This is a genomic window from Sphingopyxis sp. Geo48, from assembly GCF_949769155.1.
GTDB lineage: Bacteria > Pseudomonadota > Alphaproteobacteria > Sphingomonadales > Sphingomonadaceae > Sphingopyxis.
Map to the genome: position 1 here is coordinate 1 of NZ_CATKPA010000004.1, position 57671 is coordinate 57671.

General features: G+C 65.9%; 48 protein-coding genes (1 of these 48 running past the window's edge). 22 read left to right on the forward strand and 26 right to left on the reverse strand.

Annotation, left to right across the window (positions count from 1 at the left end):
- On the forward strand, nt 1-257 hold a 257-nt coding region (locus QOL79_RS14090; RefSeq protein ID WP_283420019.1), incomplete at its 5' end, for a hypothetical protein.
- A gap of 261 nt (nt 258-518) precedes the next feature.
- On the opposite strand, the gene QOL79_RS14095 is transcribed toward QOL79_RS14090, so the two are convergent.
- From QOL79_RS14095 to QOL79_RS14105, 3 genes are all read right to left on the reverse strand, one after another.
- Nucleotides 519-1280 carry an SDR family NAD(P)-dependent oxidoreductase gene (locus QOL79_RS14095; protein WP_283420020.1) on the reverse strand — a complete coding sequence of 254 codons (762 nt, stop codon included), beginning with the start codon at nt 1278-1280 and terminating at the stop codon, nt 519-521.
- A gap of 28 nt (nt 1281-1308) precedes the next feature.
- The gene (locus tag QOL79_RS14100) at nt 1309-2796 is read right to left on the reverse strand and encodes an AMP nucleosidase (RefSeq protein ID WP_058455053.1); all 1488 of its coding nucleotides are present in this window, start codon (nt 2794-2796) and stop codon (nt 1309-1311) included.
- Between the two features lie 73 nt (nt 2797-2869).
- A complete protein-coding gene (locus QOL79_RS14105) occupies nt 2870-3352 on the reverse strand; it encodes a peroxiredoxin (RefSeq protein WP_058455054.1) in 483 nt (160 codons plus the stop codon).
- A 116-nt stretch (nt 3353-3468) separates the two neighbouring features.
- On the opposite strand from QOL79_RS14105, the gene QOL79_RS14110 reads away from it, so the two are divergent.
- Nucleotides 3469-4053 (forward strand): YqgE/AlgH family protein, encoded by a 585-nt coding sequence (locus QOL79_RS14110; protein ID WP_443028262.1) that lies wholly within the window; start codon nt 3469-3471, stop codon nt 4051-4053.
- Nucleotides 4054-4056: 3 nt separating this feature from the next.
- On the opposite strand, the gene QOL79_RS14115 is transcribed toward QOL79_RS14110, so the two are convergent.
- The gene (locus QOL79_RS14115; protein ID WP_058455055.1) at nt 4057-4452 is read right to left on the reverse strand and encodes a hypothetical protein; all 396 of its coding nucleotides are present in this window, start codon (nt 4450-4452) and stop codon (nt 4057-4059) included.
- A gap of 418 nt (nt 4453-4870) precedes the next feature.
- Here QOL79_RS14115 and ahcY point away from each other — a divergent pair, with 418 nt between their 5' ends.
- Nucleotides 4871-6286: an adenosylhomocysteinase gene (gene ahcY, locus QOL79_RS14120; RefSeq protein WP_058455056.1), complete on the forward strand. Its 1416-nt coding sequence runs from the start codon at nt 4871-4873 to the stop codon at nt 6284-6286.
- Between the two features lie 36 nt (nt 6287-6322).
- Here ahcY and QOL79_RS14125 read toward each other — a convergent pair whose 3' ends face one another.
- Both QOL79_RS14125 and QOL79_RS14130 read right to left on the reverse strand, forming a co-directional pair.
- Nucleotides 6323-8116: a tetratricopeptide repeat-containing sulfotransferase family protein gene (locus QOL79_RS14125; RefSeq protein WP_283420021.1), complete on the reverse strand. Its 1794-nt coding sequence runs from the start codon at nt 8114-8116 to the stop codon at nt 6323-6325.
- Nucleotides 8117-8237: 121 nt separating this feature from the next.
- Nucleotides 8238-11339, reverse strand: coding sequence for a TonB-dependent receptor domain-containing protein (locus QOL79_RS14130; RefSeq protein WP_283420022.1), 3102 nt, complete (start codon nt 11337-11339; stop codon nt 8238-8240).
- A 324-nt stretch (nt 11340-11663) separates the two neighbouring features.
- Here QOL79_RS14130 and QOL79_RS14135 point away from each other — a divergent pair, with 324 nt between their 5' ends.
- From QOL79_RS14135 to trxA, 7 genes are all read left to right on the forward strand, one after another.
- Nucleotides 11664-14021 (forward strand): PAS domain-containing sensor histidine kinase, encoded by a 2358-nt coding sequence (locus QOL79_RS14135; RefSeq protein WP_283420023.1) that lies wholly within the window; start codon nt 11664-11666, stop codon nt 14019-14021.
- Nucleotides 14018-14467 carry a tRNA (adenosine(37)-N6)-threonylcarbamoyltransferase complex ATPase subunit type 1 TsaE gene (tsaE, locus tag QOL79_RS14140; protein ID WP_283420024.1) on the forward strand — a complete coding sequence of 150 codons (450 nt, stop codon included), beginning with the start codon at nt 14018-14020 and terminating at the stop codon, nt 14465-14467. The genes QOL79_RS14135 and tsaE overlap by 4 nt, the downstream gene beginning before the upstream one ends.
- On the forward strand, nt 14464-15441 hold the full coding sequence (locus QOL79_RS14145; RefSeq protein WP_283420025.1) for an aminoglycoside phosphotransferase family protein: 978 nt from the start codon (nt 14464-14466) through the stop codon (nt 15439-15441). Before tsaE ends, QOL79_RS14145 begins: the two co-directional genes overlap by 4 nt.
- Entirely contained in the window at nt 15438-16157 is a 720-nt protein-coding gene (locus tag QOL79_RS14150) for a nucleotidyltransferase family protein (protein WP_231729084.1), read from the forward strand. The genes QOL79_RS14145 and QOL79_RS14150 overlap by 4 nt, the downstream gene beginning before the upstream one ends.
- A 100-nt stretch (nt 16158-16257) precedes the next feature.
- Nucleotides 16258-19227, forward strand: coding sequence for a double-strand break repair protein AddB (gene addB / locus QOL79_RS14155; protein ID WP_283420026.1), 2970 nt, complete (start codon nt 16258-16260; stop codon nt 19225-19227).
- On the forward strand, nt 19224-22700 hold the full coding sequence (addA, locus tag QOL79_RS14160) for a double-strand break repair helicase AddA (RefSeq protein ID WP_283420027.1): 3477 nt from the start codon (nt 19224-19226) through the stop codon (nt 22698-22700). Before addB ends, addA begins: the two co-directional genes overlap by 4 nt.
- A gap of 33 nt (nt 22701-22733) precedes the next feature.
- Entirely contained in the window at nt 22734-23054 is a 321-nt protein-coding gene (trxA, locus tag QOL79_RS14165; RefSeq protein ID WP_283420028.1) for a thioredoxin TrxA, read from the forward strand.
- Between the two features lie 39 nt (nt 23055-23093).
- Here trxA and QOL79_RS14170 read toward each other — a convergent pair whose 3' ends face one another.
- The 13 genes from QOL79_RS14170 to QOL79_RS14230 all read right to left on the reverse strand — a co-directional run bounded on the left by QOL79_RS14170 (nt 23094) and on the right by QOL79_RS14230 (nt 39741).
- The gene (locus QOL79_RS14170) at nt 23094-23705 is read right to left on the reverse strand and encodes a glutathione S-transferase family protein (protein WP_283420029.1); all 612 of its coding nucleotides are present in this window, start codon (nt 23703-23705) and stop codon (nt 23094-23096) included.
- A gap of 6 nt (nt 23706-23711) precedes the next feature.
- Entirely contained in the window at nt 23712-24938 is a 1227-nt protein-coding gene (gene argJ, locus QOL79_RS14175) for a bifunctional glutamate N-acetyltransferase/amino-acid acetyltransferase ArgJ (RefSeq protein WP_058455066.1), read from the reverse strand.
- A 206-nt stretch (nt 24939-25144) separates the two neighbouring features.
- On the reverse strand, nt 25145-26581 hold the full coding sequence (locus tag QOL79_RS14180) for an aldehyde dehydrogenase family protein (RefSeq protein ID WP_058455141.1): 1437 nt from the start codon (nt 26579-26581) through the stop codon (nt 25145-25147).
- Between the two features lie 95 nt (nt 26582-26676).
- A complete protein-coding gene (locus QOL79_RS14185) occupies nt 26677-27987 on the reverse strand; it encodes a M20/M25/M40 family metallo-hydrolase (RefSeq protein WP_283420030.1) in 1311 nt (436 codons plus the stop codon).
- 55 nt (nt 27988-28042) lie between these two features.
- A complete protein-coding gene (locus QOL79_RS14190; RefSeq protein ID WP_283420031.1) occupies nt 28043-29512 on the reverse strand; it encodes a PQQ-dependent sugar dehydrogenase in 1470 nt (489 codons plus the stop codon).
- An 80-nt stretch (nt 29513-29592) separates the two neighbouring features.
- Nucleotides 29593-30114, reverse strand: a complete 522-nt coding sequence (locus QOL79_RS14195; protein ID WP_283420032.1) for a hypothetical protein — start codon at nt 30112-30114, stop codon at nt 29593-29595.
- A gap of 155 nt (nt 30115-30269) precedes the next feature.
- Nucleotides 30270-31682, reverse strand: a complete 1413-nt coding sequence (gene glnA, locus QOL79_RS14200; protein ID WP_204991810.1) for a type I glutamate--ammonia ligase — start codon at nt 31680-31682, stop codon at nt 30270-30272.
- A gap of 75 nt (nt 31683-31757) precedes the next feature.
- The gene (locus QOL79_RS14205) at nt 31758-32096 is read right to left on the reverse strand and encodes a P-II family nitrogen regulator (RefSeq protein ID WP_058455071.1); all 339 of its coding nucleotides are present in this window, start codon (nt 32094-32096) and stop codon (nt 31758-31760) included.
- Nucleotides 32097-32335: 239 nt separating this feature from the next.
- Nucleotides 32336-34519, reverse strand: coding sequence for a PQQ-dependent dehydrogenase, methanol/ethanol family (locus tag QOL79_RS14210; protein WP_283420033.1), 2184 nt, complete (start codon nt 34517-34519; stop codon nt 32336-32338).
- A gap of 215 nt (nt 34520-34734) precedes the next feature.
- Complete coding sequence (map, locus tag QOL79_RS14215) at nt 34735-35574, reverse strand: type I methionyl aminopeptidase (RefSeq protein ID WP_283420034.1); 840 nt, start codon at nt 35572-35574, stop codon at nt 34735-34737.
- A gap of 176 nt (nt 35575-35750) precedes the next feature.
- Nucleotides 35751-38087, reverse strand: a complete 2337-nt coding sequence (gene clpA / locus QOL79_RS14220) for an ATP-dependent Clp protease ATP-binding subunit ClpA (RefSeq protein ID WP_058455142.1) — start codon at nt 38085-38087, stop codon at nt 35751-35753.
- 165 nt (nt 38088-38252) lie between these two features.
- Nucleotides 38253-39461 (reverse strand): cation:proton antiporter, encoded by a 1209-nt coding sequence (locus QOL79_RS14225; RefSeq protein WP_283420035.1) that lies wholly within the window; start codon nt 39459-39461, stop codon nt 38253-38255.
- A gap of 82 nt (nt 39462-39543) precedes the next feature.
- Nucleotides 39544-39741: a DUF1192 domain-containing protein gene (locus tag QOL79_RS14230; protein WP_058455075.1), complete on the reverse strand. Its 198-nt coding sequence runs from the start codon at nt 39739-39741 to the stop codon at nt 39544-39546.
- Between the two features lie 132 nt (nt 39742-39873).
- On the opposite strand from QOL79_RS14230, the gene QOL79_RS14235 reads away from it, so the two are divergent.
- Both QOL79_RS14235 and QOL79_RS14240 read left to right on the forward strand, forming a co-directional pair.
- Entirely contained in the window at nt 39874-40875 is a 1002-nt protein-coding gene (locus QOL79_RS14235) for an NAD(P)H-quinone oxidoreductase (RefSeq protein ID WP_283420036.1), read from the forward strand.
- Between the two features lie 200 nt (nt 40876-41075).
- Nucleotides 41076-41543 (forward strand): glutathione S-transferase family protein, encoded by a 468-nt coding sequence (locus QOL79_RS14240; RefSeq protein ID WP_349306422.1) that lies wholly within the window; start codon nt 41076-41078, stop codon nt 41541-41543.
- Nucleotides 41544-41697: 154 nt separating this feature from the next.
- Here QOL79_RS14240 and QOL79_RS14245 read toward each other — a convergent pair whose 3' ends face one another.
- Nucleotides 41698-42036: a hypothetical protein gene (locus tag QOL79_RS14245; RefSeq protein WP_283420037.1), complete on the reverse strand. Its 339-nt coding sequence runs from the start codon at nt 42034-42036 to the stop codon at nt 41698-41700.
- Between the two features lie 149 nt (nt 42037-42185).
- Between QOL79_RS14245 and QOL79_RS14250 the strand changes: the two genes are divergently transcribed.
- The 3 genes from QOL79_RS14250 to QOL79_RS14260 all read left to right on the forward strand — a co-directional run bounded on the left by QOL79_RS14250 (nt 42186) and on the right by QOL79_RS14260 (nt 44739).
- Complete coding sequence (locus QOL79_RS14250) at nt 42186-42563, forward strand: hypothetical protein (protein ID WP_283420038.1); 378 nt, start codon at nt 42186-42188, stop codon at nt 42561-42563.
- A 394-nt stretch (nt 42564-42957) separates the two neighbouring features.
- Nucleotides 42958-43593, forward strand: coding sequence for a DUF1013 domain-containing protein (locus tag QOL79_RS14255; RefSeq protein ID WP_058455143.1), 636 nt, complete (start codon nt 42958-42960; stop codon nt 43591-43593).
- 3 nt (nt 43594-43596) lie between these two features.
- On the forward strand, nt 43597-44739 hold the full coding sequence (locus tag QOL79_RS14260) for an MBL fold metallo-hydrolase (protein ID WP_058455078.1): 1143 nt from the start codon (nt 43597-43599) through the stop codon (nt 44737-44739).
- A 177-nt stretch (nt 44740-44916) separates the two neighbouring features.
- Here QOL79_RS14260 and lptG read toward each other — a convergent pair whose 3' ends face one another.
- On the reverse strand, nt 44917-46011 hold the full coding sequence (gene lptG / locus QOL79_RS14265; protein ID WP_283420039.1) for an LPS export ABC transporter permease LptG: 1095 nt from the start codon (nt 46009-46011) through the stop codon (nt 44917-44919).
- Nucleotide 46012: 1 nt separating this feature from the next.
- On the reverse strand, nt 46013-47221 hold the full coding sequence (lptF, locus tag QOL79_RS14270) for an LPS export ABC transporter permease LptF (RefSeq protein ID WP_282948692.1): 1209 nt from the start codon (nt 47219-47221) through the stop codon (nt 46013-46015).
- A 123-nt stretch (nt 47222-47344) separates the two neighbouring features.
- Between lptF and QOL79_RS14275 the strand changes: the two genes are divergently transcribed.
- Genes QOL79_RS14275 through QOL79_RS14285 form a run of 3 tightly spaced genes read left to right on the forward strand, consistent with a single transcriptional unit; the run spans nt 47345 to nt 49664 of the window.
- Nucleotides 47345-47818, forward strand: coding sequence for a DUF2141 domain-containing protein (locus QOL79_RS14275; RefSeq protein ID WP_058455080.1), 474 nt, complete (start codon nt 47345-47347; stop codon nt 47816-47818).
- Between the two features lie 3 nt (nt 47819-47821).
- Nucleotides 47822-48793: a diacylglycerol/lipid kinase family protein gene (locus QOL79_RS14280; protein WP_058455081.1), complete on the forward strand. Its 972-nt coding sequence runs from the start codon at nt 47822-47824 to the stop codon at nt 48791-48793.
- A gap of 10 nt (nt 48794-48803) precedes the next feature.
- Nucleotides 48804-49664: a hypothetical protein gene (locus QOL79_RS14285; RefSeq protein WP_283420040.1), complete on the forward strand. Its 861-nt coding sequence runs from the start codon at nt 48804-48806 to the stop codon at nt 49662-49664.
- A gap of 66 nt (nt 49665-49730) precedes the next feature.
- On the opposite strand, the gene QOL79_RS14290 is transcribed toward QOL79_RS14285, so the two are convergent.
- The 3 genes from QOL79_RS14290 to QOL79_RS14300 all read right to left on the reverse strand — a co-directional run bounded on the left by QOL79_RS14290 (nt 49731) and on the right by QOL79_RS14300 (nt 53340).
- Nucleotides 49731-51698 carry an ATP-binding protein gene (locus tag QOL79_RS14290; protein ID WP_283420041.1) on the reverse strand — a complete coding sequence of 656 codons (1968 nt, stop codon included), beginning with the start codon at nt 51696-51698 and terminating at the stop codon, nt 49731-49733.
- A gap of 107 nt (nt 51699-51805) precedes the next feature.
- Nucleotides 51806-53008, reverse strand: coding sequence for a serine palmitoyltransferase (gene spt, locus QOL79_RS14295; RefSeq protein ID WP_283420042.1), 1203 nt, complete (start codon nt 53006-53008; stop codon nt 51806-51808).
- A 95-nt stretch (nt 53009-53103) separates the two neighbouring features.
- Nucleotides 53104-53340 (reverse strand): acyl carrier protein, encoded by a 237-nt coding sequence (locus QOL79_RS14300; RefSeq protein WP_058455084.1) that lies wholly within the window; start codon nt 53338-53340, stop codon nt 53104-53106.
- 163 nt (nt 53341-53503) lie between these two features.
- Between QOL79_RS14300 and QOL79_RS14305 the strand changes: the two genes are divergently transcribed.
- Both QOL79_RS14305 and QOL79_RS14310 read left to right on the forward strand, forming a co-directional pair.
- Nucleotides 53504-54073: a Pycsar system effector family protein gene (locus tag QOL79_RS14305; protein ID WP_058455146.1), complete on the forward strand. Its 570-nt coding sequence runs from the start codon at nt 53504-53506 to the stop codon at nt 54071-54073.
- Between the two features lie 220 nt (nt 54074-54293).
- Nucleotides 54294-55703 (forward strand): MATE family efflux transporter, encoded by a 1410-nt coding sequence (locus QOL79_RS14310; protein ID WP_058455085.1) that lies wholly within the window; start codon nt 54294-54296, stop codon nt 55701-55703.
- On the opposite strand, the gene QOL79_RS14315 is transcribed toward QOL79_RS14310, so the two are convergent.
- Complete coding sequence (locus QOL79_RS14315; protein ID WP_156416519.1) at nt 55645-56217, reverse strand: hypothetical protein; 573 nt, start codon at nt 56215-56217, stop codon at nt 55645-55647. The two genes, QOL79_RS14310 and QOL79_RS14315, sit on opposite strands and share 59 nt — an antisense overlap.
- Before the next feature lie 70 nt (nt 56218-56287).
- Here QOL79_RS14315 and groES point away from each other — a divergent pair, with 70 nt between their 5' ends.
- On the forward strand, nt 56288-56575 hold the full coding sequence (groES, locus tag QOL79_RS14320; protein WP_058455087.1) for a co-chaperone GroES: 288 nt from the start codon (nt 56288-56290) through the stop codon (nt 56573-56575).
- 63 nt (nt 56576-56638) lie between these two features.
- Nucleotides 56639-57671: the 5' portion of a chaperonin GroEL gene (gene groL / locus QOL79_RS14325; RefSeq protein WP_283420043.1), read on the forward strand. Its footprint extends 611 nt past the window's final position; 1033 of the gene's 1644 nt are visible here — the first part of the coding sequence; it begins with the start codon at nt 56639-56641; its stop codon lies off the right edge, out of view.

The window sequence follows — 57671 nt, forward strand, 5'->3', positions numbered from 1 at the left end:
CTTGGGGCGACAGCTTCCCACCCCATTTGCGTCGTCCGCCGCCTATCTGGACGCGATGGCAGGAAACGACCGATTGCGGGCATGTTTGGTCCCGGTATGATGTCGATATGGAAATCTTGATCGTAGATCTTGCGCGAACGGCTATTGAGCGTGTGGACGACCGCCATGGCCGCGCGGCAGCTTGGGTCGTCGCGATTGTCAGCATTTCGATCCTGATAGGCATACCCGTTTCAATTGTGCTGTATCTCATAAGCTGACGTCCGCTTCCCACCCCAAAGCAGGCGCCGCAGTCAAATAGGGCCTTTCCTACATTATCCGCCCGTGTCAGCCTTTATCGGGCTCTTTCATCTGGCAGATAAAAAGCGGTCGAGCTTTCGGCCGGGGCAAGGCATGTGAGATGCGTTCGGCAGTCCTCCCGGTCCAGAACGGGCGACGCACAAGGCTGAACTTTCCTGAACTTTGGAAATCCGGACTACGATGACCAGAGAAGGCGTGAGGCTTGTCCACCCCAATGCGGACTATGCGTTCCGCGCCATCAGTCCGCCGTCGACCGGGATCACCGCGCCGGTGATATAGCTCGCCGCGGGGAGCACGAGGCTGAGCGTCATATGCGCGACCTCTTCGGGTTCGCCGTAGCGGCGGAGTGCGGTGCGGCGCCGTGCGAAGAGCGCCTTGTCCTCCTCGGGCACCTTGTCGGTCATGCCGGTGCGGATCGGGCCGGGGCAGATGCAGTTGACCGTGATACCCTCCTTGCCGAGATCGACCGCGAGGCCCCGTGTCAGCCCGGTGACGCCGGTCTTGGCGGCGACATAGGGCGTGTCGCCGGGCGTCGCGCCGAGTCCCTCGGTCGAGGCGATGTTGACGATACGCGCGGCGTCGCTTTTGCGCAGGAAGGGCAGCGCGGCGCGGACCATGCGCTGGTGCGCGGTCAGCATCACCGCGAGCGCGCGGTGCCAGATCGCCTCATAGTCATCCTCCGCGTCGAGCGGGGCGAAGCTGGAGACGCCGGCGTTGTTGATGAGGATGTCGATGCCGCCGAAATGCGCGGCGATGGCGGCGACGGTCGCCTTGATCGCCTCGCCGTCGGCGACGTCGAGCGCGAAGGCTTTGGCGTTCGGCCCGGCCTCGACAGCGACGGCTTCACAGGCGGCGAGGTCGAGGTCGGTGACCGCGACCTTGGCGCCTTCGCTGGCGAGCAGCAGCGCGGTGGCGCGGCCCATGCCGCTCGCCGCGCCGGTAACGATGGCGACGCGCCCCGCGATGGACCGCGACAGCGTCAACGGAACGGCGGCTCGTTGCCCCCGCCGTTCATCTGAACGGCGGCTCGTTGAACGCGCGCAGTTTGCGGCTGTGGAGCTTGGCGCCCTCGTCGCGCATCGTCTCGCACGCGCGGATGCCGATCTGGAGGTGCGCGGCGATCGCTTCCTCGTAGAAACGGTTCGCCTGTCCGGGCAGCTTGAGTTCGCCGTGGAGCGGCTTGTCGCTGACGCAGAGCAAGGTGCCGTAGGGGACGCGGAAGCGGTAGCCCTGTGCGGCGATCGTTGCGCTTTCCATGTCGATGCCGATCGCCCGCGATTGCGAGAAGCGGAGCGCGCTGTCGGTGTAGCGCAGCTCCCAGTTGCGGTCGTCGGTCGTCACGACGGTGCCGGTGCGCATGCGCTTCTTGAGGTCCGCGCCCGTGGCGCCCGAGACCGCCTCGGCGGCGCTGGCCAGCGCAACCTGCACTTCGGCGATCGGCGGGATCGGGATGGCGACCGGCAGCACCGCGTCGAGGATATGGTCGTCGCGAAGATAGGCGTGCGCGAGCACATAGTCGCCGATGCGCTGGCTGGGACGGAGGCCGCCGCAGTGGCCGATCATCAGCCACGCTTCGGGGCGCAGCACCGCGAGGTGGTCGCAGATCGTCTTGGCGTTCGACGGGCCGACGCCGATATTGACGAGCGTGATGCCGCCGCCATCGGGCGCGATGAGGTGATAGGCGGGCATCTGGTGCCGCCGCCACGCGCTGTCGGCGACGAGCGCGCTCGCGTTGACGCCCGGCTGGTCGACGTAGAGTCCCGCAGCGCCGGCGAGCGCGGTGTAGCGGCCCTGGCCGACCTGCGCGCCCGCCCAGGCGACGAATTCGTCGACATAGCGGTGATAGTTGGTGAAGAGGATGTAGCGCTGGAAATGCTCGGGCGCGGTGCCGGTGTAGTGGCGGAGGCGCGCGAGGCTGAAATCGGTACGCAGCGCGTCGAACAGCGCGAGCGGTTGCGACGCGGCGGGGTCGGCGCCGAACAGGCCGTCGGCGAGCTCGTCGCCGATGTCGGCGAGCTCGGTGGTCGGGAAGTGGCGCGCGAGTTCGAGCGGGGTGACCCCGCCCATGTCCGACCCGTCGCTGGCGTCGAGCACATAGGGGAAGGGAATCTGTTGCCCGGTGCGCGTCACCTCCAACGTGATGTCGTAGTGGCGCGCGAGCAGGGTCAGCTGGTCGCGGAGATAGTCGGCGAAAAGATCGGGGCGCGTCACCGTGGTTTCGAAGGTGCCGGCGCGCTCGAAGCGACCGAAGGACAGATTATGACCCTTCTGCCCCTCGCGCTGCTCGCCCGTGGTGGTCAGGCGGATCGCCGGATAGTCGAACAGACCCGTCGCGGCGGCGTCGGCCGGGGGTAGCGTGCGATCGTGCACATAGGCGGCGATGGCGGATTTGAGATTGGAAACCGACGTGCGGAACTTGTCCTGAAGTTCGGCAATAATGCCCTCGACGAGAGCGGTAGGGTCGGCGATGTTCTGATTGTTCGATGCGTCTGATGTCATCGCGTCGCTGTTGCACGAAAATGTGACGAAAGGGAAGAGGGCGGCCCAGATTGCTGCGCCGCCCCGAAATTCCTTACAGCTGTTCGAGCATATGGTCGGCGCTCGACACCTTGAATTCGCCGGGCGCTTCGACGTTGAGCTGTTCGACGACGCCGTCATTGACGATCATCGAGAAGCGCTGGCCGCGCTTGCCCATGCCGAAGGCGGTGCCATCCATCGTGAGACCAACCGCATCGGCGAAGGCGCCATTGCCGTCGGCGAGCATCGTGACGGCCTCGCCGGCGCCCGCGCTCTTGCCCCAGGCGCCCATGACGAAGGCGTCGTTGACCGCGGTGCAGACGATTTCGTCGACGCCCTTGGCCTTCAGTTCGTCAGCCTTGTCGACGAAGCCCGGCAGATGCTTCGCCGAGCAGGTCGGGGTAAAGGCGCCGGGGACCGAGAAGAGCGCGACCTTGCGGCCCTTGAAATAGTCGGCGGTCGTCACCTGTTCGGGACCGTTCTCTGTGACCTTGACGAAGGTCGCGTCGGGCAGCTTGTCGCCTGTCTGGATTGTCATCGGGGGCATCCTTTCGTTGGAGGGGATCGTGTCGGACGCGACATTGGCTTGGCGTCGCCCGGAGTCAAGCGCGTCCGGTTCGGACAATTCATGGAAAGGCGCTGGACCCCGCCGCGATGGCGGGGCATGATATCGCCATGGAGAATGCCCCGACCTTCTTCACCGGCCAGTTGCTGCTCGCGCTGCCCGGGATCGGCGACCCCCGCTTCGAACATGCGGTGATTGCGATGATCAGCCATGATGCGGAAGGCGCGATGGGGATCGGTATCGCCGACCCGATCGACGGGATGACCGTCGGCGCGGTACTCGACCAGCTTGAAATCGACCATGACGATCCGCTCGATCAGCCCGTCTATCTCGGCGGGCCGGTCGAAACATCGCGCGGGTTCGTGATCCACAGCCGCGACTGGGGCGGCGAGGGGGCGGTGCAGGTCGCGGGCCGCTGGATGGTGTCGAGCTCGCACGACATATTGCGTGCGATCGGCCAGGGGCGCGGGCCGAAACAATGGATGGTCGCCTTGGGCTATGCGGGCTGGTCGCCGGGACAGCTCGAGGGCGAGATGGTGCGCCACGGCTGGCATGTGACCCCGGGCAGCGACGCGCTGATATTCGAAACGCCGCCCACCAAGCGCTGGCAGGCGGCGTTTGCCGAAGCGGGAGTGGACGCCCGCCTGCTCACCACCGAAGGCGGCGAAGCGTGATCCTCAGCGTGCGAGGGCGAGGAGCGGCTTGCCCTGATTCAGGTGCGACAGCGCGGTGCGCGCCGCCCAGCGCGAATCCATATAGGTGCCATTCGCAAGCTCGACGTCGTAGCGGATATCGCTGGTGATCGCGGCCTTGTAGGCGGTCTGCGCATCGGCGGTCTTGCCGAGCCGAGCATAGGCGGTGCCGAGATTGATCAGCCGCGAGGGATCCTGCGGGTCGATGTCGCTGTGCGTCAGCTTGTCGACCGCGAGCGCATTCTGGCCGGCCTTCAGCTCTTCATAAGCGACCGAAAGCGGAGCGAGACCCTCTTCGTCCGAACCGGTAACGACGATCGATTGTGCCGCGGCAGGGGTCGCGAAAGCGAGCGCGACGAGCGGCAGCAGAAATTTTTTCATTGTCTGTATCTCCCCGAAAACTTTAGCCGATTTTCTCGCTCGCGCCGGGAAAAGTCAATATTTCGGGCTCTATGTAACAGTGCTGTCACAAAGAGGAATTAAGCTAAACGCTAAGGCGCATTGTAAGTCAAGATTTTCAGTATCTTGGCGTCCGGGGCCCGCTGTCACACGGTGGGTCCCCCGGCTGTCACATTTCTGCGCGCGAAAAATTTATTTTCGACCGTCTCGCATTTCGGGGCGCCGAGTCGTGCGCAACGCGCGCGGGTACCGCAGCGCGCAAGTTCGCTCCCGCTCCGCCGATCTTGCGGATATAAAGAAAAGTTTATATTTGATCGAGGGCTCGCTTTCGGCTAGGGCGCGCACGAAAATTTCGTGACCGCTCGCCTGCGGTCGTACTCGCCAGACTGGAGAAAACCCCGTGGCCACTCTCGCCGCCGACACCCGCGACTATGTCGTTGCCGACATCAGCCTTGCCGACTTCGGGCGCAAGGAAATCAACATTGCCGAAACCGAAATGCCCGGCCTGATGGCGCTGCGCGCCGAATATGGCGCGGCGCAGCCCCTCAAGGGCGCGCGCATCACCGGTTCGCTGCACATGACGATCCAGACCGCGGTGCTGATCGAAACGCTGACCGCGCTCGGCGCCGAAGTCCGCTGGGCGACGTGCAACATCTTCTCGACGCAGGACCATGCCGCCGCCGCGATCGCCGCGTCGGGCGTGCCGGTATTCGCGGTGAAGGGCGAGAGCCTCGCCGATTACTGGGACTATGTCGGCCGCATCTTCGACTGGGGCGTCGAAGACGGCACGACCGCGAACCTGATCCTCGACGACGGCGGCGACGCCACGATGTTCGCGCTGTGGGGCGCGAAGCTCGAAGCCGGCGAGACGATGCCGGCGCCCGAGAATGAGGAAGAGATCGAGATGCAGCGCGCGCTGAAGGCGTTCGTTGCCGCCAACCCCGGCTACCTCACCAAGACGGTCAAGGCGATCAAGGGTGTGTCGGAAGAAACGACGACCGGCGTCCACCGTCTGTACCACATCGCCAAGAAGGGCGAGCTGCCCTTCCCCGCGATCAACGTCAACGACAGCGTCACCAAGTCGAAGTTCGACAACCTCTATGGCTGTAAAGAGTCGCTCGTCGACGCGATCCGCCGCGGCACCGACGTGATGCTGGCGGGCAAGGTCGCCACGGTTGCCGGCTTCGGCGACGTCGGCAAGGGCAGTGCCCAGTCGCTCCGCAACGGCGGCGCGCGCGTGCTCGTCACCGAAATCGATCCGATCTGCGCGTTGCAGGCGGCGATGGAAGGTTTCGAGGTCGTGTCGATGGACGAAGCCGTGAAGCGTTCGGACATCTTCGTCACCGCGACGGGCAACGCCGACGTGATCACCGCCGAGCATATGGCGGCGATGAAGAATATGGCGATCGTCTGCAACATCGGCCACTTCGACAGCGAGATCCAGATCGCGGCGCTCGCCAACTACAAGTGGACCGAAGTGAAGCCGCAGGTCGACCTGGTCGAATTCCCCGACGGCAAGCAGATCATCATCCTGTCGAAGGGCCGCCTCGTGAACCTCGGCAATGCGACGGGGCACCCGAGCTTCGTGATGTCGGCGAGCTTCACCAACCAGACGCTCGCGCAGATCGAGCTCTGGACCCGCAGCGAGCAGTACAAGAACGACGTCTATGTCCTGCCAAAGCATCTCGACGAAAAGGTCGCGGCGCTGCACCTCGAAAAGCTCGGCGTGCATCTGTCGAAGCTGACGCAGAAGCAGGCCGACTATATCGGCGTGCCGGTCGAAGGCCCGTTCAAGCCCGACCATTATCGTTACTGAAGGCGCAGGGGCGCCGCAGCGACGCGGCGCCCCGCTTCAGCCTTCCGGCGCGTCCGGATAGCTTCCCAGCGCCGGCCCCAAGGCTTCCTTGAGCGGGCCGAGCCACGCTTCATAGGCGCGCCAGCGCTCGACCCCGTCGCGATTGATCGGGCGGCGCACTTGCTCCGAACTCGCGGTTCGCACCGCGCGATTATTTTCGTGAAAGCGCAGGCAATTGTCCTCGAACGGCAGGTCGAGTGCCGCGAGCAGCCGGCGCGTTTCGCCTTCCGGATCGGCGAGCAGATCCTCATGGATCACGCGGTGGACCCGCCCGGGCAGCACCGCGTCGACATGTGCCATCAACCGCACATAGTCGCGATAATAATGTCCCATGTCGGCAAGGTCATAAGAGAAGGCCTGGCCCTGCGCGAAATGCTGCTTGAAGTTCGAAAAGCCGCAATCGAGCGGATGACGCCGCGCATCGATGATCCTCGCCTTCGGTAGCGCCAACAGGATCAGCCCGATATCAAACCAGTTGTTCGGCATCTTGTCGATGAAATGGGCGCGGTCGGTGCTGCGGTGAAATCGGGCACGGTCGAGATAGCGCCGGCCCAGTTCGCCGAGCCGCGATGCGTCGAGATCGGCGAGTAGTTCGGGATAGGGTCGGCGCATCTCGACGACGAGGTCGCGCGCCATTTCGGAGATATAGGGAAGCTCGGCGGTTCCCTCGACAGCCGAATGGCTGGCCAATATCTGTTCGATCAAGGTCGAACCGGCACGCGGCATCCCGAGAATGAAGATCGGGGCGTTGCTGTCGTGGCCTTGGCCTTCGCGCGCCCGGAGCAGGGACGGTGTCAGCGTGGCGATCGCCCGCGCGACCTCGCCGCCGAAGCTCGCCGCGTCATGAGGCCGGCCCGCGCGAGCGAGCGCATTCCCCGCTGCGTAGTGGGAGAAGGACCTGTGGTACTCGCCGATGTCTTCCAACGCCTTGCCGAGAGCGAAATGGAGATGGACCCGCTCGTCGGGAGAGCGTGTGCTGCCGAGCGTGGTTTCCATCCGACGAATGTCTTCCGCGCCAAAGACGGAGGTCTTCAGATTGGCGAGACTCCACCAGGCCTCGCCATGCGCGGGGTGTCGCCCCAGGACGCTGCGATAGGCGGCGATGGCGTCGTCGGTGCGGCCGACGGTCTTGAGCATATGGCCGTAGCCGACACGTACTGCGTCGCTTTCTCCGGCTCCGGCGAGGAAGCTTTCATAGACCGCGAGTGCCTCGTCATAGCGCGCGAGATGGCCGAGCGTGTTCGCGAGCTGGCGCGTCGCACTCTCGTTGCGGGGATCGATATCGAGGATCGCGCGAAGCTCTGCGATCGCCTCGTCGGGCCGCCCTTGGCGGAACTTCACGGTCGCGATGCCGAGCCGCGGTTCGGCGAAGGAAGGCATGACCGCTTGCGCGCGGCGGAACAGGGACACGGCGTCGGCATAGGCACCGATCATGTTGTCGAGTTCGGCGAGCATGATCAGTGCGCCGGGCTCGTCGGGATTGGCTGCGAGGTGCGGACGGAGCAGATGCTCGGCCCGTTTGAGGTCGCCACGCGCCAGCGCATCGGCGGCAGCTGCCAGAAGTGGGCTACGCGCGAAATTCTCGAGCGCTTGCCGCTCGGTCCGCTCGGCCCCTTGCGCGTCGCCGAGGCGCCTGAGCGCCGAGGCGCGGAGCCGCAGCGCATCATAGTTGCGGCCATCGACGGACAGGATCGCGTGCGCCTGTTCGAGCGCGCCGCGCGGATCGCGGGCCAGCAGGCCGCGGCCGTTGGCAAGCGCCTGTTCGAGCGTTCCGGTGCTGTCGGTTGCCATCCTCAACGGGGTCTGCGGGCTGTGAGCATCACGGCCTTCTTGCCGCCCGACCGGGTTCTGCGCCAGAAAAAAAGGACCGGGAGCATCGCTCCCGGTCCCTTGTTCGCCCCCGGCGTGTTCGTCAGAACTTGGCGACGGCACCTGCGTAGAAGAAGCGGCCGATATTATTGTAGATGCCGCTGCCGCCGCCGATACCGGTCAGGCCGTAGGGCGGCAGGCGGTCGGCGATGTTGTCGACGCCGATATAGGCATTGAACTTGTCGTTCACGTCGACCTGCAGGCGAAGATCGTGATAGAAGACGTCCGGATAGTAGCGGATGTCGAACGCGTCCTCATTCTCCGGATCGCGGCCCTGAACCGACTGGATGTTCTCGACATTCCCGGGAGTCATCTTGCCGATGTACCGCATCTGGTAGCCGAGCGTCACCTTGCCGTGCTTCAGTTCGACATTCCAGTTGAAGGCATCGGCCGGGTCGCCCAGTTCGTACCGGACGCGGTCGGCGAAATCGGGGCGCAGCGGATCGAGGAAATTGTCGTTCTGGAGCACATGCGTATACTGAATGCGCGTGTTCAGCGCGAATTCGCCGAAGTTCTTCCGGTATGCGGCTTCCACGTCGATCCCGCGTACCTTCAGCTTCGCGAAGTTGACAGGCCCCGACAGCAGGCTGTTGGAGATGATCTGGTACGGCGCTTCCTGGTTCGGGCCGGCGCCGGCACCGTTGCGGGTAAACAGGCCGCAGAACGAGTTGACCGGCGTTTCGGCATCATAGCAGGCATCGACGATCGTTTGCGCGTCGAGCGGGACAATGACGTTGTTCACCGTGATGTTGTAATAGTCGACCGATGCCGAGAAGCCCGGCAGGAAACGCGGCTGGAGCACGCCGCCGATCGTCCAGGAATCGGACTTTTCGGCATCCAGATCCGGATTGCCGCCCGACAGATAGGGCAGGGATTGCAGATAGGGGATCGATGCGCCGACCGGAACGCCGGCCGCAGCGCAGTTGGCGGCGCGGTTCGGCCCGTCGCCGATATTGGCGACGTCGCACGGATCCAAAAAGCCCGGCGCGAAATTCTGTCCCGCGGGGGTGAAGAGTTCGGTCAGGTTCGGTGCGCGCACCGACCGCGCATATTGCGCGCGGAACCGGATATCCTCGATCGGCGACCATTCGACGCCGCCATTATAGGTGTAGACGGTGCCCGTCCGGCCCTTGTAGTCGGCGATGCGGCCTGCGCCGGTCAGCGTCAGCTCGTGGAAGAAGGGCATGTTCGCGAGGATCGGAACGCGAAGCTCGCCATAGATTTCCTTCACCTCGAAGGCCGGCGGGTTGAACGTCGGAATCGCGTTGTAGAAGGTCAGGCCCGCATCGACGAGCGGATCCTGCGTATAGTCGTTCGTTTCGCGGCGATACTCGGCGCCGATCGCGAAGCCGACGGGGCCGCCGGGCAGCTCGAACCACTGGCTCGAATCGCCGCTGAGGAAGCCGCTGAACACGAGCTGGGTGATCTTGCCGCGCGCGATCGTATCCTGGACCAGATAATCCTTGGCGGCCTGCGAGATATTCCCCTCGCCGAACAGGTTGACCGGCGTACAGGCGGTCACGTCGTTCGCCAGCTGCGCCTGTGCATAGTCGGGCAGGCGCGCCGCCTCGTAAGCGACCGCCGCGCTGGGATCGACCTGTGCGCGGCAAACGATATTGCCGTTGGCAACGCCGTTCTGGAAAAGCCCCTGATCGACGGCATCGATCGCCAGCAGGAAGCGCTGGACATTGAGGTTGCCGAGAATGCGGGTGTTTTCCTTGAACTCGCCATAGTTGGCGGAAACTTCGTAGTTCCAGTCATCGTTGAACGTCCCGCGGACGCCGGCGACGATGCGATAGGTTTCGCGTTTCGCCTTTTCCTCGCGATTGCCGAGTTCGACGACGTTGCGCTGGAAGAAGAAGGGTACGTCGGTTGCCGACCCGTAATAGTCGAGCAGAAACTGCCGCGCTTGCGGGTTCAGATAGGGGTTGTCGGTGAAGAAGACTTCGCGCGGCGAACCGGTGGTGCCCCCCGAGAAAAAGAAGGGACCGCTCGCGTTGCCGAGCGAGTTCGTCCGCACATATTTGGCCTCGATGAACGGTTCGAACGCGTCGCTGACGGTGAAATGGCCGATCAGGTTGACGCTGACGCGATCGAGCTCGGGCGAGAAGCCGGTCTGCGTTCCGTCCCGAAAATTGTCGCCATCGCCGCCGAGTACCGTCGGGAAGAACTGAACGCCGACGAACTCGCCGGTCTGCGGCGTGAGCGTGCCGTCCGGGCGGAACAGATAGGGTTGCAGATAGTTGCCGCTGGCATCGCAGCAGCCGAGGAAGGTGCCGCCGTTCGAATAGATGCCGCTGCGGACGTCGCGCAGGAATACCGAATCGGGGATGCCGTCGCTGCCGTTGGGCAGGCCGGGCGCATCGGCCTGGACCTGGATGAAGGTGTTCTGCGTACGGTATGACTTGCGCTGCGATGCGTACCAGTCATTCTGCTTGGCATATTCGACGTTGACCGCGACGTTGCCACGCCCTTCGGAGAAATTGGTGCCCCAGACGCCGCTGACATAGAATTGGCCGGCATCGCCATGCTCGCTGATGCCCGACTGGCCGCGGAGCTGGAGACCTTCAAAATCGCGCTTCAGGACGAAGTTGACGACGCCCGCGATCGCGTCAGACCCATAGATGGCCGAGCTGCCGCCCGTGACGATATCGACCCGCTCGATCAGGTCGGTCGGAATCTGGTTGGTGTCGACCGAGACCGCGTTGCTGAGAATGTCGGAGCCGACATGGCGCCGGCCGTTCTGCAGCACCAGCGTGCGCTGGGTGCCAAGGCCGCGAAGGTCGAGAATGTTGAGGCCCGAGGTGCCGAGGAAGCGCGTCGAGTTCGACTGGCCGATCGTGCTGCGCAGCGAGGGCAGGTCGTTCAGCACGTCGCCGATCGAGGTCCGTCCCTGCTGGAAAAATTCTTCACCGCCGACGCTGACGACGGGAACTTGCGATTCCAGGTTGGGTCTGCGGATGCGCGAACCCGTGACGATGATCGCCTCGCCGCCATCGGCGCTTTCGGCGGTTGCATCCGCCTGATCGGTTTGGGCATCGTCCTGCGCAAAAGCCGGGGCCGCGAGGGTCATCGCGATTACCGAAACGCCCATCAAGCCGATTTTCCGTGATACGCGCGGTGAAAGCCCTTGAATGTTCTTCATGTGAATTTTCCCTGCCTTGGTCGGTCGAGGCCGCTTTTTGCCCGACATGCCTTAACGCAAGGTCAAGGAAATCTCGGAACTTTGGGGGGCGACCCGAGCCAGCGAAGGCTTTCAAAGCAGACCATTCAAGTCAAGCCGTTGGAATATTTTGCGACACTTTCCGCGTCATAGTGTGGCGCAAAAGTCGCATGTCCCCGTCCGCAACGGTCGATCGCCGCGTTCGGTGGAATCCCCGGCGATTGAAACGGCCGGGGACAGTCGATAGGGCGGACGAATGGCCGCTCGTCCGATGCCCGCCTCTTCACCGCCCCTGGCAGCCCGCCCGTGACCCTGTCCACCGGCGCGCTCTTTGCCATCGGGCTGTTCGCCGCGCTCTGGCTGCTCGCCGGGCTGTGGGCGATCGGGCGCGGGGTCGCGATGCAGCGGCGCTCGGCCTTCATTGCGGGGCAGACCGACCGGCTGGCGAGTCTGGTCGAGGCCTCGCCGCAGCTTCCCGTCATCGTCCGGCCCGACTGGCGGATCGAGGCGGCCGAGCGGCTGTCGCGCTGGTTGGGGCTGCCGCAGGGGCCGCGCAATTTCGACGAGCTGCGCGGGATTGACGCGGGGCTCGATCCTGCCGGGCACGAACAATTGCGGCAGGCGATCCTCGGCGCGCAGCGCGGTGCGAAACCCTTCACCCTCAGCCTGAAGCCGCTGGGCAGCGCGCGGACAATCATCGTTCATGGCGCGGCCGCCCCGCAGACGGTCGGCGGCGCGGGCAGCGTCCTGCTGTGGCTCAGCGACGCCACCGAAGGGCAGCATTCGCTGGCGCAGGCGCGCCGCGAGCGCGACGAGGCGCTGGCGGCATTCGAGGCCTTGTCGGGGCTCATCGAGGCCGCGCCCTTCCCGATGTGGTTCCGCGAGGCCGACATGCGGCTCGCGCTCGTCAACGCCGCCTATGTCCGCGCGGTGGAGGCGACGAGCGCAGCGACTGTGATCGAGGAAGGAGTCGAACTGTGCGAACCCGTCGCCGGGATCAGCGCGACCGACGCCGCCGAAGCCGCGCGCACCGCGGGTGCGGCGCAGCAACGCACCGTGCCGGTGACGATCGAGGGCGAGCGGCGGATCATGCGCGTCGTCGACGTGCCGCTCGCCGCCGAGGGCGGGCGCGTGTTCGGCATTGCGGGCTATGCGATCGATATTCAGGAGCTGGAGAGCGAGCGCGGGGCACACCGGCGTTTCGTGACGACCCAGCGCGAATTGCTCGACCGGCTGTCGGCAGCGGTCGCGCAATTCGGGCCCGACCAGGGGCTGGTGTTCGCGAACCAGCCCTTCCGGCGGCTGTTCGCGCTGTCGGCCGAGGATGTATCGGAAGGACGCAGCTTCGCGCGCTTGCTCGACCTCTGGCGCGAGGGCGGGCGCACGCCCGAGGTGCGCGACTATCCCGAATGGCGGCAGGCGCATGTCGACTGGTTCGCGAAGCCCGACGCGAGCGAGGAGGACTGGCTGCTGCGCGACGGCACGCACCTGCACGTCGTCGCGCAGCCGACCCCCGATGGCGGCCTGCTGCTGATCGCCGAGGACCGCACCGAGCAGGTCCAGCTGGCCGGGGCGCGTGACACGCTGCTCCGCGTCCGCACCGCGACCTTCGACAATCTGTTCGAGGCGATCGCGGTGTTCGCACCCGACGGGCGGCTGCACCTGTGGAACCAGCGATTCCGCCGCTTGTGGAACGTCGACGAGCATATCCTCGCGGGGCACCCGCGCGTCGATACGCTGATGGGCGGGCTCGCCGACCGGCTTGCCAAGCCGAGCCAGATCAGCGTGATGCAGGAGGTGATCCGCGCCGCGACGCTCGAACGGACGCAGCGTGTCGGCGAGATCCGCTTCGCCGACGGACGCCATTTCGATTTCGCGTCGATTCCGCTGCCCGACGGCAACGCGCTGCTGATCATGCTCGACATCACCGCCAGCCGGAAGATGGAAGGCGCGCTGCGCGAGCGGAACGAGGCGCTGGAGGCGGCGGACAAGGTCAAGACTGCCTTCCTGTCGCGGATGAGCTATGAACTGCGCACGCCGCTGACCTCGATCGGCGGGTTCGGCGAGATGTTGCAGTCGGGCTATGCCGGCGAACTGCCCGTCGCCGCGAAAGCCTATATCGACGCGATCATGGATTCGGTGGCGGTGCTCGGGCGGCAGATCGACAATGTGCTCGACCTTGCGCAGGGCGAGGCGGGGACGCTGGCGGTCGAGCGCGCGCCGGTCGATGTCCGCGCGCTGCTCGACAAGGCGCTGGCCGAAGCGAAGCCCTTCGCCGCCGCCGAGAAGATCGAACTGGCCGGGCAGATGTCGAACACGCTCGGCACGATCGAGGGCGATGCCCCCCGCCTCGCACGGCTGGTGGCGGGGCTGCTCGACAATGCGATCCGTTTTACCGCGCCGGCGCGGCGCAGCGGCGGGCGCGTGCTGCTGCACGCCGATGGCGACGACAAGGGGATCGAGTTCGTCGTTTCCGACAATGGCCCCGGGATGCCCGATGCGGTCGCAGCGATCACCAGGGGCACGCAGGCGGGGACGCAAAGCGGGGGTATCGGCCTCGCGCTCGCGCGCCAGCTCGTCGCCGCACACGGCGGGACGATGGAAGTATTGAGCGAGAAGGGGCAGGGGACGCTGGTGCGCGTGAGCCTGCCGCGCGGGGCATGAGCTTTCGTACGCATTATACGTTGGCCGACGCCGGGCGCATTGGCGCGGTGATCGGCGCGGCCTTGGTGCCGGGTGATGTCGTGCTGCTGTCGGGCGACCTCGGCGCAGGCAAGACGACGCTGGCGCGGGCGATGCTGAAGGCGCGGGGGCTGGCGGGAGAAGCGCCAAGCCCGACCTTCGCGATCGTCCAGCCCTACGCACCGCCCGAGGTCGATTTGCCGATCGCGCATGTCGATCTCTACCGGATCGAGCAAGAGGACGAGTTGATCGAGCTTGGGCTCGACGATTATCTCTATGACGGCGCGCTGCTGATCGAATGGCCTGAGCGGCTGGGGGCCCGGGGCTGGCCCGAGGCGCTGGCGTTGCGGATTTCGGGCGCGGGCGACGCGCGCGTCTTGACAGCCGAAGTGCCGGCGGCTTGGGAAGCGCGATGGCCGCTCCGATGATTCCGCCCGCCCACGCCCCGGCGTTTCTGGCCGCGCATGGCTGGGGCAACGCCCAGATATTGCCGCTTGCAGGCGACGCATCCTTCCGCCGCTATTTCCGCGTGCGTGATGGCGACCGGCGCGCGGTGCTGATGGACGCGCCGCCGCCGCACGAAGACCCGCGTCCGTTCATCGCGGTTGCCGAATATCTCTGTAACCACGGTCTCAACGCGCCGACGATCCTGGCACGCGATCTGGAGCAGGGGCTGCTGCTGATCGAGGATTTCGGCGACGTGCGGCTCCGCGAGACGGTCGACGAGCAGCTGCACAAGGAGAGCGATTATTACGCGGGCGTGACCGACCTGCTCGTGCACCTTCATGCGCGTCCCGCCATGGACGGGCTGCCGGTGCATGGGCTCGATCAGTGGCTGGACGAGGTGATGCTCTTCACCGACTGGTATTGCCCGGCGCTCGATATCGAGGTCGATCGCGACGGCTTCCGCGCCGCATGGCAAGCGGCGCTGGCGCCGGTCGAGGTCGACGGGTTGCCGCGCGTGACGGTGCTGCGCGACTTTCATGCCGAGAATATCATGCTCGTCGCGGGTCAAGACGGCGTCGCGCATTTCGGGCTGCTCGATTTCCAGGACGCGCTGGTCGGCCATCCGGCCTATGATCTCGCCTCGGTGCTCGAAGATGCGCGGCGCGATGTGACGCCCGCGGTCGAGACGACGATGCTCGATCGCTATGTCGCGGCGACCGGGCGGGGCGAGGCGTTTCGGGGTGCCTATTGGGCGCTCGCGGCGCAGCGCAACACGCGCATTCTGGGGGTCTTCGTCCGGCTGTGGAAGCGTGACGGCAAGCCCGGATACCGCCAGTTCCAGCCGCGGATGTGGGGCCTGCTCGAACGCGATCTGATGCACCCTGCGCTTGTCCCCGTCCGGCAATGGTTCGACGCCAATGTCCCGCCTTCGAAACGGGCGGAGGCTTGGACGTGAGTGTGAAAATCGAAAGTGCGATGGTGATGGCGGCGGGGATCGGCAAGCGGATGCGCCCGCTGACCGCGACGCGGCCGAAGCCGCTGGTGCGCGTCGCCGGCAAGGCGCTGATCGACCACAGCCTCGACCGGATCGAGGCGGCGGGGATCGACCACGTCGTGGTCAACGTCCATTATCTGGCCGACGCGCTCGAAGCGCATCTCGCGGCGCAGAAGCGCAGCTTCACGATCGCGGTGTCCGACGAGCGGGAGCAATTGCTCGAAACCGGCGGCGGGATGATGAAGGCGCTGCCGCTGCTCACCGGCGATCCGATCCTGATCGTCAACAGCGACAATATCTGGACGGACGGGCCGCAGGACAGCATCGCGAATCTCGCGCGCCATTGGGACGATGCGAAGATGGACGCGCTGCTGCTCGTGATCCGGCAGGCGAGCGCGACAGGACATGGCGGCAAGGGCGATTTTCACATGGATCCTACGGGCAAGCTGTCGCGGCGCAAACCGGGGCGGATCGCGCCCTTTGTCTATACCGGCGTCCAGCTGGTCTCGCGGCGGTTGCTCGTCGATGCACCCGAGGGGCCGTTTTCGACCAATATCTTCTGGGACCGCGCGATCGCGGCGGGGCGGCTCTTTGGGCTGTCGCATATGGGGCAGTGGTTCGACGTCGGGACGCCGGCGGCGATTGCGCCGACCGAAGCCGCATTGGGCGAGGTCTAATCATCTCAATTCGTCATTGCGAGCGCAGCGAAGCAATCCAGAGTTGCGTAAACCGCCCCGGATTGCTTCGCTGCGCTCGCAATGACGATGTGTGAATCCCATGGCTGACGCGAAGCCCGTCATCTTTTCCATCCCGGTCCACCGGGCCTTCGCCGACGCGCTCGCCGCCGGAATCATCGCGCGATACGCCGACGGCGCGCTGGGGCTGGCCGAAGGGTTGATCCTGCTGCCGAGCAACCGCGCGCGGAGCGCGGTGCAGGCGGCGTTCGTGCGCGCGGGCGGGACGGGATTGCTGATGCCGCGGTTGGCGGTGATCGGCGATGCGGACCTCGATGAGTCGGTGGCGTTGTCGCTCGATGCCATCGACGATGACCCGATCCCCCCCGCGATCGACGCGCTGCGGCGGCGCCTCCTGCTCGCCGAACTAATCGAGCGATACACGCCCGCGGGCGAGCCGTCGATCGTCGGCGCCGCGGCGTTCCAGCTCGCCGACGGGTTGGCGCGGGTGATCGACCAGCTGCATTATGAGGAGGTGCGCGTTGGCGATCTCGTCGATCTCGACCTCGGGGCATTCGCCGAACATTGGCAGGCGTCGCTCGGCCGGCTCAGGCTGCTCGTCGATCATTGGCCCGCGGTGCTCGCCAAGACCGGCAGCATCGACCGGGCGGAGCGGCGCAACCGATTGCTGGGGCGCGTGACCGCGGGATGGCGCGCGGCGCCGCCCGCGCCGTTCGTCGTCGCTGCGGGCATTACGACCGCCGCGCCTGCAATCGCGCGGTTGCTGCGCACCGTGGCCGATCTGGAGCGCGGAATGGTCGTGCTGCCCGGCCTCGACCAGGCGATGGCGGCCGAGGAATGGGAAGCGCTCGGCCCGACGCGGCCCGATCCCGAAAATCCGGCGCGGCCGCTGGAGACGCATCCGCAATATCATCTGAAGCTGCTGCTCGACCGTATGCGCGCGAGCCGGGACGAAGTAGTCGAATGGGATGCGACCTCGGCGTTCGACGGGCCCGAAGCGCGCACACCCTTCGTTTCTTTGCTCTTCGCGCCCGCCGACTATAGCGCGCAATGGCAGGCGGCGGGCGACCTGTCGGCGGCGACCGCGGGGATTTCGGGCGCCGTTTTCGCCGACGACGGGCAGGAGGCGCAGGGGATCGCGCTCTTGATGCGCGAGGCGGTCGAGACGCCGGGGCGCACCGCGGCGCTGGTGACCCCCGACCGCGGGCTCGCCGAGCGCGTCGCGGCGGCGCTGGCGCGCTGGGGCATTTCGGTAGACGACAGCGCGGGGCAGCCGCTTTCGCGGACGCCGCCGGGCGCGCTGCTGCTGCTGCTGGCGAAGCTGGCGTCGGCGTTCGATCCGGTCGCTTTGGTGTCGCTGCTCGGACATCCGCTGGTACGCAAGGGTGAGGGAAGGTCGGCGTGGCTCGACCAGCTGCGGCGGCTCGACCTGCTGCTGCGCGAGCCGGGGCTGCTGCCGGGATGGGACGGGGTGAGCGCGCGGATTGCCGCAGGCGCGGCCGACCCGAAGGCGCGCGGGCATGGCCATGCGTCGCAGTTGCAGCCGTGGTGGCAAGAGGTTTCGGATGCATTGGGGGCTGCGCTGGCGCCCTTTGCCGTGCCCGCGCCTCCCGCCGTCTTGCTGGCGGCGCTGCAAAAGGCGGCCGAATGGCTGACCGGCGACGCTGTGTGGGCGGGGCCGGCGGGGCGGATGCTCGCCGAGCTGTTCGACCAGTGGGCGCTTGCGCGCGGCGACGGGCCGGCGCTCGTCGATCCCGGCGATTTTCCGGAGATGCTGGGGCAATTGCTGGCCCAGGCGAGCGTGCGGCCGCCCTATGGCGGGCATCCGCGCCTGTTCATCTGGGGCCTGCTCGAGGCGCGCTTGCAGCGCGCCGATCTGATGATTCTCGGCGGGCTCGACGAGGGGCGCTGGCCCGCCGCAACGCAGCCCGATCCGTGGCTGGCGCCGGGCATTCGCCGCCTGCTCGGCCTGCCCGCGCCCGAGCGGCAACAGGGGATGGCGGCGCATGATTTTGCAAGCGCGCTGGCGGCGCGCGAAATCGTCGTCACGCGCGCACAGCGCAGCGGCGGCGATCCGGCGGTCGCGTCGCGCTTGTGGCTGCGGCTGGCGGCGCTGGCGGGCGATCTACCCGAACCGGCGCCGGCCGGGGTAGCGCTGACCCGGCTCGTGGCCGAACTCGATCTGCCGACGGGCGTCGTGCAGCCGGTGAGCAGGCCGGCGCCGCGCCCGCCGGTCGAGGACCGCCCGCGCAAGATCAGCGTCACCGCGGTCGACCGGCTCGCGCGCGATCCTTTCGCTTTTTATGCGAACCAGATGCTTGGCCTGTCGGCGCTCGATCCGCTGAGCGCCGCGCCCGATCCGCGCTGGCGCGGAACACGCGTGCACAGATTGTTCGAGGATTGGGTGCGCGGCGGCGCGACACCTCAAGGGTTCGAGCATGAACTGGCGGCGCTGCGGGAGGATGCTGCGCTCGATGCGATCGCGCGCGCTTTCTGGCTGCCGCGGATCGAGCCGGCGCTGCGCTGGGCGGCGGCGCAGGTGTGGGATCGCGCCGATCGCAAACCGCTCGACGTCGAGGTGAAGGGTGCGATCAGCGTCGATGGCGTGACGCTGCACGGCAAGGCCGACCGAATCGACCGCGATGCCGAGGGGCGGTTGGCGATCGTCGATTATAAATCGGGCGGCGCGCCGAGCGCGAAGGCGGCGTTCGACAGGCTCGACAACCAGCTCGGCCTGCTCGGGCTGATCGCGCGCGAAGGCGGGATGGAGGATATCGCCGCCGCGCCGGTCGATGCACTCGAATATTGGAGCCTGCGGCCCGATCGCCGTGCGGGCGGCGCGGGAAAGATTTCGAACACTTATGGGTCGCGCAGCGATCTCAAGAGCGCCGATCAGGCGATCGACCATGCCGCCGATGCGCTGTCGGAACTCGCCGCGATCTACCTGTTCGGCGACGCGCCCTTCGGGCCCGGCGAGGTGGCGGGCTATGGCGAGTATGACCAGCTCATGCGGCGCGACGAATGGTTCGGGCGCGGGGAGGAGGGCGCATGAGCCGGCCCGGCGGCCTCGCGACGCTCGACCCGCGGCAGGGCGCCGCCGCCGATCCCGAAAGCCATGTCTGGCTGGGCGCGTCGGCGGGGACGGGCAAGACGCAGGTGCTGTCGGCGCGCGTGCTGCGGCTGATGCTTGCCGGGGTGTCGCCCGAAGCGATTCTCTGCATCACCTTCACCAAGGCGGGCGCCGCAGAGATGGCGCATCGCATCCACGAGCGGCTCGCGGCGTGGGTGCGGATGGACGACGGCGATTTGCGGCTCGACCTGCGTGCGCTGGGACTGGAGTGGGACCGGCCGGGGCTGATGACGCGTGCGCGGTCCTTATTTGCGACGGTGATCGACAGCCCGGGCGGCGCGATCCGGGTGCAGACAATCCACGCCTTTTGCCAGACTTTGCTCGCGAGCTTCCCGCTTGAGGCAAAGCTGCTGCCGGGCTTCCGCGCGATCGAGGAGGATGAGGCGGCGGCGTTGCAGCGGACGGTGCTGAGCCGTCTGCTCGAAGAGGATGACGAGCGTGCAGTGCTGCGCGAGGCGGCGGCGATGCTGTCGCGGCGGCTGGGACAGGAGGCGGCGCTGTCTTTCCTGTCGAGCTGCGCGGCGGCGTTCGGCGGGCCGCGTGCGGCGCTGCCGCCGTCGGCGCACGATCTGCGCGCGGCGTTCGACCTGCCGGGCGGCGATCCCGATGCGTGGATCGCGGGCGCGCTCGCGGCGGGCGCGATCGACGAGGACGATATCAGGGCGGTCGCGGCGAGCGGCGCCGATTGGGGCACCAAGACCGGGCTCGCGTGCAACGATGTGATGATCGGCTGGCTGATCGCCGATCCGGCGAAGCGCGCCGCGATGCTCGGCGAATTGCTCGGCTGTTTCCTGACCGGCAAGGGTGAACTGCGCGCCGATTTTGCGGGCGACAAGGGGAAGATGACCGACTGCTTAGAGAACGCGGTGCGGATCGTCGATGCGGTGCAGGGCCTTCTCGGAACCGCGACCGCGATGCGCGTCGCCGACGACCTCGCCGCGGCGTGGAAGCTCGGGAGCCGCTTTGCCGAGGCTTATGCGCTCGCGAAGCGCGAACGCGGGCTCGCCGATTTCGACGACCTCATCACCCTCGCCGGATCGCTGCTGCGCGTCAGCAGCTTCGGCGAGTGGGTGCGCTTCAAGCTCGACCAGCGCACGGACCATATCCTCGTCGATGAAGCGCAGGATACGAACATGCGCCAGTGGGGGATCGTGCTGTCGCTGGCCGAGGAATTCTTCGCGGTGAACCCCGAAGACGCCGAACGCGTGCGCACGCTGTTTACCGTCGGCGATCGCAAGCAGGCGATTTTCGGCTTTCAGGGCACCGAACCCAAGGCATTCGCGACGGCGCGCGAGCTGTTCCATATTCTCGGCGAGCGCGCGGGACAGGATTTCCGCAACGTTGACCTGGTGTCCAACTATCGTTCGACGCCTGCGGTGCTGGAGGTGGTCGACGCCTGGCTCGCGGCGGGTGGTACGTCCGACATGGGGCTAGACGGCGAGGAGCCCCCGCATCGTCCCTTCCGCTCGGGCCACGCCGGGCAGGTCGAGCTATGGCAGCCGCTGCCGGTGGGCAAGGCGCTCGACGCCGAGGCCTGGGAGGGCGATGAAGGAGTCATCGAAGGCGGGGGCGACGGAAGCGCCCCCGCCTCCGATCCCGCCTCGATGCGGCTCGCGAAGGCGATCGCGGCCGAGGTGCAGGCGTGGATCGCGCACGGCAAGGACGGGCGCCCGGTTGCGCCGGGCGATATCATGATCCTTGTCCGGCGGCGCCGCGACCTCGCAGCGCGGATCGTCGCGCGGCTGCAGGCGCTGCACGTCCCGGTCGCGGGTGTCGACCGTTTCGCGCTGACCCAGCCCCTGGCGGTACAGGATCTCATTGCGGCGATGCGCTTTGCGGTGCAGCCGCTCGACGACCTCAATCTGGCGTCGCTGCTCGTGTCGCCGCTGATCGGCTGGTCGCAGGACGAGCTTTACGCGCGCGCGCATCGGCGTGGCCGCGCGGCGCTGTGGGAACATCTGCGTGCGACCGAGGCCGACGTTCCGGCGGCGGCGATGGCCGCGCTGCGGCACCTGCTCGGCATGGCCGATTTCACGACGCCGTTCCGTTTCCTGGAGACCGTCCTGTCCGGGCCGATCGACGGGCGGCGCAAACTTTACGCGCGACTGGGGCGCGAGGCGCGCGATCCCATCGACGAGCTTCTCAATCAGGCGCTGGCGTTCGAGAGCCGCGAGATCGTATCGCTGCTCGGCTTCCTGACGCAGGTGGAAAGCAGCGCCGCCGATATCAAGCGTCAGACCGAGGCCCGCAGCGACGTCGTGCGCGTGATGACGGTGCACGGGTCGAAGGGCCTGCAGGCGCCGATCGTGATCCTGGCCGACGCGACCGACGACCCCGGGATCGGGCACCGCCCGTTCAGCGTCGATGTTGCAGCGTGGGAGAAACTGCCGGTCTTTGCGCTCCCCGCCGACGAGCGGCATGGCGCGCTGGCGAAGGCCTATCAGGACGCCGCCGACGCCGCGTCGCAGGAGCATTGGCGGCTCTTCTACGTTGCGATGACGCGCGCCGAGGAAATCCTGATCGTCGCGGGGGTGACCAGCAAGGCCGACCGGACGATCCCCGAAGGCAGCTGGCACGCGGCGGTCGAATCGGTGCTGCCGGACATGGGCGCCGAATGGGAGGATGCGGGACCGCTATGGGGCCGACGCCGCGTCCACCGCGCCAATGCGGGCAAATGGGCGCGGAGGGAAAAGGCGGAGAAGATCGCGGCGCCTGCGCTCGTGCTTCCCGAATGGGCGCTGAAGCCCGCCCCCGCGGAGGCGCGCCCGCCGCGCCCGCTGGCGCCGTCGGCGCTGGGCGAGGACGATGTCGCGGTGCCGCCGCAGGGAGCGGCGCGCGTTGCGGCGGTCGAGCGCGGGCTGTTGCTCCATGCGCTGTTCGAGCGGCTACCGCCGGTCGCGGCGGCGCGGCGGCGCGAGGCCGCGCTGCGCTGGCTCGGCTTGCAGGCGGGGCTGGATGAGGCAACCCGGTCGGCGATGGCCGATGGGGTGCTCGCGGTACTCGACGATCCCGCGCACGGGGCGCTTTTCGGCCCCGGCAGTCTGGCCGAGGTGCCGCTGTCGGCCGTGGTCGACGGTGCGGTCGTGGCGGGGATCGTCGACCGGCTGCGCGTCACCGACGACGCGGTGACGGTGATCGATTACAAGACGGGGCGGCATGTGCCCGAAAGCGCCGGAGCGGTGCAGCCGGCCTATCTGCGCCAGATGGCGGCCTATCGCGATGCGCTGCGCGTGATCTTTCCGGGCCGGCGGGTCGAGGCGGCGCTGCTCTACACCGCCGCACCGCGGCTGATCGTGCTCGATAGCGCGCTGCTCGACACGCACAAGCCCGGCTTGGCGGCAACCAAGGCGAATTTGCCGGGTTCAGCCCTTGAGCCGGACGCGCCGACGCCTTAGCTTGGGACCAACGATATTTCAGGAGTTCAGATCATGGGTACCAAGGCCATTACCGACGCCAGCTTCCAGAGCGATGTTCTCGACAGCGACACCCCCGTGCTGGTCGATTTCTGGGCCGAATGGTGCGGTCCGTGCAAGATGATCGGCCCCTCGCTCGAGGAAATCGCCGACGAACTGGGCGAAAAGGTCGTGATCGCCAAGATCAATATCGACGAAAACCCCGACGCGCCGAGCAAATATGGCGTGCGCGGTATCCCGACGATGATCCTGTTCAAGAACGGCCAGATCGCCGACACCAAAGTTGGCGCAGCGCCCAAGAGCGCGCTCAAGGGCTGGCTCGAAGGCGCCCTTTGATCGACCATCGGGCCCCGGCCGAGGCCGGGGCTCCTTGTTTCAGGTCAGCGGAATCATGACCTGTTCGGCATAGCCCGGCCGCATTTTCAGCCGCGCGTACCAGTCCTCGACATGGGGTAGTGACGGCCGTTCGATCGCGAGCGAAAAATAAGTATATACATAAACGCCCATCGGAATATCGCCGATTCCGAACGCGGCGCCTGACAGCCACGGCGTGCGCGACAGCGCTTCGTCGAGGATCGCCATCTGCTTCGCCGAGGCCGCCGCCGACGCCGCGATCGCTGCCGCGTTGCGCGCTTCGGGCGTCCGGCGTACGAGATTGAGGAAGGCATCGCGCTGCGCATCGGCATAGCCGGTCTGCCAGTCCATCCATTTATCGCCGACCGCGCGAGCGGCAGGATCGTTCGGCCAGAAGCGTGCCCCGCCGTGCCCCGCGGCCAGATAGCGCAGGATCGCGTTCGACTCCCACAGGGTGACGCCGTCGTCGTCGATCGTCGGGATCAGTGCATTGGGGTTCTTCGCGAGATAGGCGGCATCCATCCCGAACTGACCGCCGACATCGCGGCGCTCGAACGGCAGGCCAAGCTCGACCGCGAACCATGCGACCTTCTTCACATTGTGCGAATTGAGGCGACCCCAGATCGTGAGCATCGCGGCTCAGCTCCGATAGTCGGCGTTGATGCTGATGTATCCGTGGGTCAGGTCGCACGTCCACACGGTCGCACGGCCTTCGCCGAGGCCGAGGTCGGCGCCGACGCGGATGTCCCGTCCTTTCAGGTGCGCCGCAACCGGCGCCTCGTCATAGCCGTCGACGGGCAGGCCATCCTTGGCGACCCAGTGATCGCCGAAGCGGATCGCGAGCTTGTCACGGTCGGCGGGTTCGCCGGCCTTGCCCACCGCCATGACGACGCGGCCCCAATTGGCGTCCTCGCCCGCGATGGCGGTTTTCACGAGCGGCGAATTGGCGATGGCCAGCGCGACCCGTTTGGCGCTGGCGTCGCTGGTCGCGCCGGTAACCTGAATTTCGATGAATTTCGACGCGCCTTCGCCGTCGCGCACGACCTGATGCGCGAGATCGAGGGCGACTTCGCGGATCGCCGCGTAGAGCGCGTCGGCGCCCGGATCGTCGCGGGTCGTCAGCGTGGCATTGCCCGCCCGCCCCGTCGCGAAGAGCAGCACCGTGTCGCTGGTCGAGGTGTCGCTGTCGACGGTGATGCTGTTGAAGCTTCCGCCGGTCGCCTCGCCGAGCATGTCCTGCAACAGCGCGGGCGCGACCGCGGCATCGGTGAAGATATAGCCGAGCATCGTTGCCATGTCGGGCGCGATCATCCCCGATCCCTTGACGATGCCCGCTACGTGGACGGTCGTGCCGCCGACGATCGCGCTCGCTGCCGAACCCTTGGCGAAGGTGTCGGTGGTGCAGATCGTTTCGGCGGCGGCCTCCCACGAGCAGGGCTGGGCGGTGAGCGCGGCTGCAACCCCGGCACGCGCCTTGTCCTTGGGCAGCGGCACACCGATCACGCCGGTCGAACTGACGAAAACTTCGCTGGCGTCGCAGCCGAGATGGCCCGCGACCTGCGCCATGATCTGCTCGACCGCCTCGCGCCCCCGATAGCCGGTGAAGGCGTTGCTGTTGCCCGCGTTGACGATCAGCGCACGGCCCTTGCCACCTTTGACCTGTTCGCGGCCGAGTTCGACTTCGGACGAGCAGCAGACATTGCGCGTGAAGACGCCCGCGACCGTGGTGCCCGCTGCGAGCTCGACATAGGTGAGGTCGCAGCGATCCCAGTTCTTGTACTGCGCGCGCGCGACGCGGCGCGTGACCCCGGCGATGTCGGGGAGGGCGGGGAAGGCGGCGGGAGCGAGCGGTGAGCGGGTGGTCATGGGGATGCGCTTAGCCCTCCCTCGCACAAAGAAAAACCCCTCCCGAGGTGAAGGGGCTTTCGATCCTCCCTGTCGCGAAGCGATGGGGAGGTGGCAGCGCGCAGCGCTGACGGAGGGGCTGATGACACTATCGTTGCCGCCCCTCCACCACCGCTTCGCGGCGGTCCCCCTCCCCATGGCCTTCGGCCACAGGGAGGATCTTTGTCTTACGCCGGAATGCCGCTGATCGACTTCACTTCCATGAAATCCTTGAGGCCGAACACGCCGCCCTCGCGGCCGTTGCCCGACGCCTTGTAGCCGCCGAACGCCGCGCCCGGGCCGGGGCCCCAGGCGTTCACCGCGACCATGCCGGCGCGCAGCTTCGGCGCGACTTCGGCCGCCTTGGCGGGGTCGCCAGAGACGACCGCCGACAGGCCATATTCGGTGTCGTTGGCGATCTCGACCGCTTCGTCCAGCGTGTCATAGGCCATGATCGTCGCGACCGGGCCGAACACCTCTTCCTTCGCGATGCGCATGTCGGGCGTAACGCCCGAGAAGACCGTCGGCTTGATATAATAGCCGCGGTTGACGTTGCTTGGCAGGCCGGTGCCGCCGGTTTCCAGCGTCGCGCCCTCGTCGATCGCCGACTGGATCAGGCCCTGGATCTTGTCGAACTGCGCCTTGTTGACGACGGGGCCGATGTGGCCGCCCTCGCTCATCGGGTCGCCGACCTGCGTCCCGTCGAACATCGCCTTGATCACGCCGACCGCCTCGGCCTCGCGCTCCTTCTGGACCAGGATGCGCGTCGGCGCGATGCAGCTCTGCCCGGTGTTGACGAGCACGCCCTGCACCGTCGGCGGCAGCACGGCTTGCAGGTCGGCGTCGGGCAGGACGATGTTGGGCGATTTGCCACCGAGTTCCTGATGGACGCGCTTGACCGTGTCGGCCGCCGCCTTGGCGACGAGGATGCCGGCGCGGGTCGATCCGGTGAAGCTGACCATTTCGATGCCGGGATGCGCGCTGATCGCGTTGCCGACGGTCGGGCCGTCACCCTGCACCAAGTTGAACACGCCGGCGGGGACGCCCGCGGCTTCGAGGATCTCGGCGAAGATCACCGCGTTACCGGGGCATTCTTCCGATGGCTTCAGGACCATCGTGTTGCCCGCGGCGAGCGCCGGCGCGACCTTGAGCGCGATCTGGTTGAGCGGCCAGTTCCAGGGCGTGATCATGCCGACGACGCCGATCGGCTCGTAGGCGATGACCCCCGCGGCATATTTTTCGGTGAAGCTGAAATCCTTGAGTGCGGCGATCGTGCCGAGGAAGCCGCCGATGCCGGCGCCGACCTGGGCAGTGCTGGCGAAGCTGACGGGGGCGCCCATTTCGCTCGCCATCGACTTGGCGAGATCGGCGCCGCGTTTCTTATATTCCTCGACGATGCGGTTCAGCAGATCGAGGCGTTCCTCGCGCGTCGTCTGCGAGAATGTCTTGAAGGCTTCCTTCGCCGCGGCCACCGCGTCGTCGACGTCGGCGGCGGTGCCGAGTACGACGGTCGAGGCCGTTTCTTCGGTCGCGGGGTTGATGACGTCGTGGAGCTTGCCGCCCTTCGAATCGACCCAGCGGCCGCCGATGTAGTGCTGTTTCAGGTGGGTTTCGGTGTCGCTCATTGTCATTCTCCCAATCGCGGTGAATCCGTCTCGGATTGCTACCTAATCACTGTGGCGGATGAATCAAGAAAAGGCCAACTGCCAATTGCTGCCGTTCAGCGCTTTTCAGCAGAAAGGCGTGAAATCAGGATGGCAGCGCGGGTCGCCTGCCGCGAAATGCTGGGGATATCGACCGCCTCGCCGGGCGCATGGTCGCCGGTGCTGTACGGGCCGAGTCCCGCGAGGCCGTCGACGTCGGCGGCGACGAAGCTGATATCGCCCGCGCCGCGCTTCAACGGATCGAGCGGCGCCATTTCGGCGAGGCCGAGGTCGCGGTTCACGCCGTTGAGCTTTGCGAGCAGGGCCTTGTTACCCTCGGTCGGCGCCATCGGCGGATAGCCGCCGGGGTCGAAGCCGATCTTCGCGTCGGTGCCGGGGGCATGGTCGGCGACGATCGCGGTCATTTTCGCTTTCACGCGCTCGATCTGCTCGGGTGACAGCGCGCGCAGGTCGCCGCGCGCGACCGCGGTTCCGGCGATGATGTTCGTCTTGCCGCTGACGCTCGCGCGAATGCCGCCCGCATCGAGATCGGCCTGCTGTCCGCCGGCGATCAGCCCGACGTTGAAGGTCAGGTTCGGCTCGGGCAGCTCGGTGCGGAAGCGGTGGAGGATGCGCGTCAGCTCGTAGATGGCACCGTCGCCCGCGGCGGCGCTGAAGATGCCCGAACTGTGACTTGCCTTGCCGGTCGCGGTCACAGTCCAGCTGTCCGACGAGCGGCGCGCGACCGATCCCATATCGGCGCCATTGTCCCGCACAAGGCCTTCGAAATCGAGCGCGACGTCGGCGCGCTTGCCCGCGGCGACCAGGTCGGCGCGCGCCTTCTCGATCGGCGTGCCGGAGTCCTCCTCGTCGCCGGTCATGTGGAACTCGATATTCGCGCCCTTGAGCGTGCCTGCCGCCTGCATCGCGCGCAGCGCCGCGACGACGACGACCATCCCGCCCTTGTCGTCGCCCGCGCCCGGGCCTTCGCCCATGTCGCCCTTGCGGACAAATGTCTGGAAGGGTGAGTCGGGTTCGAACACCGTGTCGAGGTGCGCGATCAGCAGCAGGCGCTTGGCCCCCGGTTTGCCGACGTGCGTCGCGATCAGGTGGCCCGCGCGGCCGGTGTCGCGCATGTCCTTCCATTCGACCTTGAAGCCCAGAGGTTCGAGTTCGGCGCGCATCATCGCTCCGACCTTTTCGACGCCTTCCAGATTCTGCGAGCCGCTGTTCTGGTTCACGAGCTTCTCGAGCAACGCGAGGCTGCGGCCTTGCTCGGCCTCGACGGTCTTCGCCATCTTTGCCTCCGCCGGGCTAAGCTTCGCCTGCGCAGCGGGCGCCAAGGCGAGCTGCACGGCGACGAGAACAGTGAAAGGCAATGATTTCATGGGGGACTCCTCTGGACGTCCCCTTGTGGCTGGTACAACGCCCCGCCGCAAGCGGTCAGCCGGGCCGGACCATGAAGATGTCCCCGCCGATGCTGACGATGAAGAGATTGCCCGCGCTGTCCTCGCCGAACGAGGCGATCGAACTGAGCGTTCCGGCATCGGGTGCGAAATCCTCGTTGCGCCGCGCGAGGCGCGATGAGGGAAGTGTTTGACCCGTCACGAAGCTGGAGAAGGGGATAGACCAGATATTTCCCGAGACGAAGTCGGCGAAGACATATTGGCCCTGCAGCGAGGTCACGGGGCCACGATAGACATAGCCGCCGGTGATCGAATTGCCTTGCCGCGGCCCGCTGCCATGACCGTATTCGACGACCGGATCGGTGAGGCCGCCGGGCGGCGTGCCCGAAAAGGTCTGCGTCCCCTCCTTGAAGCGCCAGCCGAAGTTGAGGCCGGGCTGGGTCGTGGTGACCAGGTCGACTTCCTCGACCGCGCCCTGGCCGACATCGCCGATGACGAGCGTCGAGCCGTTGAACGAGGCGCGAAACGGATTGCGGAGGCCATAGGCGTAGACATAGGGATCGCCGCCGCCCGACAGGAACGGGTTGCCCGGTGCGGGAGCATAGCTGCTGCCGTTCGCGCCGACGGTGAAACGCAATATCTTGCCGAGGCGGACGTTGGTGTTTTGCGCATTGTTGCCGGGGTCGCCGCCGCCCCCGCCATCGCCGATGCCGACATAGACGAGGCCGTCGGGGCCGAAGCCGATCCAGCCGCCGTTGTGGTTGTCGGCGCCGGGGTGCGGCACGCTCAGCACTGTATCGTAGCTGGTCGAGCTGTTGGGCTGCCCCAGCGTGTAGCGGCGAACCTGCACCGTGCCGTCGGCGGCGGTCGCGACTGCCAGCAGCCGCTGGGACGTCGCATGATCGGGATAGGCGGCGAGGCCGAGCAGCCCGCGTTCGCCGTTCGTCGAAATGTCGGTGATGTCGAGCACGCGGGTGCGGCTGCCGTTCGCGGGATCGAAGCGATAGACGTCGCCTCCCTTCTCGACGACATAGACATTGGTGCTGCCGGGGATCGGCGCGACATAGAGCGGCTGGCTGAAGCCGGTGCCGACGCGCACCACCGATAGGCCCTCGCGGCTGTTGGTCACCGTGATGTTCACGGGCTGGGTGGCGCTGGCGCTGCCGTCGCTGACGCGGAGCGTCACCGCATAGACATTGTCGCCATTGGCGTCGCCGGGCAGGTCGTAATCGGGCGCGGTGTTGAAGCGCAGCGCCCCCGCCGAGGTGATCGAAAAGAGCGCCGCGTCGGCGCCGCCGTCGATCGTGAAGGTCAGCGGATTGCCGTCGGGGTCGCTCGCGGCGGCCTGATAGACGGCGGTCGTGTTTTCGGTGACGCTGGCGGTTTGCGCCGACGTGAAGCTGGGCGGTGCGTTGTTGGCCGGCGGCGGGGTGCTGCCACCGCCGCTTCCGCCGCCGCAGGAGGCGAGAAGGAGGGGCGCGGTGACGAAAAACAGGCGCGTTCGCATATCAATGCCCTTTGCGATCCGCCCCCGCCGGCAATCTGCCATCGGCGGGCGGGCGTCGCAACCGGCAAAGACGCGCGGCGTTAAGCGGGTTCCTTTACCTCTTCGAAATCGTCGAGCTTGTTCAGCGCATCGCGGCCGAGCGCGTGGAGCTTCAACGTGTTGACCGAAAGCCCCGCGGTGTCGTGGCCGGTCAGCTCATCGATGGTAAAGGACACGCGTGTCTGGCCCGGCGTCAGTTCCTCGAAGGAGAATTTGAGGCCCGCCTGGATCGCGCCGTCGTCGACACTGTAAATGATGTGCGTCTCGCGCGGGATTTCCATCGCGACCGCCAGCTTGACCTTGGTCGCATCGGGACGTTCTTTCGGCGCGATCTGCGCGAAACGGGGATCGCCCTTCTGGACGACCAGTTCATAGAGCCGCGTCGACCCGCCGTTGGTGACGAGCGGGATTCCGTCGAACTGGCTGCCGTCGGTACCGAACATCTTCTTGAACACCTGCTCGCGCGGCGCGGCGACGGTCTTTGTCTGGCTGACGAGCTCGGCCATCCTGCCGCAACTGCCGAGTAGCAGCGCGGCACCGATCAGAAGCAGGTTACGCAACATGAAATTTCCCCCGAAATCCGGGGTCGTCTAGCATTGAGGTTTTACGAAAGGGTCAATGCGAACAGGCGGACAATTGACCCTTTGCTCGCAAAAATAAAAGGGGCGCCCGGTCCCCCCAGACCGGACGCCCCCTACGCGTCGCTGATCGCTGCCGATCAGGCGCTGTAGTACATGTCGAACTCGACCGGGCTCGGGGTCTGTTCGAAGTTGTAAACTTCGGGCCACTTGAGTTCGATATAGGCGTCGATCTGGTCCTTGGTGAACACGTCGCCCTTCAGCAGGAACTCATAGTCGGCAGCGAGGCTGTCGAGCGCTTCGCGAAGCGACCCACAGACGGTCGGGACTTCGGCCAGCTCTTCCGGCGGCAGGTCATAGAGGTTCTTGTCCATCGCGTCGCCGGGGTGGATCTTGTTCTGGATGCCGTCGAGGCCCGCCATCAGCAGCGCCGAATAGCAGAGATAGGGGTTCGCCATCGCGTCGGGGAAACGGAATTCGACGCGCTTTGCCTTGGCGCCCGCGCCGTAGGGAATGCGGCACGAAGCCGAACGGTTGCGCGACGAGTAGGCGAGCAGCACCGGTGCCTCGAAGCCGGGGACGAGCCGCTTGTAGCTGTTCGTCGTCGGGTTGGTGAAAGCGTTGAGCGCCTTGGCGTGCTTGATGACGCCGCCGATGAAATAGAGGCACATGTCGGAAAGGCCGGCGTAGCCGTTGCCCGCGAACAGCGGCTTGCCCTTTTCCCAAATCGAGATGTGCGTGTGCATCCCAGAGCCGTTGTCCTGACGGATCGGCTTCGGCATGAAGGTCGCGGTCTTGCCGTAGGCGTTGGCGACCTGATGCACGACATATTTGTAGATCTGCATACGGTCGGCGGTTTCGGTCAGCTTGCCGAAGGTCAGGCCAAGCTCGTGCTGCGCAGCGGCGACTTCATGGTGGTGCTTGTCGCAGGGCAGGCCCATTTCCAGCATCGTCGAAACCATCTCGGCGCGGATGTCGACGGCGCTGTCGACCGGCGCGACAGGGAAGTAGCCGCCCTTGGCGCGCGGACGGTGACCGAGGTTGCCGCCTTCGTAAGCGCGGCCGGTGTTGGTCGGCAGTTCGATATCGTCGATCTCGAAGCCCGACTTGTTGTAGCCGGTTTCGAAGCGGACATCGTCGAACATGAAGAATTCGGCTTCGGGGCCGACATAGACGGTGTCGCCGATGCCGGTCGAGGCGACATAGGCCTCAGCCCTTTTGGCAGTGGTGCGCGGGTCGCGGGAATAGCCTTCGCCGGTCGACGGCTCGACGATGTCGCAGAACATCACCAGCATCGGAGTCGCCGAGAAGGGATCGTCATAGACGGCGTCGAGATCGGGCTTCAGGATCATGTCCGACTCGTTGATCGCCTTCCAGCCTTCGATCGACGAACCGTCGAACATCAGGCCGTCTTCGAGCGCGTCCTCGTCGATCACGCCGGCGCACATGGTGAGGTGCTGCCACTTGCCTTTCGGGTCGGTGAAACGCAGGTCGACCCATTCGATGTCGTTGTCCTTGATCCGCGCGATGATTTCCTTGGGCTTGGTCGCCATGGTCTGAACTTCCTTCTTGCGATGATGACCGGCTTTGCCGGGTCTTGTTGAACAGGATCGGGGAGCGGGACGGGCCTAGAGCGCGTCCTCGTTGCGTTCGCCGGTGCGGATGCGGAGCGCGGTTTCGACCGGGATCACGAAAATCTTGCCGTCGCCGATACGACCGGTCTGGGCGGCCGCGGCGATCGCTTCGACGACGCGCTCGGCCAGCCCGTCCTCGACGATGACTTCCAGCTTCACCTTGGGCAGGAAGTCGACGACATATTCGGCGCCGCGATAGAGTTCGGTGTGGCCCTTTTGACGGCCGAAGCCCTTTGCCTCGGTCACGGTGATGCCGCTGACTCCGACGTCGTGCAGCGCCTCCTTCACTTCGTCGAGCTTGAACGGCTTGATGATCGCCTCAATCTTCTTCACGCGTCTTGTCCCCCACTGGGCATGTCTGGTGCCTGCAGCCAAAGCCGGATCAGGGCCCGCCTGGTCCGGTTCGCTCCTCCATGAGTCGCCGCAAGGCCCCGTCATCTTGCACCAATCAAGACCCGTGCCAATTGGCGAATCGCAAGCTTTCGGTAAGATTTGTGACAGGAAGTTGCGCCGCTGCCCAAGGGGTGTGCAACGGCGCAACTCTTGTGATCAAAAAATAGGCAAACGCGCCCTCACCGCCCCATCGGCGCCGCCGTGTCGGCCAGATTGGCCTTGGTCCAGTTCGACCGGTCGATGACATAGGCGCGAATCGCCTCGACATCGGCGGGGGTGAGTACCTTGGCGAAGCTGACCATGCCGCGATCCTTGAGCGCACCGCCCAGGATCACGCCCTTCCACGCATCGGCATTGGCGAGGGTGCCGGAGACGCGCAGGTCGGGAGTGAAGCCGTTGCCGATCGCGCTGTCGCCGTGACAGACCATGCAATAGCGCCCGAAATGCGCCTTGCCGGCGGCAATCTGCCCGGGCGTGCCGATCGGCGCGGGCGGGTTCCATGCGAGCGTCGTGGTTGCCGGCGGGGCAGGGAGTTTCGCGGGGCCGCCGATCTTGAGCACGACAAGGCGCGGCAGGTTGGGCACCTTGCGCGTCACCCCACCCGCAACCCCGGCGACGAGCGGGAAGGCGCCGCCCTTGCCCGTCTGGAACGCGACATATTGCACCCCGCCGACGCGGAAGGTCGAGGGCGCGCTGACGATCCCCGATTGCATGTCGAGGTCGAGCAACTGCTTGCCGGTGTCGGCCGCATAGGCGCGAAAGCGCCCGGTACTCGTCCCCTGGAAGACGAGGTTGCCCGCGGTGGTCATCGTACCGCCGTTCCACGCCGCGGGATAATCGACGCCCCACGCGACCTTGCCGGTGCGCGGGTCGAAGGCGACGAGGCGGCCGGTGGTGGCGGCGACCGCGGCCTTGAACGCGGCCTTGTCGTCGGGCAGCAGCGTCTTGTTGAGCGAGGTGCCGACGTTGAAACCCAGCACCTTGCGCCGGTCGAGTTCGTCCATATCGGCAAGATAGCCCTGCGGAATCTGCTGCGCGGGGATATAGACGAGGCCTGTCGCGGGGTTGAAGCTCATCGGATGCCAGTTGTGCGCGCCCAAAGCGCCGGGAATCGCGATGAAGGGTTTGCCGGTCTTGTAAAAGCGCGCCTCGGGCTTCTCGATCGGGCGACCGGTCGTCATGTCGTAGCCGCTCGCCCAGTTGATCCCGTCGACAAAGGGCTTGGCATCGATCAGCTTGCCGTTGGTGCGGTCGATCGTGAAGAAGAAGCCGTTTTTCGGCGCGTGGTACAGCACTTTCGTCGGTTTGCCGTTCACCGCCTGCTCGGCGAGGATGATCGGCTGGGTCGCGGTATAGTCCCACGTCTCCGCCGGGGTTTCCTGATAGTGCCATTTATATTTGCCGGTCGTTGCATCGAGCGCGACGACCGACGAGAGGAACCAATTGTCACCTTCGCCGTTCGAGCGCGTGCCGTGGTTCCACGGATTGCCGTTGCCGACGCCAAGATAGATCTGGTCGAGATCCTTGTCGTAAACGATCGCGTCCCACACGGTGCCGCCGCCGCCCGAGGTCTGCCACTCGCCCTTGTCGGACCAGGTGGCGTTGGCCTTGCTCGCGAAGATATCGTCCGACGCTGCGCCGTCCTTTTCCTTCTTCGGATTGGGCGCGGTGTAGAAGCGCCAGCGTTCCTTGCCGGTATCGGCATCGTACGCGGTGACATAGCCGCGCACCCCGAACTCGGCGCCGCCGTTGCCGATCAGCACCATGTCCTTCACGACGCGCGGGGCGCCGGTGATCGTATAGGGCTTCGAGGTGTCGAAGGTCTGCGTCGACCAGAGCTCCTTGCCGGTCTTGCGGTCGAGCGCGATCAGGCGGCCGTCGAGTGCGCCGACGAACAGCTTGTCGCCCCAGACGGCAACCCCGCGGTTGACCACATCGCAGCAAGCGCTGACCGCGCGCTCGCCGGGCACCTTGGGGTCGAAGCTCCAGAGCTGCTTGCCGGTTGCGGCGTCCCACGCGTCGACCTTCGACCAGGCGTGGCTGACATAAAGCGTGCCGTCGACGACCACAGGGGTCGCCTCCTGCCCGCGCGCGTCGTCGAGGTCGGCGAACCAGGCAATGCCCAGCTGGCCGACATTCTTGTCGTTGATGTCGGTCAGCGGGCTGAAGCGCTGTTCGTCGTAGCTGTAGCCGATGCCGGCCCAATCATCGCCGTTGCCGCCGGTCTTGAGCAGGGCCTCGCTGGCCTTTTCGGCGTCGTCGAGCGAAGCGCCCGAGATACTCTCATTCTTCGATGCGTTGCACGCCGCCAATGCCAGTAGTGCGCCGCCCAGCAGCGCGGCCGAAAAGACCCGTTTCGCCATCCCATTCTCTCCCCACGCCCATGCTTGACGTTAACGTCAAGACTGCGCCCGAAGTATCGGGCACGCAAGCAGGAAAATGGGGGGTGGAGGAGGGGGCTTCCCCCCACCAATAACGCTATCGTCACCCCCGGACCTGATCCGGGGTCCACAAAGGCGATTGCAGAGTCGGAAGTCATGGATCCCGGATCAAGTCCGCGATGACGAACTCGTCGGGATCAGTTCCAAGGCGGCGCGTTCAGGCCCTTCGGACTGGCGGTGAAAATCTCGCACCCGGTGTCGGTGATGCCGATGCTATGTTCGAACTGCGCCGAGAGCGAGCGGTCGCGCGTCACCGCGGTCCAGCCGTCGGGCAGCATCTTCACGGCATATTTCCCGGTGTTGATCATCGGTTCGATCGTGAAGAACATGCCGGGGCGCAGTTCGGGCCCGGTGCCGGGACGGCCCGCGTGGACGACCTCGGGCGCGTCATGGAACATCTGGCCGAGCCCGTGGCCGCAGAAATCGCGGACGACGGAATAGCGATGGCGCTCGGCGTGGCTCTGGATCGCGTGGGCGACGTCGCCCATGCGGTTGCCGGGCTTCGCCTGCTCGATCCCGAGCATCAGGCATTCGTAGGTGACGTCGACAAGACGCTTCGCCTTGATCGGCACGTCGCCGACCAGATACATGCGGCTGGTGTCGCCGTGCCAGCCGTCGATGATCGTCGTGACGTCGATATTGACGATGTCGCCATCGCGCAGCGGCTTGTCGTCGGGGATGCCGTGGCAGACGACATGGTTGATGCTGGTGCAGCAGCTGTGCGTGAAGCCGCGATAGCCCAATGTCGCCGGGATGCCGCCGCCGTCGAGCATCATCGTGCGGACGAGGTCGTCGATCGCGCTGGTGGTCACGCCGGGCTGGACGAAGGGAACGAGCGCGTCGAGGATTTCGGCCGAGAGCCGACCCGCCTTGCGCATTCCGGCAAAGCCAGCCTCGCCGTGCAGCTTGATCGTGCCGTCGCGAACGCGGGCGGGCGCCGATGCTTCGTCGGCGGTTACGGAGACATAGTCGTACATGGGGGTGATATAGTCGCGCTGGCCTCAAAAAGCGAGGGGCGGTAATGAAAGCCCCTCCCGCTTGCGGGAGGGGTTTGGGGAGGGGCTGTGGCGTTACAACCCTCCCCGCTGCGACTAGCGAGCAAGCTCGCAAGTCTCGCTGCCCCTCCCGCAAGCGGGAGGGGAGCTATTTGGCTTTACTCCGCCGCCTTCTCGGGCTTGGCCTTTGCCTTGCCCTTGCCGGCCTTGGGCGCGGCGGGGGTGATTTCGAAGGTCAGCGGGTTGCCGACATGGGCGTCCTCCCCGGTCTTCAGCTTGACCTTGACCTCGCCGCCGTGGACCAGCTTGCCGAAGAGCAGTTCCTCGGCGAGCGGCTGCTTGATCTTTTCCTGGATCAGGCGGCCCATCGGGCGCGCGCCATAGAGCTTGTCATAGCCCTTGCCGGTCAGCCATTCGCGCGCCGCGTCGTCGAGCTGGATGTGGACGTTGCGGTCGGCAAGCTGAAGCTCCAATTGCAGGATGAACTTGTCGACGACGCGCGCCACGACCTCGGGGGGCAGATAGCCGAAAGGCACGATCGCATCGAGGCGATTGCGGAATTCGGGGGTGAACATGCGTTTCACCGCCTCTTCCTGCACATCCTCGCGCGTCGACTGGCCGAAACCGATCGACTCGCGTGCCATGTCGCTGGCGCCCGCATTGGTCGTCATGATCAGGATGACGTTGCGGAAATCGACCGTCTTGCCGTGGTGATCGGTCAGGCGGCCATTGTCCATCACCTGCAACAGGATGTTGAACAGGTCCGGATGCGCCTTTTCGATCTCGTCGAGCAGCAACACGCAATGCGGGTTCTGATCGATCGCATCGGTCAGCAGGCCGCCCTGATCATAGCCGACATAGCCCGGAGGCGCGCCGATCAGGCGGCTCACCGAATGCCGTTCCATATATTCGGACATGTCGAAGCGCTGGAGCGGGATGCCCATGATATGCGCGAGCTGCTTCGCAACCTCGGTCTTGCCGACGCCGGTCGGGCCGCTGAACAGATAGTTGCCGATCGGCTTTTCGGGATCGCGCAGGCCCGCGCGGGAGAGCTTGATCGCCGACGACAGCACCTCGATCGCGGTGTTCTGGCCGAAGACGACGCGTTTCAGGTCGGTCTCGAGCGTTTCGAGAACCTTCTTGTCGTCGCTCGACACCGACTTGGGCGGGATGCGCGCCATCGTCGCGATCACCGCCTCGATCTCCTTCGCGGTGATCGTCTTGCGGCGCTTCGACGGCGGGACGAGCATCTGCATCGCGCCGACCTCGTCGATCACGTCGATGGCCTTGTCGGGCAGCTTGCGGTCGTTGATGTAGCGCGACGACAGCTCGACCGCGGCGTTGATCGCGTCGGCGGTGTATTTGACGTTGTGATGGCTCTCGAACGCTTCGCGGAGCCCTGCGAGAATCTTTTTCGTATCCTCGATGCTCGGCTCGATCACGTCGATCTTCTGGAACCGGCGGAGCAGCGCGCGATCCTTTTCGAAGTGATTGCGGAACTCCTTGTAGGTCGTCGAGCCGATGCAGCGGATGACGCCGCCCGACAAAGCGGGCTTCAGCAGGTTCGATGCGTCCATCGCGCCGCCGCTCGTCGCGCCGGCGCCGATCACCGTGTGGATCTCGTCGATGAACAGGATCGCGTGCGGCAGGCCTTCGAGTTCGGAGACGACCTGCTTCAGGCGCTCCTCGAAGTCGCCGCGATAGCGCGTGCCCGCGAGCAGCGCGCCCATGTCGAGCGAATAGATCACCGCGGGCAACAGCACCTCGGGCACGTCGCCTTCGACGATCTTGCGCGCGAGCCCTTCGGCGATCGCCGTCTTGCCGACGCCGGGATCGCCGACATAGAGCGGATTGTTCTTGCTGCGGCGGCAGAGAATCTGGATCGTGCGGTCGACCTCGGCACTGCGGCCGATCAGCGGGTCGACCTTGCCGCCCTTCGCCTTTTCGTTGAGGTTGACGGTGAACTGGTCGAGCGCGGTTTCCTTCTTGGACTTGCCCTCGCTCTTGTCCTTCGTCTCTTCCTTTTCCTCGGGCTCGGCGGTGGGCGACGGCTTGCCGCCCTTGCCGACGCCGTGGCTGAGATACGAGACCGCGTCGAGCCGCGTCAGATCCTGCTGCTGCAGGAAATAGACGGCATAGCTTTCGCGTTCGGAGAAGAGCGCGACGAGGACGTTGGCGCCCGTCACCTCATCCTTGCCCGACGACTGGACGTGCAGGATCGCGCGCTGGACGACGCGCTGGAATCCGCTAGTTGGGGAGGGATCGCTGTGCCCCTCGACCTTCAGGCTGTCGAGTTCGGTGTCGAGATAATGGACGACCGCCGATTGCAGGTCGTCGAGCGCAACGCCGCACGCGCGCATCACTTCGGCGGCATGATCGTCGTCGATCAGCGCATAGAGCAGATGCTCGAGCGTCGCATATTCGTGATGGCGCTCCGAAGCGGCCTTCAGCGCGTTGTGTAGTGTCTTTTCGAGGCTTTCCGAAAAGGACGGCATGGTCTTCATCTCCTTGCGGGGACCAGGCCGGGGAGAGCGGCCCCCTTAGGAACATAAGGTGGCGATGCCGCCGCCACACCGCAAGGGAAAAGCGGAGGCGAATGTGAAATTGCCGTGACACTGTTGTATTATGGTTAACAACGCATGGCCGCGTCCGCGACCCGGCTAGCGTCCTCCGGCGGCCGTTTGTGTGCTCGTCCTGCCTGTTGCGAGGCGGAACAGTGGGACCGTGAGCGTCGTTGAAAGCAGCGCCAGCGTCACGAGCACGGCAAAGACCGTCGGGGTGATGAGCCCCGCCTGCGCGAGGATCGTCGCCGCGACGATCTCCATCAAGCCCTTGCACTGGAGCAGCAGGCCGAGCCGCGTGCGTTCGGTTGCTGGCAGGCTGGCATCGGGCGGCGCCAGATGCACCGCCGCCAGCTTGGACGCACCCGCTATCAACAGCAGGAGCATAGCGGCGCCGATGGCGGCCACGGTGACGACCGCGCCGTCGATGCTGAGACCGCGATGCGCGAAGAAAAGCGGGGACAGGCCGAACAGGGCGACCTTACCGACCAGTTCGGGCCGCAGTCGTTCGGCGAGCGGTTTCGGCGCCATCGCCCCCGCAAAATAGGCGCCGAGCAGTTCGTGCAGGCCGAACGTCGCGGTGCTCCACGACCCGGCCGCGAGATAGGCGACACCCAGCGCGATGGTGATCGCCGGATGGTCGGGCAGGAAACGGCCGATCCGGCTCCGCAGAGCGGCCATCGCCGCGATGAGGGCGATCGCGGCGATCGGAAACCGGCCACCCGGGAGTGGCGCGCCGCCCTCGCCGCGGTGGAGGAAGAGCAGCAGCCCGAGGCCCGACCACAGGATCGCATCATCGAGCGCAGCGATGCGCAGCGCGAGATGGCCGAGCGGTCGGTCGGCGACCGGCAATTCGCGAACGATGCCGACAAGGACGGGCAGCGCGCTCACCGATAGGCAAAGGCCGATGGCGGCTGCGGACAGCAGCGGCGACACCCCCTGCGGGCGCGCCAGGACCGCGTCCATCGTCCCCGAGACTGCAGCCACGAAGCCGACCATGAACGGCAGCGCGAGCGCGGCGAGCGCGGCGCCCACAAGTCGGCCGTCGAGGCGCGGCGCGTGGTCGGTGGTCGTTCGGGTTTCGAGCCCGGCACTGAACGCCAGCGCCAGCACTCCGAGCCATCCGATCGTGTCGCCGAGCGGCGAGGGGCCCAGCACCGACTTGTCGAAGCCGAAGCGGTCGGCGGCGATCGCCACCGCCAGCCCGGTCAGGATCGGCAACACCGCCAACGGGACCGCGCCGCGAACGAGGCGCCAGCAGAGCAGCGGCACCACGAGGAAACAGAGCAGGTCGATGACGAACGCCATGCGCGAGGATTATCGGTCGGGCCGCCGCGCGACAAGGATTTTGTGAACGTTCTCTCTGGGCGCCGGCGCCGTTGCGCTGCGCCTACCCCTTGCGGAACAGCGCCTCGGCGCTCGCCTTGAAAGTTCCCGCAGCGGCCTTGTGCGCCTTCACGCGCGCGATCTCTGCTTCCAGCACCGCGATGCGGTCGTCGAGTTCGGCGACCGACAGCGGATCCAGCACCTGTTTCGTCAGCGCCGCGAGCACATCGTCGCGGCGGCGGGGAAGGTCGTCATCGTCCATGGCGCATCCTTTCTCTCGCTGGTCCCTGATTTGCCCGGCTCCGTTTTGAAGGCGCGCGACTGTTGACCCGTGTCGCACCTCTGTCAATAAGGCGCGCCAAGGGACGATTTCATCAGTGGGGGATTAACTAGCGTGACCAGCCTGCCAGCCGAAATGACCGTGATCGCGATCCGCGAGCCCGGCGGACCCGAGGTGCTGGTTCCCGAAACCCGCCCCGTGCCGCGGCCCGGCCCGGGCGAGGTGCTGATCCGCGTCGCCGCTGCCGGGGTGAACCGTCCCGACGTCTTGCAACGCATGGGCTTTTATCCGCCACCGCCGGGTGCATCGGACCTGCCGGGGCTCGAGGTCGCGGGCACCGTCGTCGCGGTCGGGCCGGCGGGCGATCGCGAACTGCTGGGCCAGTCGGTCTGCGCGCTCGTCGCGGGCGGGGGCTATGCCGAATATTGCGTCGCGCCGGGGGGAAGCTGCCTTCCGGTGCCGCTGGGCTTTTCGATGGAAGAGGCGGCGGCGCTGCCCGAGACCGTGTTCACCGTCTGGCACAATCTGTTCGAGCGCGCCTATGTCCGCGACGGCGAGACCGCGCTGATCCACGGCGGCACCAGCGGCATCGGCACGACCGCGATCGGGCTGTGCAACCTGTTCGGGGTCCGCACGATCGTCACCTGCGGCAGCGCAGATAAGTGCGCCGCCGCGACCGCGCTCGGCGCGACCCACGCGATCGATTATTCGGCGGGGGATTATGTCGAGGCGGTGAAGGGTCTGACCGGCGGCAAGGGGGTTGAGGTCGTGCTCGACATGGTCGGCGGCGACTATGTGCCGCGCAACATCGAGTGTCTCGCCGACGACGGGCGCCATGTCTCGATCGCGTTCCAGCGCGGCGCGAAGGCCGAGGTCGATGTGTCGCAGATCATGCGCCGCCGATTGACGCTGACCGGCTCGACGTTGCGCGCGCGTAGCGCCGAATTCAAGGCTCTGCTCGCGGACGAGATTCACCGTACGCTCTGGCCGCGCCTGTCCGAAGGCGGCTGGAAGCCCGCGATGGACCAGAGCTTCCCGCTCGCCGAAGCCGCCGCCGCGCACGCACGGATGCAGGCGGGCGCGCATGTCGGAAAGATTGTGCTGAGGCTGTCCTGATCCGTCTTCGTCTTGATGCGGGGACGTCAGCGAAAGGAAACAGGGGATGAGCGACCGGCCTATCCTTCACGAATATGCGCTGAGCGGCAATTGCTACAAGATCCGGCTGACAGCGGCGTTTCTGGGTGTCGCGCTCGACCGGCGCGAATATGACATCATGAAGGGCGAGACGCGGACGCCCTCGTTTCTGGCGACGGTCAATGCCAACGGCCGCATCCCGGCTCCAGATCGGCGACCAATTCCTGCCCGAAAGCAACGCTGCCTGTTTCTGGCTGGCCGATGGCACGCGCCTCCTTCCCGACGACCGCTTCGCACGCGCCGACATGCTGCGCTGGATGTTCTGGGAGCAGTATAATCACGAACCCAATGTCGCGACCCTGCGCTTCTGGATGGGGTGGATCGGCGACGCGAATTTGACCGATGTCCAGCGGGCGCTGCTGCCCGGCAAGATCGAGGCGGGAAAGGCCGCGCTCGCGTTGATGGACGAGCATCTGGCGAAGCACGACTGGCTCGCGGGCGGGGCGCTCTCGCTCGCCGATATCGCGCTCTATGCCTACACGCATGTCGCGGAGGAGAGCGGCTTCTTCGCGCTGGCCGATTATCCGGCGGTGCAGCGCTGGCTCGCGCGGATCGAGGCCGAGCCCGGATTTGTGGCGATGGAGGCATAGCGGAAGGTCCGGAAACGACCGATTGCGGCCCGAACTGACCCCGTTCGCATCGAGCGAAGTCGAGATGCCCCTCGGGCTAGGCGCAAGGCTGCTGGGTGTCTCGACTTCGCTCGACACGAACGGAAATAGGGGACGGTCTGGAATCCACCCCCTTTCAGTCATATGCCGCATCTCCGGCAAGCACTGTTAAATCGGGCATTTCCCCGACGCTCACAGAAGGCAGGTATGACGCCATAGACAAAGCCTCCGGTTCCCTTTCGATCCAGTGCGCAAAGCCTCGTGCCGCCCATGAGTACGGCTCGATCTGTGCCCGCTCAAACAAGAAAACGACAAGCTGTTCCGCTATGGCTCTTCCCCATGCCATCACCTCATCATCGGATTGACCCTCGATCCAAATGCCCGTGCTGGACTCGTAGTCCGTCTCGTCGCTTGCATTCAATTCAGCTTCCCGAGGGTTTTCGAAGCCGAAACAGAAGAGGCTCTTAGTAATCATCGGGCCAGACTAGCTTGACCGCTGCTCCGGTCAACGTCCGCTTCCCACCCCATTTCGGTCGGTCAGACGCCGACGCCCTTACATGACCGCTATCGACCGATTGCGGACCTCCTCGGCTAGATGTAATTTCGCTCGACTTGGAGGGCACTATGAGTCCGGGTTATTTGTTTGCATTCGCTTTTTTCACGTCAACGACTGACCAAAGCGTCATAGACCTGTTGATGCGGGAACGCGAAGTGCCGCAGGATCTATACTATCTAGCGCAACGACCGAGCGGGATCATGTTCTGTGATAAGCGGCTAAAGGCCCGACAAACCCGCAGGTTCGAGGAAAGATACGGCCTCCGGCTCAAGAAGGTGATCGCAGCTAAGATAGCAAAGGATGGCTTCGGATGGGCACCCGACGACATCGTTGTGCTGCCTTGCGAAGTCACAACGAAACAGGCAGCTGACAAGTTGCTTTTGAACTTCGACATTGAACTCCGTCGGTTCGAGGCGCGCTACGGCCTAAGTAGTGAAGTCCGCTAACCACCCCAAAGCAGACACCGCCTTCAAACAGGCCTTCCTACATCATCCCGTTGTGCCAGCGTTAATCCGGCGCTCTCATCTGGTGGATCAATGCGGTTGCGGTCCAGCTTGCGCCTGCGGACGGGGCAAGTCGTGCGAGAGGTGTCGGGCAATCCTCCCGGTCCAGAACGGGCGACGCATGAGGCTGAACTTTCCTGAACTTTGGTACCCGGGCCGCGATGATGAACGCAGGCTTGACCGCTTTCCCACCCAAGGCCGCCCTCGAATCCGAGCACTTGCCCCTTTCGTCAAACCGGCATATATCCCCCGCCAATGTCCGGCCGCCCCGCGAGGGGCGGCCCTTATTATTTCCGCTGGAGATTTCGCCATGGCCAATGCCAACGCTACCCCGCTGATGCCGCATGCGACCGCCGCCTGGCTGGTCGACAACACGGGGCTGACCTTTGCCCAGATCGCCGAATATTGCGGTATTCACATCCTCGAGGTGCAGGCGATCGCCGACGAGACCGCGGCGACCAAATATACCGGCCGCGACCCCGTCCGCGCGCACGAGCTGTCGATGGACGAGATCGAAAAGGGCCAGAAGGATCCGAACTACAAGCTCAAGATGAGCGTGCAGGCGCAGGATACGATCCGCCGTACCCGCGGCCCGCGCTACACGCCGGTCAGCAAGCGCCAGGACAAACCCGACGGCATCGCCTGGATCCTGAAGAACCACCCCGAGGTGTCGGACGGCGCGATCGGCAAGCTGATCGGTACCACGCGCAACACGATCGGTGCGATCCGCGACCGCAGCCACTGGAACAGCGCGAACATCGTGCCCAAGGATCCGGTGACGCTTGGTCTCTGTTCGCAGCGCGAACTCGACGCGCTGGTCGCCAAGGCCGCGAAGAAAGCCGGCATCAAGGCGCCCGAGGACAGCCGTCTGGAGGGCGACCGCGAAGCGCTGCTCGAAGAGCTGCGCGCCGAACGCACCGCCGCCGCCGAAGCGCGCGCGGCCGAGGAAGCCGACGCCGACAGCGAAGCCTGACGCATGGTCGGGGGCGGCGACGAGGATCATATTCCGGCAGCCAGCGGCTCGCCGGACGCGTCGCTGACCCAGGACGACAGCTTCACCGCGACGAGCCACGCCGGGCTGACCTATCCGTGGGGCGAGGCCGCGCCGGCACCCGGCGAGACGATCCGCATCGCCGACGGCATCAGCTGGGCGCGCATCCCGATGCCGGGGTCGCTCGGCCATATCAACAGCTGGCTGCTCGACGACGCCGACAGCGAAGGCCGCGAGGGGGTCGCGGTCGTCGACACCGGCATCTGCCTGACCGCCTGTTCGGACGCGTGGAAGGCGCTCTATGCCGGGGCGCTCAAGGACAAGCGGATCACACGGGTGTTCGGCACCCACCTCCATCCCGACCATATCGGGCTCGCGGGCTGGATCGCGAAGAAGCAGGGCGTCAAACTCTGGATGACGCGCGGCGAAATGCTGACCGCGCGCGCGATCGTGGCCGATTCGTCCGAAGTGGCGCCCGACGAGGTGCTCGCCCAGTCGCGCGCCGCCGGCTGGGACGAGGCCGCGATCGAGCAGCAGCGCGCAAGCGGCTGGAACATGTTCCAGCGGATGATCTTTGCGCTGCCGCGCAGCTATGTCCGCATCGCCGACGGCCAACGACTCGATTTCGGCAAGCATGTGTGGCGCGTCGTCACCGGGTCGGGACACAGCCCCGAACATGCGTGCCTGTGGAACGAGCGCGAGGGCGTGCTGGTTTCGGGTGACCAGGTGCTGCCGCGTATCAGCTCGAACGTGTCGGTCAATATCACCGAGCCCGACGCCGATCCGCTCGGCGAATGGCTGGCGTCGATCGACAAGCTGATCGCGACCGTGCCCGCCGACGTCGTCACCTGCCCCGCCCATGGCGAGCCTTTCAAGGGCCTGCACGTCCGCCTGATGGCGCTCCGCGACGAACATCGGATGCGGCTCTACAAGGTCGCGGAGGCGGTCGCCGAAAGGCCGATGCGCGCGGTCGACACCTTCGCGCTGCTGTTCAACCGCCCGATCGCCGGCCACAACCAGAATCTCGCAACCGGCGAGGCGCTCGCGCACCTCAAGCGGCTAGAGGTCGAGGGCCGCATCCGCAAGGAGGACCGCGGCGGGGTGTGGTGGTACCACGGGGTCGCGTGACACTTTTGGTTTTTGGGGTGGTTTCCAAACCGTCCCCCATTTCCGTTCGCATCGAGCGAAGTCGAGATGCCCCTCGGGCTAGGCGCAAGGCTGCCGGGTGTCTCGACTTCGCTCGACACGAACGGATTAGCTTGGGCGTCACGCCCACTTCCGGTCGTTACCGGCCGTACTCTGCCCTTATTCCTCGGTCCGGATCAGGATCATCTCGCCGATCAGCGCAAAGAGGATGAACGGCCCCCACGCCGCGAGGAAGGGCGTGTAGGCGCCGAGATCGCCCATCGCGAGCGCGAAATTGTCGGCGACGAAGTAGGCGAAGCCGAGCGCCATGCCCAGGATCGCGCGGACGAACAGCTTGCCCGAACGCGCGAGGCCGAAGGCCGCGACCGCGCCCAGCAGCGGCATCAGGATCGCCGATAGCGGCCCCGAAATCTTGTGCCACAGCACGCCCTTCAGCGAATCGACCGGTCGGCCCGCTGCCTCAAGCTCGTCGATGGCGGTGCTGAGCTCGGTGAAGGGCAGTTCGTCGCCGTCGACCTGCGCCAGCGTGAACTGGTCGGTGCCGACCCCCTTCATCGCGACGATCGTGCCGAGCGGTTCGAGCGTTCCCGAACGGCGGATGAAGCGCCGCGCATTGGTCAGCTCCCAGCCGCCCGCGACGGGCTTCGCGCTGTCGGCCTTCAGCATCGACGACAGCACGCCCTGCGTGCGTTCATAGACGGTGACGTCGCGCAGCATGACGGGGCCGCGCGTTTCGACCGTGCCGGCGTTGATCAGGTCGTTGCCCGCGCGCACCCAGATGTTGGCGCGCACCCCGCTGTCCCTGGGCACTTTGGCATATTCGACCTTTTGCCAGGCGCTGAGCGCCGCGGTCGAGCGCGTGACGATGCGTTCGTTGAAGGCGAAGCTGATCCCCGCGACGAGCAGCGCGGCGAGGAACAGCGGCGCCAGCACCTGGTGCGCCGACATGCCCGACGCCTTCATCGCGATGACCTCGCTGTTCTGGTTCAGCGTCACCAGCGTCAAAATGGTGCCGAGCAGCACCGAAAAGGGCAGAAAGGTCTCGATGATCTGCGGGATGCGCATCCCGACATAGCGCCAGACCTCGCTGTCGCCATTGCCCGCGACTGCGAGGATCTTGCCGCTCTCGCCGAGCAGGTCGAGCGTCTGGAGGATGAGCACCAGCGCGAACAGGATCGAGAAACTGCGGATCAGGAACATCCGCCCGACGTAAAGCGCCATCGTGCGCGACGGGAAAAAGTGGAGCTGGTGCATGTCAGGCGGCTCGCGGCTTCCGCTGGAAGGCGCCGACCAGGCGGCGGATCTTCTGTCCCGCCTTCGCCGCGAAGCGTTCGAGCGCGCCGATCGGCTGGCCGCCAGGGACATAAGCGACGGTGTAATACATCCAGATCGCCAGCCCTGCGAACAAGAGGAAGGGCACCCACAGCGCGATCAGCGGGTCGACCGCGCCGCGCGCGCCGAGATCCTCGGCATATTGGTTGATCTTGTGCTGCGTCACCAGCAGCACGATCGACAGGAACACCCCGAGCGCCGAGGTCGATCGTTTGGGCGGGATCGCCAGCGCCACCGCCATCAGCGGGATCAGGAACATCGACATCACCTCGACGATCCGGAAATGGAAATTAGCGCGCGATTCCAGCCGCGTCTTCAGCGACTCGTTCTTGTCGCGCCCGGCGACGAGCAGTTCGGGGATCGTCAGTTCGCGGTCGGCGCCGCCGCGCAGGCGGAACGCCTCGATCTTCGGCAACGGGATCGGCAGGTCGTGGTTGTCGAAGGTCAGCACGCGCGGCACCGCGAATTTCGGCGATTCATGGATCAGTACGCCCTGCGACAGGCGCAGGATGATCGTGTTCGGATCGTCGGTCGCAAGGAATTGCCCGCGCGATGCGGTCGCCGACACGCGCTGGCCGTCCTTGTTCTCGCCGCGCACGAAGATGCCGCGCAGCGACTTGCCCTCGTTATAGCTTTCCTCGATGCGCAAGGTCATGCGGTCGCCCAATTTGGTGAACTCGCCGACCTTGATCGAGGCGCCGAGCGCGCCCGACCGAAGATCGAATTGCAGCCCCTCATAGGCGTAGCGGGCATAGGGCTGGATGAAGCCGACGATCGCGAGATTGAGCGCCGCGAGCGCGATCGCATAGGCATAGGGAACGCGCAGCAACCGCCCGAACCCCATGCCGACGCCGCGCAGCACGTCGAGCTCGCTCGACGTGGCAAGCCGCCGGAAAGCCAGGAGAATCCCCAGCATCAGGCCGATCGGGATGCCGAGCGAGAGATATTCGGGGATCAGGTTGGCGAGCATCCGCCACACGACGCTGACCGGGCCGCCTTCGGTCGCGACGAAATCGAACAGCCGCAGCATCTTTTCGAGCACGAGCAGCATCGCCGAAAGGACGAGGGTGCCGAGCATCGGGAAAAACACCAGCCGCGCGATATAACGGTCGATGGCGGGTAGCTTGTTCAATCTTTGGTCGCCCCATCACCATGATTTGGCCGCAAATGATTCCGATATGCCGATTCACGGGCAACAGGGACCCATGTCAGCGTGACGGCTGGCGTGGCTATAACCACTGGGAGCTATTGCGTCATGTCGAAATTTACGTCGGCGTCGCTCTGCGTGGCTCTGCTGTCCATGTCGGTGGCAGCGAACGCAGAGGGGCAGGTCTTACCGAACGACCTCGCCAAATGCCGGAGCGGGCCGTCCACCCTCGTCCAGATCAGCGGCGTCAAGGCCGGATCGGGCAAGATCCGTGTCCAGAGCTATCGCGCCAACGCGTCCGAATGGCTGGCCAAGGGCCGCTGGCTTACGCGCATCGAAGTCCCCGCGCGTGCGTCATCGATGACCGTGTGCGTGCCGCTTCCCCAGGCCGGCGCCTATGGCATCGCGGTGCGCCACGATTTCAACGGCAACGGCAAGACCGATCTGTCGACCGACGGCGGCGGGATGTCGAACAACCCGAGCATCAACATCTTCAACCTCGGCAAGCCGAGCTACAAGAAGACGGCGTTCGAGGTTGGCAATGCACCGAGAACGATCTCCATCACCATGAAATATATGTAGCCGATGGCCAGCGTCGCCCTTCTTTCCAATCCGCGTTCGACCGGCAACCGCTCGCTGTTGCCGCAGGTTCGCGAATTTTGTGCGGCGCACCCCGACATCTTCCACTATGAAGTGGAGGACGTCGGGCAGATCGGCGAGGCGATCCGCACGATCGCAATGGTCAACCCCAGCGTCGTCGCGATCAACGGCGGCGACGGCACGGTGCAGGCGGCGCTGACCGAACTCCATTCGGGCGGCCATTTCGACGGTTCGCCGCCGCCGGTCGCGGTGCTTCCCAACGGCAAGACCAATCTGATCGCGCTCGACCTTGGCGCCGAGGGCGATCCGATCAAGGCGCTGCAGCGCGTGCTCGACCTCGTCCATTCGGGCGAGCTTCAGGAGCATGTGATCGAGCGCCAGTTGATCGCGCTCGACAATGACGGCGGCCGGCCGGTGCTCGGCATGTTCCTCGGCGGCGCTTATCTTGCCGACGTGATGCTCTATTGCCGCAACCGAATCTATCCGCTTGGCCTGCCGAACGGCATTTCGCACATTCTTGCCGCAATCCTCGGGCTGTTCGCGATCATTTTTGGCCTCGGCGGCGGGCGGCTCCCGCCGAAGCCCGAGCCGATGACCGTCTCGCTGGTTCGCCAGGGCGAGTTCAAGGGCAAATTCTCGCTGCTGATCGTCACGACGCTGGAAAAGCTGCTGCTCAGTATCAAGACCAGCGAAAGTCACGGGACCAATGGGCACATGAAGCTGCTCGCGACCGACAGCAATGTCGGTGCGCTCTTCCGGATGCTCGGCGCGACGTGGCGCGGGACGCTGGGGCAGAAGCCGCTCAACGGGGTGCATTTCCAGCAAGGCGACGAAATCCGCATCGAGGGCAAGCGTTCGAACGTCATCCTCGACGGCGAAATTTTCGAAGCGAAGAACGGCAGGCCGATCATCCTGACCTCGACGCAGCCGGTACCGTTTCTGCGCCTCGCGGCCTGACGCCCGCCTTATGTCCGATATCCGCGCCCTCGTCCGCGAAGAGCTTGCGACGCCGGTCGATCCGCGCGCCGCGGCAATGGCCGCGGCGATCGCGGCCCACTATCCGGGCAGCGCGCGTGCGGTGCTGTTCTATGGCTCGTGCCTCCGCGAGACGCAGCTCGACGGGCTGATGCTCGATTTCTACCTGATCGTGTCCGACTATGGCGATGCCTTTCCCAAGCGCTGGATGGCGCTTGCCAACCGGCTGATCCCGCCGAACGTCTTTCCGTTTCAGCACGGCGGGCTGATCGCCAAATATGCGGTGCTGAGCGAGGCCGACTTCGACCGGCTGAATGGCGCCGAAACGCGCAATGTGTCGGTATGGGCGCGCTTCGCGCAGCCGTCGCGACTGGTCTGGGCCGTCGACGATACCGCGCGCGACCGGGCGATCGCGGCGGTCGCGCGCGCCGCGCCGACCTTGCTCGCGGCGGCGGGGCGCGTCGAGGGCGAGGCACCGCTCGACTGGTGGCGCCGCGCCTTCGCGCTCACCTATTCGGTGGAACTCCGCGCCGAGCGCACGAACCGCGCCCAATCGGTGGTCGATGCCGATCCCGATCGCTACCTGCGGTTCAGCGAACCGGCGATTGCCGCGATTCCCGCGAACGCGCGCAGCGGCGGCTGGGCGCGGCGGCGGATCGAGGGCAAGCTGCTCAGCATCGCGCGGCTCGCGAAGGCCAGCCTGACCTATGCCGGCGGGATCGACTATCTGGCGTGGAAGATCAATCGTCACGCGGGCACGAAGATCGAGATCAAGCCCTGGCAACGCCGCTGGCCGCTCGTCGCCGCGCTGACCCTGGTGCCGCGCCTGATCCGGGGCGGGGCGATCCGCTAGGCATGCAACGCCGGTGACTATGGACCCCGGATCAAGTCCGGGGTGACGAAAAGACAAGCTGTCGCTTCAGCTCGCCAGCCGCTGCCCCTCGGGCCGTCCGTCGCCGCAGCGCCGGATCGCCCGGTCGAGCGCGACCAGCGTGAAGGGCTTGCGCAGCACGTCATGGTCGCCGAAGGCCTCGACCTCGCCCGCGTCGCCCGCATAACCGGTGACGAACAGGATCGGGAGGGCCGGCCAACGCCGCCTGAGCTGCGCGACCATTTCGGGGCCGGTGAGCTGCGGCATCAGGACGTCCGACAGTATGAGGTCGAAACCGCCGTGGCGTTCGACGATCGCCTCTGCGTCGAGCGGATTGGCGCAGGCCACCGCCTTGTGTCCGAGCTCCTCGACCGCGTCGACGGTCGCGGCGAGCACGCGCTGGTCGTCCTCGACGACGAGGATGCGCAGCGCCTCGGTGGCGGGTGCGGCGACCGGGTCGGTGTCGCGGCCGGGGTCGGTCAGGACGGCCGCAGCGGCCTTTGCCACCGGCAGCAGCATCGCGACGCTGGTGCCTTGGCCCTCGGTCGAATGGATCTGCACCTCGCCGTCCGACTGACGGCAGAAGGCGAAGACCTGGCTCATGCCGAGCCCGGTGCCCTGACCCGCGGGCTTGGTGGTGTAGAAGGGGTCGAATACCCGCTCGAGCACTTCCGCGGACATGCCGCAGCCGGTGTCGATCACCTGTACCGCCAGCGCGGCGGTCTGGTCCTGCTCGTCGGCCAGGGTGCGGATCGTCAGCGAGCCATGCCCCTCCATCGCATCGCGCGCGTTGACCGAGAGGTTAAGCAGCGCGTTCTCGAACTGCTGCCGGTCGATCCAGCAGGCGAGGCCGGGGCTGTTGAGATCGAGCGTCAGCGCGATGCGGTCGCCGATCGTGCGCTCGATCAGCTCGGCGAAGCTCGCGATGCAGTCGTCGACGACGACCATTTCGGGGCGCGCGGGTTCGGAGCGCGCGAAGGCGAGCAGGCGGCGGGTCAGGTCGGCGGCGCGGTTGGCGCCGTCCATCGCGTTCGACAGGTGGCGCTGCGCCTTTTCGGGCGCGGTGACGACGAGGCGCTGCGCAAGTTCGAGCCCCCCGACGACGACTGCGAGCATGTTGTTGAAGTCGTGCGCGATGCCGCCGGTGAGCTGGCCGACCGCTTCCATCTTCTGCGCCTGCCGCAGCTGCGCCTCGGCGGCCTCGCGCTCGCTCATCTCGCTGCGCAGCGCGACGTTCGCCTGTTCGAGCTCGGCGGTGCGCGCTTCGACCGCGGCCTCCAGCTGCATGGCGCGGTCGCTCTCGGCCCATTGTTCGCGGCGCGCGGCGCGGCGTTCGCTTTCGGCGCGGACCAGCGACACGGTCGCGGCAATCGCGATGACCGCGGCGGCGGCGCCGAGCAGCGAAAAGAGCAGAATCGCCTGGTTGAGGCTCGCGCGGTCGGCCGACGCGACGCGGTTGCGCTCGGCGAGGATCGTCCGCTCGTTGCGGATCAACTCGGACAAGAGCCGGTCGATACGGGTCAGTGCGGCGTCGTGCCCCGCGGCATTATATTTGGAGATGGCGGCGACGGTCTGGCGATAATTGGCGCTGAGCGCCGCGTCGCCGAGTTGCTCGCCGCGCACGTTGAGTTCAGCGGTCAATTGCTTGACGAGCGCGTCCTGCTTGGGGTTGTCGCGGACATTGCGTTGCAGCAGCGTCAGATACTGCTGCGACAGCCCCCATTGCTGCTGATAGACGCGGCCGTCCTCCTTCTGCAGCCCGACCGCGAAGCGCCCGAGCGCAGCCTCGGCGCGCGCGAGCGCGGCGTCGAGGCTGCGCGTCTGCGAGATGATTTCCAGGCTGTGCGCCTGCCAGCCTAGCGAGCGGTCGTAGCTGTCGTTGGCGCGGGTGAGCAACAGCACGAGCGCGCCGACGATTCCGGTCAGGATCGCGCCGAGGACGATCGTCAGCCAGAAGCGCAACCGCTCCCGCCGATCCTCGGTTTCATTGTCGATATCCCGCTCGAACACGCTCATCTTCTACCGGACGCGCGCTTTACCGCAAAGCCGCGAAGGCGCCGCGCCGGGGCAACGCCTTCAACTCGCCGCGAAAAGGAATCCGCTGGTCGGCGCGGCAGTCCGCTTCAGCCAATGATCTGCGCGCGCTTGCCCGCGCGCTCGAAGCGGCCGAGGATCTCGTCGACCTGGTCGCTGGTGTGCTCGGCGCAGAGCGAACAGCGCAGCAGGGTCATCCCCGCGGGGGTTGCGGGCGGACGGGCAAGGTTCACGTACAGACCTTCCTCGAGCAGCGCTTCCCACATCGTCGCGCCGCGTTCGAGATCGGGCATGATCACCGCGATGATCGCCGACTGCGGCTCTTCGGTGCCGAGCTGGAAGCCGAGCGCGAGGAGGCCCGCGTGGAGTTTCTTGCTGTTCTCCCACAGGTGCGCGCGCTTGTTCGACCCGTGCATCAGCTTGCGGATGCTCGTCGCCGCGGTCGCGACGACGCTGGGGGGCAGCGAGGCGGTGAAGACATACGGGCGGCAGACGAGCCGCATGATCTCGAACTTCGGGTGGTTCGACACGCAGAAACCGCCGACGGTGCCGACGCTCTTCGAAAAGGTGCCGATGATGAAGTCGACATCGTCGATCACGCCCTGCGCCTCGGCGACGCCGCGGCCATGTTCGCCGATGAAGCCCATCGAATGCGCCTCGTCGACTAGGACCATCGCGCCATTTTCCTTGGCGATGCGGACCATCTCTTTCAGCGGCGCGATGTCGCCGAGCATCGAATAGACGCCCTCGAGCACGACGAGCTTGCCCGCCTCGGCGGGCAGGCGCTTCAGCCGTTTTTCGAGCGCTTCGACATCGTTGTGGCGAAAAGCGACGATTTCGGCGTCGCCCATCTTGCATCCGTCATAGATCGATGCGTGGCTGTCGATGTCGAGAATGACATAGTCGCCCTTGCCCGCAATCGTCGAAATGATGCCGAGGTTCGCCTGATATCCGGTCGAGAACACCATGGCATGATCCATGGCGTAAAATTCCTTGAGCGCCTCTTCGCACTCCTTGTGCCCCTGATAGGTGCCGTTGAGGACGCGGCTGCCGGTGGTGCCGCTGCCGAATTTGTCGAGGGCGTCCTTGCCCGCGGCGATGACATCCTCGTCGAAGGTCATGCCCATATAATTATAGGTGCCGAGCAGGATCGTCTCGCGCCCGTTGCAGATCGCGACGGTCGGCGAGATCACCTTTTCCATCACCAGGCTGAACGGATCGGTGACGCCGGTCGCGAGCAGATCCTCGCGCTGCTGGATCAGCGGGTCGAATTTCGAGAAGAGGTCGGTCATTTGAGTTCTTCCGTGTGCCCCGGCGAAAGCCGGGGTCCAGATGGGTGGTGCGTCGTCGCGATGGGCCCCGGCTTTCGCCGGGGATCACGGATGCGTCAGCCCTGCAGCTTTTCGACTGCCGCAACCAACTGGCCGACCGTCTCGATCTCGGCCTGCTGGTTCATGCTGATGATGATGTCGAACGTGTCCTCGACCTCGGCGACGAAATCCATCACGGTCAGGCTGTCCCATTCGAGATCGCCGGCGAAGGTGGTGGCGTCGGTCAGCGCGACGCCCTTCTTGTTGAAAGGTTCGATCAGGCCGAAAATCTGGTCCTTGAGGGCGGTGCTCATCTGGTGCGTCCCATAATGGAAGAAAGTTGCGCGCGGGAATGCCGCGATGCTGACCGCTTGGCAAGCGAATGCGGCGGGAATCGGGCAGCATCTTGCCGTTCGCGGCGCTTCATGCCATCCCGATCACGGGTCGCTGAAGCCTTCGGGCAGGGGACAGGACTTTATGGACAGCGAAAAATCGAGCGTGACGCCGGAGCCGGCGACGGGCTTTCCGTCCAACGCGGTGCATCTCGTCCGCACGACGCAGCAGATCACGATGCAATTGTCGCAGATGGCGGATCAAAAGGCGTCGATCCTGATGGGCGCGACCTTCGTCGTCTTCACGCTCGCGGTCGGGCAGGCGCGCTCGGGCGGCGGGGCGCTCGCGATGCCGCTGACGATCCTCGCGACTTTCTCGTTCCTTTCGGCGCTGCTGGCGGTTTCGGCGGTGCTGCCGCGTGTCGGCAAGGCACCGCCCGTCGTTTACAAGGACGGCAAGGACCACAGCAATATCCTGTTCTTCGGCCGCTTCGAGCAGATGGAGGAAGATGAATATATCGCGGCGGTCAAGGCGCGCCTGCGCAGCGAAGAGGATATGTACGAGGCTATGCTGCGCGACACCTATCAGAACGGGATCGTGCTGGCGCGGCGCAAATATCGGTATCTTGCCTATGCGTACCGGCTGTTCGTGACGGGGCTGACGTTGACCTTCGTGGCCTTCGGGGTCGAGATGGCGATGCTGCGGGTGGGATGATGCAGCGACGCACCAGGTAATATCATTCGTCATCCCGGACTCGATCCGGGATTCACTCACGCGGCGCTGGAGGAATGGATCCCCGGTCAAGTCCGGGATGACGATGAAAATGGTGGCAGATGCATTGCTGTTGCCTTTGTGCCACCCCCTGCAGACAAATAAACCGCCCGCGCCGGACCACACTTGAACCCCCAAGCCGTCCCGCCTATCCGGGCCGGCTATGCTGGAGCAGGCCCACCCCCTGACTGCGGATCGCCCGCAGGATTTCCGCGCCGAGTTTCGCGCGACGCTGGCGCTCGCCGTGCCGCTGGCGGCGGCGAACTTGCTCCAGATGATGGTCCACGCGATCGACGTCATTTTCGTGGCCCGGCTCGGCGACAAGGATCTGGCGGCCTCGTCGCTCGGGGTTTCGATCTTCGGTCTGTTGCTCTGGACCGGCACCGGCCTCGTCAGCGCCGCCGCGCCGCTGATCGCCGCAGAACTCGGTCGCCGCAAGCATAGCGTGCGCGAGGTGCGCCGCACCGTTCGCATGGCGCTGTGGCTGAGCGCGCTCGTTTCGCTGGTGTTCATGGCCGTTTGCGCGGCGGGCGGGCCGATCATGCGCGCGACGGGGCAGCCCGAGGAGCTGACCACGCGCGCGGCGAGCTTTTTGCTGATCCTGATGCTCGGGATGTTCCCGATGATCGCGGCGGCGGTGCTGCGCATTTTCGTCTCGGCGCTGGGTCGCCCGACGATCGCGACGATGATCACTTTCTTTGCGCTCGGCACCAATGCGCTCGGCAACTGGGCGCTCGTCTTCGGTCACCTCGGTATGCCCGCGCTCGGCCTCCACGGTTCGGCGCTGTCGAGCATCATCACGAGTACGCTGATCCTGCTCGCCTATGTCGTTGTGATCCAGAGCGACCGGCGCTTGCGCCGCTATCGCCTGTTCGGCAACTGGTGGCGCAGCGAATGGAGCCGCTTCGTCGAGATGCTGCGCATCGGCACCCCGATCAGCCTGACCATTCTGGCCGAGGCGGGGCTGTTCACCGGCGCGGCCTTCCTGATGGGGCGCATCGGCGAAGCGCAGCTTGCCGGGCACACGATCGCGCTGCAGGTCGCCGCGCTCGCGTTCCAGATCCCGTTCGGGGTCGCGCAGGCGGCGACGATCCGCGTTGGGCTGGCTTATGGTGCGCAGGATCATCGCGGTATCGGGCTCGCGGGCTATGCCTCGCTCGCGCTCGGCATCGGCTTCATGGGTTTTACCGCGATGCTGATGTGGTTGTTCCCGTCGCTCGTCCTGTCGATCTATGTCGACGTCGATGCCGCGCGCAACGCTGCACTGGTCGGTTTCGCGATGCAGTTCCTCGTCGTCGCCGCGGCGTTCCAGCTGTTCGACGGTGCGCAGGCGGTCGCGGCTGGCGTGCTGCGCGGGTTGCAGGACACGCGCGTGCCGATGATCATCGCGGTCTGTGGCTACTGGATCGCCGGATATGGCACCGCGATCTACCTCGGCTTCTGGACGCCGCTTCAGGGCGTGGGCGTCTGGATCGGGCTCGCCGTGGGCTTGATCGTCGTGGCCGCGCTGCTGCTTACGCGCTGGCGGATGCGGGCGCGATTGGGGCTGCTTCCTTCAATCGCTGCTGGCTGAATTGGTGCGCCAGCTGGTTGAGGCGCCGGGTCATCGCGACCAGTTCGTCACGACTGGTCAGCATCGGCGGGCGCTGCGCGTTCGATGAATTCTGGAAACTCAGCCGGCTGGTCACCGTCCGGCCATCGAACACGAGTGCGACTTCGAGCACCGAATGGACGATATCGGCTCTGACAGGTAGAAGCTGCTGGATAGCTGCAACGCGAACGTCGAGACGCTTCGGGTTGCGGAACCGATCGCGCGCCTTCTGTAGAAGGGTCAGCTTCTGGCTGAATGGCTGTCCCGGACTCGCCTTCACATCGGTCCTGCCGATATATTGCATAACCGCCGATTCGAGGCGGGCAAAGGCGTCCAAAAAATCGCATCGCAGCAACTGCGCATCATTTCGAAGCACCGTTAGATCGGTGGCGTCGCTGCCCTTGATGATCGGAATTTCGTACCCCATCTCAGCGGCGTAACGCGCCGCCGAAAATTTTCCCTTAATCGCCTTGACGCTGTCACAACCCCCACCCATATGCCGGCTGTTAGCACTCGCGCCCCGTGAGTGCTAAAACGACATCCATTGCATCTCTGGAGGGATATCCATGCAATTTCGTCCGCTGCACGACCGCGTGCTCGTTCGCCGTATCGAAGCCGAAGAAAAGACGGCCGGCGGCATCATCATCCCCGACACCGCCAAGGAAAAGCCGCAGGAAGGCGAAGTCGTCGCCGTCGGTTCCGGCGCCAAGGCCGAAGACGGCAAGGTCACGCCGCTCGACGTCAAGTCGGGCGACCGCATCCTGTTCGGCAAATGGTCGGGCACCGAAGTCAAGGTCGACGGCGAAGAGCTGCTGATCATGAAGGAATCGGACATCCTCGGCGTCATCGCCTGAGTGATTTGATCGAATCTCGAGTGAAGTTGCGCAGTTTCCTGCGCCTTTGAAAGGAACAAGCCCATGGCTGCTAAAGACGTCAAATTCTCGCGCGACGCGCGCGAACGCATCCTGCGCGGTGTCGACACCCTCGCCGACGCGGTGAAGGTCACCCTCGGTCCCAAGGGCCGCAACGTCGTGATCGACAAGAGCTTCGGCGCGCCCCGCATCACCAAGGACGGCGTCACCGTCGCCAAGGAAATCGAACTCAAGGACAAGTTCGAGAATATGGGCGCCCAGATGCTGCGCGAAGTCGCATCGAAGGCGAATGACAAGGCCGGCGACGGCACCACCACCGCGACCGTTCTCGCCCAGGCGATCGTCCGCGAAGGCATGAAGTCGGTTGCCGCCGGCATGAACCCGATGGACCTGAAGCGCGGCATCGACCTTGCGGTGAACAAAGTCGTCGAAACGATCAAGGCCCAGTCGAAGCCGGTCGCCGGGACGTCGGAAATCGCCCAGGTCGGCATCATTTCGGCCAATGGCGACAAGGAAGTCGGCGACAAGATTGCCGAAGCGATGGAAAAGGTCGGCAAGGAAGGCGTGATCACTGTCGAGGAAGCCAAGGGTCTCGATTTCGAGCTCGACGTCGTCGAAGGCATGCAGTTCGACCGCGGCTATCTGTCGCCTTACTTCATCACCAACCCGGAAAAGATGCTCGTTGAGCTCAGCGATCCCTACATCCTGATCTTCGAAAAGAAGCTGTCGAACCTCCAGTCGATGCTTCCGATCCTCGAAGCCGTGGTGCAGTCGGGCCGTCCGCTCCTCATCATCGCCGAAGACATCGAAGGCGAAGCGCTCGCAACGCTGGTGGTCAACCGCCTGCGCGGCGGCCTGAAGGTCGCTGCCGTCAAGGCACCGGGCTTCGGCGATCGTCGCAAGGCGATGCTGCAGGACATCGCGATCCTCACCGCCGGTGAAATGATCAGCGAAGACCTGGGCATCAAGCTCGAGTCGGTTACGCTGAACATGCTCGGCCAGGCGAAGCGCGTCACGATCGACAAGGACAACACCACCATCGTCGATGGTGCTGGCGACCATGACGCGATCAAGGGCC

Bases quoted from the DNA above. Each gene is read 5' to 3' on its own strand.
- QOL79_RS14100 (WP_058455053.1), bottom strand. From the start codon at position 2,796: ATGACATCAGACGCATCGAACAATCAGAACATCGCCGACCCTACCGCT.
- QOL79_RS14105 (WP_058455054.1), bottom strand. From the start codon at position 3,352: ATGACAATCCAGACAGGCGACAAGCTGCCCGACGCGACCTTCGTCAAG.
- QOL79_RS14110 (WP_443028262.1), top strand. From the start codon at position 3,469: ATGGCGGGGCATGATATCGCCATGGAGAATGCCCCGACCTTCTTCACC.
- QOL79_RS14115 (WP_058455055.1), bottom strand. From the start codon at position 4,452: ATGAAAAAATTTCTGCTGCCGCTCGTCGCGCTCGCTTTCGCGACCCCT.
- QOL79_RS14125 (WP_283420021.1), bottom strand. From the start codon at position 8,116: ATGGCAACCGACAGCACCGGAACGCTCGAACAGGCGCTTGCCAACGGC.
- QOL79_RS14130 (WP_283420022.1), bottom strand. From the start codon at position 11,339: ATGAAGAACATTCAAGGGCTTTCACCGCGCGTATCACGGAAAATCGGC.
- tsaE (WP_283420024.1), top strand. From the start codon at position 14,018: ATGAGCTTTCGTACGCATTATACGTTGGCCGACGCCGGGCGCATTGGC.
- QOL79_RS14145 (WP_283420025.1), top strand. From the start codon at position 14,464: ATGATTCCGCCCGCCCACGCCCCGGCGTTTCTGGCCGCGCATGGCTGG.
- addB (WP_283420026.1), top strand. From the start codon at position 16,258: ATGGCTGACGCGAAGCCCGTCATCTTTTCCATCCCGGTCCACCGGGCC.
- addA (WP_283420027.1), top strand. From the start codon at position 19,224: ATGAGCCGGCCCGGCGGCCTCGCGACGCTCGACCCGCGGCAGGGCGCC.
- trxA (WP_283420028.1), top strand. From the start codon at position 22,734: ATGGGTACCAAGGCCATTACCGACGCCAGCTTCCAGAGCGATGTTCTC.
- QOL79_RS14170 (WP_283420029.1), bottom strand. From the start codon at position 23,705: ATGCTCACGATCTGGGGTCGCCTCAATTCGCACAATGTGAAGAAGGTC.
- argJ (WP_058455066.1), bottom strand. From the start codon at position 24,938: ATGACCACCCGCTCACCGCTCGCTCCCGCCGCCTTCCCCGCCCTCCCC.
- QOL79_RS14180 (WP_058455141.1), bottom strand. From the start codon at position 26,581: ATGAGCGACACCGAAACCCACCTGAAACAGCACTACATCGGCGGCCGC.
- QOL79_RS14185 (WP_283420030.1), bottom strand. From the start codon at position 27,987: ATGAAATCATTGCCTTTCACTGTTCTCGTCGCCGTGCAGCTCGCCTTG.
- QOL79_RS14190 (WP_283420031.1), bottom strand. From the start codon at position 29,512: ATGCGAACGCGCCTGTTTTTCGTCACCGCGCCCCTCCTTCTCGCCTCC.
- QOL79_RS14195 (WP_283420032.1), bottom strand. From the start codon at position 30,114: ATGTTGCGTAACCTGCTTCTGATCGGTGCCGCGCTGCTACTCGGCAGT.
- glnA (WP_204991810.1), bottom strand. From the start codon at position 31,682: ATGGCGACCAAGCCCAAGGAAATCATCGCGCGGATCAAGGACAACGAC.
- QOL79_RS14210 (WP_283420033.1), bottom strand. From the start codon at position 34,519: ATGGCGAAACGGGTCTTTTCGGCCGCGCTGCTGGGCGGCGCACTACTG.
- map (WP_283420034.1), bottom strand. From the start codon at position 35,574: ATGTACGACTATGTCTCCGTAACCGCCGACGAAGCATCGGCGCCCGCC.
- clpA (WP_058455142.1), bottom strand. From the start codon at position 38,087: ATGCCGTCCTTTTCGGAAAGCCTCGAAAAGACACTACACAACGCGCTG.
- QOL79_RS14225 (WP_283420035.1), bottom strand. From the start codon at position 39,461: ATGGCGTTCGTCATCGACCTGCTCTGTTTCCTCGTGGTGCCGCTGCTC.
- QOL79_RS14230 (WP_058455075.1), bottom strand. From the start codon at position 39,741: ATGGACGATGACGACCTTCCCCGCCGCCGCGACGATGTGCTCGCGGCG.
- QOL79_RS14240 (WP_349306422.1), top strand. From the start codon at position 41,076: ATGCCAACGGCCGCATCCCGGCTCCAGATCGGCGACCAATTCCTGCCC.
- QOL79_RS14245 (WP_283420037.1), bottom strand. From the start codon at position 42,036: ATGATTACTAAGAGCCTCTTCTGTTTCGGCTTCGAAAACCCTCGGGAA.
- QOL79_RS14250 (WP_283420038.1), top strand. From the start codon at position 42,186: ATGAGTCCGGGTTATTTGTTTGCATTCGCTTTTTTCACGTCAACGACT.
- QOL79_RS14255 (WP_058455143.1), top strand. From the start codon at position 42,958: ATGCCGCATGCGACCGCCGCCTGGCTGGTCGACAACACGGGGCTGACC.
- QOL79_RS14260 (WP_058455078.1), top strand. From the start codon at position 43,597: ATGGTCGGGGGCGGCGACGAGGATCATATTCCGGCAGCCAGCGGCTCG.
- lptG (WP_283420039.1), bottom strand. From the start codon at position 46,011: ATGCACCAGCTCCACTTTTTCCCGTCGCGCACGATGGCGCTTTACGTC.
- QOL79_RS14275 (WP_058455080.1), top strand. From the start codon at position 47,345: ATGTCGAAATTTACGTCGGCGTCGCTCTGCGTGGCTCTGCTGTCCATG.
- QOL79_RS14280 (WP_058455081.1), top strand. From the start codon at position 47,822: ATGGCCAGCGTCGCCCTTCTTTCCAATCCGCGTTCGACCGGCAACCGC.
- QOL79_RS14285 (WP_283420040.1), top strand. From the start codon at position 48,804: ATGTCCGATATCCGCGCCCTCGTCCGCGAAGAGCTTGCGACGCCGGTC.
- QOL79_RS14290 (WP_283420041.1), bottom strand. From the start codon at position 51,698: ATGAGCGTGTTCGAGCGGGATATCGACAATGAAACCGAGGATCGGCGG.
- spt (WP_283420042.1), bottom strand. From the start codon at position 53,008: ATGACCGACCTCTTCTCGAAATTCGACCCGCTGATCCAGCAGCGCGAG.
- QOL79_RS14300 (WP_058455084.1), bottom strand. From the start codon at position 53,340: ATGAGCACCGCCCTCAAGGACCAGATTTTCGGCCTGATCGAACCTTTC.
- QOL79_RS14305 (WP_058455146.1), top strand. From the start codon at position 53,504: ATGGACAGCGAAAAATCGAGCGTGACGCCGGAGCCGGCGACGGGCTTT.
- QOL79_RS14310 (WP_058455085.1), top strand. From the start codon at position 54,294: ATGCTGGAGCAGGCCCACCCCCTGACTGCGGATCGCCCGCAGGATTTC.
- QOL79_RS14315 (WP_156416519.1), bottom strand. From the start codon at position 56,217: ATGGGTGGGGGTTGTGACAGCGTCAAGGCGATTAAGGGAAAATTTTCG.
- groES (WP_058455087.1), top strand. From the start codon at position 56,288: ATGCAATTTCGTCCGCTGCACGACCGCGTGCTCGTTCGCCGTATCGAA.